Origin of the sequence: Collinsella sp. BA40 (assembly GCF_008014645.1) — a bacterium.
In the GTDB taxonomy this organism is placed as follows: Bacteria; Actinomycetota; Coriobacteriia; order Coriobacteriales; family Coriobacteriaceae; genus Collinsella.
This window is the reverse complement of record NZ_VOWY01000001.1, coordinates 172707-228238: the sequence shown is the minus strand read 5'-3', so window position 1 is coordinate 228238 and position 55532 is coordinate 172707. Positions and strand designations below refer to the sequence as shown.

General features: G+C 66.5%; 59 protein-coding genes and 1 tRNA gene (2 of these 60 cut by a window edge). 12 read left to right on the top strand and 48 right to left on the bottom strand.

Going from position 1 to position 55532, the window contains the following annotated elements; translation table 11 throughout:
• The 15 genes from E4J93_RS01005 to E4J93_RS00945 all read right to left on the bottom strand — a co-directional run.
• Positions 1-6: the start of a hypothetical protein gene (locus tag E4J93_RS01005; RefSeq protein ID WP_147587618.1), read on the bottom strand. 207 nt of this gene lie to the left of the window's left edge; 6 of the gene's 213 nt are visible here — the first part of the coding sequence; it begins with the start codon at positions 4-6; its stop codon lies beyond the left edge, outside the window.
• 9 nt (positions 7-15) lie between these two features.
• Positions 16-213: a hypothetical protein gene (locus E4J93_RS01000; RefSeq protein WP_147587617.1), complete on the bottom strand. Its 198-nt coding sequence runs from the start codon at positions 211-213 to the stop codon at positions 16-18.
• A 158-nt stretch (positions 214-371) separates the two neighbouring features.
• Positions 372-866 carry a hypothetical protein gene (locus tag E4J93_RS00995; RefSeq protein WP_147587616.1) on the bottom strand — a complete coding sequence of 165 codons (495 nt, stop codon included), beginning with the start codon at positions 864-866 and terminating at the stop codon, positions 372-374.
• Between the two features lie 120 nt (positions 867-986).
• Positions 987-1169 carry a hypothetical protein gene (locus tag E4J93_RS00990; protein ID WP_147587615.1) on the bottom strand — a complete coding sequence of 61 codons (183 nt, stop codon included), beginning with the start codon at positions 1167-1169 and terminating at the stop codon, positions 987-989.
• 154 nt (positions 1170-1323) lie between these two features.
• Complete coding sequence (locus E4J93_RS08205; protein WP_255431852.1) at positions 1324-1458, bottom strand: hypothetical protein; 135 nt, start codon at positions 1456-1458, stop codon at positions 1324-1326.
• Between the two features lie 112 nt (positions 1459-1570).
• Positions 1571-1822: a hypothetical protein gene (locus E4J93_RS00985; RefSeq protein WP_147587614.1), complete on the bottom strand. Its 252-nt coding sequence runs from the start codon at positions 1820-1822 to the stop codon at positions 1571-1573.
• Positions 1819-2112, bottom strand: a complete 294-nt coding sequence (locus tag E4J93_RS00980) for a hypothetical protein (RefSeq protein ID WP_147587613.1) — start codon at positions 2110-2112, stop codon at positions 1819-1821. Before E4J93_RS00980 ends, E4J93_RS00985 begins: the two co-directional genes overlap by 4 nt.
• Before the next feature lie 209 nt (positions 2113-2321).
• Positions 2322-2996, bottom strand: a complete 675-nt coding sequence (locus E4J93_RS00975; protein WP_147587612.1) for a hypothetical protein — start codon at positions 2994-2996, stop codon at positions 2322-2324.
• A gap of 83 nt (positions 2997-3079) precedes the next feature.
• Positions 3080-3553: a hypothetical protein gene (locus E4J93_RS00970; protein ID WP_147587611.1), complete on the bottom strand. Its 474-nt coding sequence runs from the start codon at positions 3551-3553 to the stop codon at positions 3080-3082.
• Positions 3550-4497, bottom strand: coding sequence for a DUF4373 domain-containing protein (locus tag E4J93_RS00965; protein ID WP_147587610.1), 948 nt, complete (start codon positions 4495-4497; stop codon positions 3550-3552). Before E4J93_RS00965 ends, E4J93_RS00970 begins: the two co-directional genes overlap by 4 nt.
• Positions 4498-4502: 5 nt before the next feature.
• Positions 4503-5390, bottom strand: a complete 888-nt coding sequence (locus E4J93_RS00960) for a tyrosine-type recombinase/integrase (protein WP_255431851.1) — start codon at positions 5388-5390, stop codon at positions 4503-4505.
• A 278-nt stretch (positions 5391-5668) separates the two neighbouring features.
• A complete protein-coding gene (locus E4J93_RS00955) occupies positions 5669-6928 on the bottom strand; it encodes a ParB/RepB/Spo0J family partition protein (protein ID WP_147587608.1) in 1260 nt (419 codons plus the stop codon).
• A gap of 9 nt (positions 6929-6937) precedes the next feature.
• Positions 6938-7165, bottom strand: a complete 228-nt coding sequence (locus E4J93_RS00950; protein WP_147587607.1) for a hypothetical protein — start codon at positions 7163-7165, stop codon at positions 6938-6940.
• A gap of 450 nt (positions 7166-7615) precedes the next feature.
• On the bottom strand, positions 7616-7777 hold the full coding sequence (locus tag E4J93_RS08050) for a hypothetical protein (protein ID WP_187231543.1): 162 nt from the start codon (positions 7775-7777) through the stop codon (positions 7616-7618).
• Positions 7778-7790: 13 nt separating this feature from the next.
• Entirely contained in the window at positions 7791-8069 is a 279-nt protein-coding gene (locus E4J93_RS00945) for a helix-turn-helix domain-containing protein (RefSeq protein ID WP_147587606.1), read from the bottom strand.
• 86 nt (positions 8070-8155) lie between these two features.
• Here E4J93_RS00945 and E4J93_RS00940 point away from each other — a divergent pair, with 86 nt between their 5' ends.
• On the top strand, positions 8156-8503 hold the full coding sequence (locus tag E4J93_RS00940) for a hypothetical protein (protein WP_147587605.1): 348 nt from the start codon (positions 8156-8158) through the stop codon (positions 8501-8503).
• Between the two features lie 240 nt (positions 8504-8743).
• Here E4J93_RS00940 and E4J93_RS08045 read toward each other — a convergent pair whose 3' ends face one another.
• On the bottom strand, positions 8744-8908 hold the full coding sequence (locus E4J93_RS08045) for a hypothetical protein (RefSeq protein WP_187231542.1): 165 nt from the start codon (positions 8906-8908) through the stop codon (positions 8744-8746).
• Complete coding sequence (locus tag E4J93_RS00935; protein ID WP_147587604.1) at positions 8909-9145, bottom strand: helix-turn-helix transcriptional regulator; 237 nt, start codon at positions 9143-9145, stop codon at positions 8909-8911.
• A gap of 237 nt (positions 9146-9382) precedes the next feature.
• Here E4J93_RS00935 and E4J93_RS00930 point away from each other — a divergent pair, with 237 nt between their 5' ends.
• The 6 genes from E4J93_RS00930 to E4J93_RS00905 all read left to right on the top strand — a co-directional run bounded on the left by E4J93_RS00930 (position 9383) and on the right by E4J93_RS00905 (position 13824).
• On the top strand, positions 9383-9784 hold the full coding sequence (locus tag E4J93_RS00930) for a helix-turn-helix transcriptional regulator (RefSeq protein ID WP_147587603.1): 402 nt from the start codon (positions 9383-9385) through the stop codon (positions 9782-9784).
• Positions 9785-9923: 139 nt separating this feature from the next.
• Complete coding sequence (locus tag E4J93_RS00925) at positions 9924-10256, top strand: type II toxin-antitoxin system MqsR family toxin (RefSeq protein ID WP_147587602.1); 333 nt, start codon at positions 9924-9926, stop codon at positions 10254-10256.
• Positions 10257-10264: 8 nt separating this feature from the next.
• Positions 10265-10780 (top strand): type II toxin-antitoxin system MqsA family antitoxin, encoded by a 516-nt coding sequence (locus E4J93_RS00920; protein ID WP_147587601.1) that lies wholly within the window; start codon positions 10265-10267, stop codon positions 10778-10780.
• Complete coding sequence (locus E4J93_RS00915) at positions 10777-11241, top strand: hypothetical protein (protein WP_147587600.1); 465 nt, start codon at positions 10777-10779, stop codon at positions 11239-11241. Before E4J93_RS00920 ends, E4J93_RS00915 begins: the two co-directional genes overlap by 4 nt.
• 275 nt (positions 11242-11516) lie before the next feature.
• Entirely contained in the window at positions 11517-12533 is a 1017-nt protein-coding gene (locus tag E4J93_RS00910; RefSeq protein WP_147587599.1) for a virulence RhuM family protein, read from the top strand.
• 145 nt (positions 12534-12678) lie between these two features.
• The gene (locus tag E4J93_RS00905; protein ID WP_147587598.1) at positions 12679-13824 is read left to right on the top strand and encodes a tyrosine-type recombinase/integrase; all 1146 of its coding nucleotides are present in this window, start codon (positions 12679-12681) and stop codon (positions 13822-13824) included.
• Positions 13825-13957: 133 nt separating this feature from the next.
• On the opposite strand, the gene E4J93_RS00900 is transcribed toward E4J93_RS00905, so the two are convergent.
• The 15 genes from E4J93_RS00900 to E4J93_RS00830 form a co-directional block, all read right to left on the bottom strand.
• Positions 13958-14404, bottom strand: coding sequence for a helix-turn-helix domain-containing protein (locus E4J93_RS00900; protein ID WP_147587597.1), 447 nt, complete (start codon positions 14402-14404; stop codon positions 13958-13960).
• Between the two features lie 54 nt (positions 14405-14458).
• On the bottom strand, positions 14459-14629 hold the full coding sequence (locus E4J93_RS00895) for a type II toxin-antitoxin system HicA family toxin (RefSeq protein WP_147587596.1): 171 nt from the start codon (positions 14627-14629) through the stop codon (positions 14459-14461).
• 219 nt (positions 14630-14848) lie between these two features.
• Positions 14849-14934: transfer RNA gene (locus tag E4J93_RS00890), tRNA-Leu, on the bottom strand.
• A 37-nt stretch (positions 14935-14971) separates the two neighbouring features.
• Entirely contained in the window at positions 14972-16393 is a 1422-nt protein-coding gene (locus E4J93_RS00885) for a transglutaminase-like domain-containing protein (RefSeq protein WP_147587595.1), read from the bottom strand.
• Positions 16394-16528: 135 nt separating this feature from the next.
• Positions 16529-17395, bottom strand: coding sequence for a class II fructose-1,6-bisphosphate aldolase (gene fba, locus E4J93_RS00880; protein ID WP_147587594.1), 867 nt, complete (start codon positions 17393-17395; stop codon positions 16529-16531).
• A gap of 156 nt (positions 17396-17551) precedes the next feature.
• Positions 17552-18271, bottom strand: coding sequence for an MBL fold metallo-hydrolase (locus tag E4J93_RS00875; protein ID WP_187231541.1), 720 nt, complete (start codon positions 18269-18271; stop codon positions 17552-17554).
• 96 nt (positions 18272-18367) lie between these two features.
• The gene (locus tag E4J93_RS00870) at positions 18368-20680 is read right to left on the bottom strand and encodes a bifunctional (p)ppGpp synthetase/guanosine-3',5'-bis(diphosphate) 3'-pyrophosphohydrolase (RefSeq protein ID WP_255431856.1); all 2313 of its coding nucleotides are present in this window, start codon (positions 20678-20680) and stop codon (positions 18368-18370) included.
• 98 nt (positions 20681-20778) lie between these two features.
• Positions 20779-24078 (bottom strand): single-stranded-DNA-specific exonuclease RecJ, encoded by a 3300-nt coding sequence (gene recJ, locus E4J93_RS00865; protein ID WP_147587592.1) that lies wholly within the window; start codon positions 24076-24078, stop codon positions 20779-20781.
• A gap of 227 nt (positions 24079-24305) precedes the next feature.
• The gene (locus tag E4J93_RS00860) at positions 24306-24557 is read right to left on the bottom strand and encodes a helix-turn-helix transcriptional regulator (RefSeq protein ID WP_147587591.1); all 252 of its coding nucleotides are present in this window, start codon (positions 24555-24557) and stop codon (positions 24306-24308) included.
• Positions 24558-24703: 146 nt separating this feature from the next.
• On the bottom strand, positions 24704-25456 hold the full coding sequence (locus E4J93_RS00855; protein ID WP_255431850.1) for a copper homeostasis protein CutC: 753 nt from the start codon (positions 25454-25456) through the stop codon (positions 24704-24706).
• 130 nt (positions 25457-25586) lie between these two features.
• On the bottom strand, positions 25587-26303 hold the full coding sequence (locus tag E4J93_RS00850; RefSeq protein WP_187231540.1) for an ABC transporter ATP-binding protein: 717 nt from the start codon (positions 26301-26303) through the stop codon (positions 25587-25589).
• A 3-nt stretch (positions 26304-26306) separates the two neighbouring features.
• Positions 26307-27158, bottom strand: a complete 852-nt coding sequence (locus E4J93_RS00845; protein ID WP_147587590.1) for an ABC transporter ATP-binding protein — start codon at positions 27156-27158, stop codon at positions 26307-26309.
• The gene (locus E4J93_RS00840; RefSeq protein WP_147587659.1) at positions 27151-28230 is read right to left on the bottom strand and encodes a branched-chain amino acid ABC transporter permease; all 1080 of its coding nucleotides are present in this window, start codon (positions 28228-28230) and stop codon (positions 27151-27153) included. The genes E4J93_RS00845 and E4J93_RS00840 overlap by 8 nt, the downstream gene beginning before the upstream one ends.
• Before the next feature lie 12 nt (positions 28231-28242).
• Positions 28243-29124: a branched-chain amino acid ABC transporter permease gene (locus E4J93_RS00835; RefSeq protein ID WP_147587589.1), complete on the bottom strand. Its 882-nt coding sequence runs from the start codon at positions 29122-29124 to the stop codon at positions 28243-28245.
• A 133-nt stretch (positions 29125-29257) separates the two neighbouring features.
• Positions 29258-30430, bottom strand: coding sequence for an ABC transporter substrate-binding protein (locus E4J93_RS00830; RefSeq protein WP_147587588.1), 1173 nt, complete (start codon positions 30428-30430; stop codon positions 29258-29260).
• Between the two features lie 335 nt (positions 30431-30765).
• On the opposite strand from E4J93_RS00830, the gene E4J93_RS00825 reads away from it, so the two are divergent.
• Positions 30766-32085: a homoserine dehydrogenase gene (locus tag E4J93_RS00825; protein ID WP_147587587.1), complete on the top strand. Its 1320-nt coding sequence runs from the start codon at positions 30766-30768 to the stop codon at positions 32083-32085.
• A gap of 85 nt (positions 32086-32170) precedes the next feature.
• Here the strand turns inward: E4J93_RS00825 and E4J93_RS00820 are convergent, their stop codons facing one another.
• From E4J93_RS00820 to E4J93_RS00775, 10 genes are all read right to left on the bottom strand, one after another.
• Positions 32171-33382: a D-alanyl-lipoteichoic acid biosynthesis protein DltD gene (locus E4J93_RS00820; RefSeq protein ID WP_187231538.1), complete on the bottom strand. Its 1212-nt coding sequence runs from the start codon at positions 33380-33382 to the stop codon at positions 32171-32173.
• Between the two features lie 25 nt (positions 33383-33407).
• The gene (locus tag E4J93_RS00815) at positions 33408-33632 is read right to left on the bottom strand and encodes a hypothetical protein (protein WP_147587585.1); all 225 of its coding nucleotides are present in this window, start codon (positions 33630-33632) and stop codon (positions 33408-33410) included.
• Positions 33629-33874 (bottom strand): D-alanine--poly(phosphoribitol) ligase subunit DltC, encoded by a 246-nt coding sequence (gene dltC / locus E4J93_RS00810; RefSeq protein ID WP_147587584.1) that lies wholly within the window; start codon positions 33872-33874, stop codon positions 33629-33631. The genes E4J93_RS00815 and dltC overlap by 4 nt, the downstream gene beginning before the upstream one ends.
• Positions 33867-35054, bottom strand: a complete 1188-nt coding sequence (gene dltB, locus E4J93_RS00805) for a D-alanyl-lipoteichoic acid biosynthesis protein DltB (RefSeq protein WP_147587583.1) — start codon at positions 35052-35054, stop codon at positions 33867-33869. The genes dltC and dltB overlap by 8 nt, the downstream gene beginning before the upstream one ends.
• Positions 35051-36283, bottom strand: a complete 1233-nt coding sequence (gene dltD / locus E4J93_RS00800) for a D-alanyl-lipoteichoic acid biosynthesis protein DltD (RefSeq protein WP_147587582.1) — start codon at positions 36281-36283, stop codon at positions 35051-35053. Before dltD ends, dltB begins: the two co-directional genes overlap by 4 nt.
• Positions 36284-36285: 2 nt before the next feature.
• Positions 36286-37821, bottom strand: coding sequence for a D-alanine--poly(phosphoribitol) ligase subunit DltA (gene dltA, locus E4J93_RS00795; RefSeq protein ID WP_147587581.1), 1536 nt, complete (start codon positions 37819-37821; stop codon positions 36286-36288).
• Positions 37822-38039: 218 nt separating this feature from the next.
• Positions 38040-38612 carry a nucleoside-triphosphatase gene (locus E4J93_RS00790; protein ID WP_147587580.1) on the bottom strand — a complete coding sequence of 191 codons (573 nt, stop codon included), beginning with the start codon at positions 38610-38612 and terminating at the stop codon, positions 38040-38042.
• A 139-nt stretch (positions 38613-38751) separates the two neighbouring features.
• On the bottom strand, positions 38752-39882 hold the full coding sequence (locus tag E4J93_RS00785) for an ABC transporter substrate-binding protein (RefSeq protein WP_147587579.1): 1131 nt from the start codon (positions 39880-39882) through the stop codon (positions 38752-38754).
• 55 nt (positions 39883-39937) lie between these two features.
• Positions 39938-40741, bottom strand: a complete 804-nt coding sequence (locus E4J93_RS00780; RefSeq protein WP_147587578.1) for an ABC transporter ATP-binding protein — start codon at positions 40739-40741, stop codon at positions 39938-39940.
• Positions 40738-41853: an iron ABC transporter permease gene (locus tag E4J93_RS00775; RefSeq protein ID WP_147587577.1), complete on the bottom strand. Its 1116-nt coding sequence runs from the start codon at positions 41851-41853 to the stop codon at positions 40738-40740. The genes E4J93_RS00780 and E4J93_RS00775 overlap by 4 nt, the downstream gene beginning before the upstream one ends.
• Positions 41854-42180: 327 nt before the next feature.
• On the opposite strand from E4J93_RS00775, the gene E4J93_RS00770 reads away from it, so the two are divergent.
• Positions 42181-46026, top strand: a complete 3846-nt coding sequence (locus tag E4J93_RS00770; protein WP_147587576.1) for a phosphoribosylformylglycinamidine synthase — start codon at positions 42181-42183, stop codon at positions 46024-46026.
• 257 nt (positions 46027-46283) lie between these two features.
• Entirely contained in the window at positions 46284-46829 is a 546-nt protein-coding gene (locus tag E4J93_RS00765; protein WP_222705667.1) for a pyridoxamine 5'-phosphate oxidase family protein, read from the top strand.
• Between the two features lie 272 nt (positions 46830-47101).
• Here the strand turns inward: E4J93_RS00765 and E4J93_RS00760 are convergent, their stop codons facing one another.
• Positions 47102-48343, bottom strand: a complete 1242-nt coding sequence (locus E4J93_RS00760) for an MFS transporter (RefSeq protein WP_147587575.1) — start codon at positions 48341-48343, stop codon at positions 47102-47104.
• A gap of 99 nt (positions 48344-48442) precedes the next feature.
• Positions 48443-49129 (bottom strand): TetR/AcrR family transcriptional regulator, encoded by a 687-nt coding sequence (locus E4J93_RS00755; protein ID WP_147587574.1) that lies wholly within the window; start codon positions 49127-49129, stop codon positions 48443-48445.
• A 98-nt stretch (positions 49130-49227) separates the two neighbouring features.
• On the opposite strand from E4J93_RS00755, the gene E4J93_RS00750 reads away from it, so the two are divergent.
• Positions 49228-50109: a class I SAM-dependent methyltransferase gene (locus E4J93_RS00750; protein WP_147587573.1), complete on the top strand. Its 882-nt coding sequence runs from the start codon at positions 49228-49230 to the stop codon at positions 50107-50109.
• Between the two features lie 360 nt (positions 50110-50469).
• The gene (locus tag E4J93_RS00745; protein WP_147587572.1) at positions 50470-51198 is read left to right on the top strand and encodes a B3/4 domain-containing protein; all 729 of its coding nucleotides are present in this window, start codon (positions 50470-50472) and stop codon (positions 51196-51198) included.
• A 115-nt stretch (positions 51199-51313) separates the two neighbouring features.
• On the opposite strand, the gene E4J93_RS00740 is transcribed toward E4J93_RS00745, so the two are convergent.
• The 4 genes from E4J93_RS00740 to E4J93_RS00725 form a co-directional block, all read right to left on the bottom strand.
• Entirely contained in the window at positions 51314-52531 is a 1218-nt protein-coding gene (locus tag E4J93_RS00740) for a DUF2974 domain-containing protein (protein WP_147587571.1), read from the bottom strand.
• Positions 52532-52661: 130 nt separating this feature from the next.
• Positions 52662-53882, bottom strand: coding sequence for an electron transfer flavoprotein subunit alpha (locus tag E4J93_RS00735; RefSeq protein ID WP_147587570.1), 1221 nt, complete (start codon positions 53880-53882; stop codon positions 52662-52664).
• On the bottom strand, positions 53879-54676 hold the full coding sequence (locus E4J93_RS00730) for an electron transfer flavoprotein subunit beta/FixA family protein (RefSeq protein WP_147587569.1): 798 nt from the start codon (positions 54674-54676) through the stop codon (positions 53879-53881). Before E4J93_RS00730 ends, E4J93_RS00735 begins: the two co-directional genes overlap by 4 nt.
• Positions 54673-55532, bottom strand: the 3' portion of a protein-coding gene (locus E4J93_RS00725; RefSeq protein WP_147587568.1) for an FAD-binding oxidoreductase. 757 nt of this gene lie beyond the right edge of the window; only the last 860 of its 1617 coding nucleotides appear in the window; its start codon lies beyond the right edge, outside the window; it ends in the stop codon at positions 54673-54675. The genes E4J93_RS00730 and E4J93_RS00725 overlap by 4 nt, the downstream gene beginning before the upstream one ends.

Here is a 55532-nt window from a genome sequence, read left to right as displayed (position 1 = left end):
GACCATGGCGCCCTCCTATCTGTTGACGAGGATGTAGTTCTTCACGACGTGCACCGACTGGATCCCATCTGTCGTGATATCCGAGTTGATAGTCAGGCCGCGCTCGGCGATCACCATCTCGTCCATCTCGGACGTCAGGGCCTCGGCATGCTCCTCGAGCCACCTGCCCAGCTCCTTGATGCGCTCCGCAGCCAACTCCCTCGCGTTGCCCATGGCTCCTCCGTTATTCGGTTTGGAAAGAGAAAGGCCGCCGGGTCATCACGGATCCCAGCGGCCTCGATGCGCTTTTCGCACACCATACCTATAACACGTTTTTCACCGCGCGCAATGCGTCACGGCGCGTCACGGCGCGTCACGGTGCGTCAAATTACTTAAGATTTCCCCTCGGCCAGCCCGATACCGGCCACCGAGCACGCGCAGCCGTGCGCGTCCATGGTGTCGAACGCGGTGTCGCACCATCGCTGGACGCTCTTCGTGGAGGCCCCCACCGCCTCGGCGGCCTTGGCCCAGCTCGCGCCGCGGCAGTAGCGCCAATAGACCGAATCCGCCGCGAGGGAGCCGAGCAGGGCGCACACGCCGCCGCCCGAGCCCTCCTCGCCGTAGCAGAGGCGTACGCCGCGCGCCACGATCTCCCTGTCCTCGCGGACCCTGCGCTCCATGAGCGACTCGAAGTCCATGCGCGCGTCCGTGGCAGACATGCCCGACCTGTCCCCGCCGCCGGCGCCGCGCACCTCGTAGCGCTGCGCGCGGACGCCCTCGGAGAGCCGCATCCTGGCGATCTGCCGCTCCGAGCGCTCCAGCTCGATGGCGGCGTCGCGCACCGCCTCGAAGAACTCGCGGGCGCCCGAATACGTTGAAGCTTCCATGCAACCTCCTGTGGTAGCCTTGATGATGCGACTCGGTACCGGAGGTGCCAACGAGACCCGCCCGCGCGGCCATGCACGGGCGGGTCTCTTACATTTTACCAGGTAGAACGCCATAGAACGCTACGAGCTGGTGCGGCGCTCCATATCCTCGCGGATCAAGCGCTTGATGTAGCCCGCCTGGTTCTCCTGGCTCTCCAGCCATTCGAGGATGTCCGCCTCGGACTTATAGAACGTCAGCGCCTTGCGCTTGGTGCTCTCGCGCTGGTACTTGGCGGATGCCCGCTTCTGCGCTTCGGAAACCATCTACTCCCCCTTGTTCCTGAAATGGCGGTATACGGCGATCAGCACGAAGAAGAACGCCACGCCGATGGCGAACTCGATGAGCTTCTCCATATTCGACTCCTTTGGTAGACTGTGGTTGACAGGGCGCCGCCCGAAGGCGGCACCCCTCTAGTTGCTAGACCCCCTTGAAGTGCTTTCCCGGCGTCTTGGGGGTCTTTCGCTTCCTTGACTTGTCGAGCAGCCAATGAAGCAGCTCCGCTATCAGGAACTCGAGCAGCACCTGAAGCAGCCAACAACAAAAACCGTTCATCGTTTCCTCCCTTCTCCCTCGGCTTTTGTTGTCTCTATTATATATGGGTTCGCCTATATTTGCAATAGGCGAACCCATATTATTCTGACTTTTCTCGCAGCTCGGAGGCGCATCAGAGCCGCAGGGCCTCCTCGAGCCGCTCCGCGATGTTGCGGTATTCGCTCGCGAGCTTCGCGAGGTCGCGCGGAATCGGTCGGTCGCCGTAGGCAGCGTGGATGCTGCCTGCGCTCCCCTTGAGGCCCCTTGCCATCCGGGCCGCGCGTCCCAGCCGCGCCTTCAGCGCGGCGAGCTCGCATTCGAGCTGGAGGTTGCGGTCGAGAAGATGGAGGTTGTCCTCCACGATCTGCGCCAGGTTTCCGCTCATAGCTCCTCCAACCTCTCGATCATCAAGTCGAGCGATTCCGCGAAATCAAGCCCGATCACTTCGGCAAGCTGCTCCCAGCAGAACACGTGGCCGTCCTCCTCCGCCAGGAACGCCATGCACTCGCTCACCTCCGGCGTCTCGGGACGGCGCTCGATATGGCTCACGAGCACGAACGGCGAACGCCTGCGCCCGACCGCCACGGGGCTCGCCAGCTCGACGAGCGCGCGCTGGTGCAGGCCGCAGGCCGTATTGGGCCTCGCGGGCAGCGCCCTCACCGCCTTAACCTTCATTCCGGGCCTCCTTCCCCTTCGACGCCTCCACGGCGGTCCGCTCGGCGGGCGTGTACCGCCTCAGCTCGCACCTGCGCACCGTCGCGCCGCAGGAGAGACATGTGACGGGGGTGTTCTTCGCGTCGAACCGGTGGAACCAGGTCTCCCTACGCTTCGCCGTGGCGAACTCAGAATGGCGGCCGCAGCGAGGGCAGACGTCCTTCGCGCTGCTAATCCTCATCGCGCGCCGCCTCCACGCCAGCGAGCGCCTTCGCGCGGCGGATGATGTCGAATGCGAAGGCCTCCATCATGCTGCGAGTGCTGCCCCGTTCGTAATCTATGCCGCGCAACACGCAGTAATGAAACGCGCCCGAATCGGCGTCCAGTTCAAGCCGACCCCAGCTGTCGGGCTCGATGCGGGTCAGCTCGTGCGGCATGAAGTAGGTCATGAATTTATCCGAGCGCACCTGGATGTATCCCGGCAGGAACCCGTGCATAGACGCACTCTTCACCGTCCAGACCTCGCCGCTCTTCGAACGGACCATATCGCCCTCGAAGATCTGCTCCCCGCGGGAATCCAGCGCCTCTTTCGCCTCCCTCGCTCGTTCCTCCTCGCTCAAGACGGTGTGCCAGCCGTCCTCGTTGATGAGGTCGGCCATCACCTCGCCGGCGCCGACCCAGAGCTGCACGCCGTGAACCACCTGCGGTTCCCCGCCCTCGTCCAGGTACCTGCTGTCGAGCCAGACCGGCTTGCCGTCCTCGAAGCGCGGCCATGCTTCGAGGATCCTGCGCTCCACCTCGCTCGGCCTGCCCCTGCGCTCGGCGTCCTCACGCTCGATGCGCTCGCATACCTCCCGGCTCTTCGCCGCCATCTTCTCGTTGAACTCGGTCACGAAATCGTCCATCCTCTTCCTCTTCGTTTTCCAGAGAATTAGCCGTTCTCTGCCCGCGGGCTCCCCGCGGCACCTCGGATGCATGCCGCCACCTGCTATTCAGCGCCGATCGGCAGCCGCCGCTGCGACCCGTCCGTTGGCACGGCGTTGGCAGGGCCGAGACGCGCCCCGCCGTCCCCGCCGCGCCGCCTGGCGGACGACTCCTCCAGCGAGCGCCGCAGCGCCGCGAACGCCTCCGCGCCGTCCTCGGGCTGCGCGGGCAGCGGCCTGACCATCCAGTCAGCGGGCAGGTCCGATGGCTTCCAGTCGAAGCGGCGGGCCTGCGCCGGCGAGAACAGGGCGCCGCACGCCGGACAGCGCATCGTGGCGGTATGCCGCCATCCGCGGACCCGCTCGGACGCCTTGAAGCCGTCGGAGACCGACTCCACGACCTCCTCGTCGTCCGCCGCCACGCGCCTCGGGGCCACGTAGCGCACCGGAACGGGCATCATCACGAGCGGCACGCGGCAGCGCGGGCAGCCCGCGTGCTCGGCGTACCTGGGGTTGCGCACCCATCCCTCCGCGCTCATGCCGCGCCCCTCTCGTCCTGGATGATCTTCTTGGCCAGCGGGAACGGGCTCGCGCCCTTGGCGGGGTCGAACCGCTCGAGCGAGCGCATGATCAGCCGCGCGCAGCCCTCGACGCGCTCCAGCGAGCAGTCGCAGCCCTTCGGGCACAGCGAGGCGACCTGCATCGCGAAGGTGCGCACGTTGCCGCCCCCGGTGCGGTCCGTGTAGGTCGCCTCGATGGCGCCCCACGGCGTGTCGTGCACGGCGCCGGCGGAATCGAAGTAGCCCCCGGCGGGGTCGGAGACGGCGGAGAGGCACGCCAGCGGGAACGCCCCCGCCGCGACCGATGCGAACCCGCCCGAATCCCCCGAAGAGGACGACGCCGCCCGAGCGGCCGCGCCGCGCGTCTTTCCTTCACTTGACTTCTCTTTACTTCTTCTTCTCTTCTCTTCTGAAGGCTCGGCATTTTTCGGAGCTTTTCGGCGAATCTCGGAGCTTTTCGGAACTTCTCGGCGATTCTCGGAGCTTTTCGGCGAATCTCGGAGCTCGTCCTCGCGCACGCGCTCGGGCGCCGCGGAACCCAGGACGAACGGGGCGTCCTCGTCCGCCACAGCCTTGGTCTTGCGCGCGCGGAAGTAGCGCGCCTGGATGCCGCGGGACGTGAGCACGCCGTGCTCGCGGAACATCCCCTCGTCGAAGAGCTCAGCGTCGATGCAGGACTCGATGAAGCCGTCCAGCTCGTCGGCCGACATGCCCGCGTCCTTCGCGAGCTTGATGCGCTCGAACTTGCCGTAGCTCAGGTAGAAGCCGTCGTGGTAGACGCGCTGCATCACCAGCACCAGGCGGCCGTACGCGGCGAAGCGCGCGGCGGCGTCCCCGGCGCCCACGGTGTCCATCAGGTAGGACACCTTGGGGTCGTCGGCCATGTCGATGTCGATCGGTACGAACTCCAGCTGGCTCGCCATCTCTCTTACCTCCCCTTGTGCGCCCCGGCGAACGCGGCCGCCGCCTGGGCGTCGCGTCCCGGCAGGACGCTCGAATAGATCCTCAGCGTCGTGGCCACGTCCCTATGGCGCAGCCGCTCCTGGATGGTCCTCATGTCGTAGCCGTTCATGAGGAGCCACGTGGCGTGCGTATGGCGCAGCGTGTGCATCGTGGTGCCCTCGGGCATCCCCAGCTCGCGGGCGAGCGCCGTGAAGCGCGCCGTGACGGTGCTGGGCCTGGGGACCCGCCCGTCGGCGCGGTCGGAGAGCAGCGCCGCGTCGGGGCCGCCCGAGCGCATCCACGAGTCCTGCCACGCGATGTGCGCGCGGATGGCCTCCTCCACCTCGGGCGCGGCGGCCACGTTGCCCGCGCTGCCGCGCTTGGGGTAGCCCTGGCGGTGCAGCCGCGGCTTCTCCACCACGGTCCCGCAGACGCGCACGTCGTGCGCCCCCTCGCGCCAGTCGCGCCGCCGCAGGGCGCACGCCTCGCCGCACCGCAGGCCCTGCATGAGGGCGATGTAGCCGGCGAAGGCGGTGGTGCGCCGCACCACGTTGGCGCGGTCGGCGCCGTCCTCGGCCATGGCGTCGAGCAGCGCCGCCGTGAGCGCGTCCTGGTCCCATTCGTCGAGCGCCACCGGTTCCACGCGCTCGGGGACCGGCGCGTCGACCTCCAGCATGGGGTTGCGGCCGATGCGGCGGCTCCAGTGGCGGTAGGCGCCCGAGAGCAGCGCGTGGTCGCGGCGCAGGGTCGCGCGGCTGATCGCCGGCCGCGTGACGGTGTCGGTGAGCAGGATGCGGTAGGCGGCGGCCACCTCGTAGGGCTGCAGCTCGTCATAGGGGATCGCGCCGATGGTGGGCGCGATATGCAGCCGCACCGCCGCCATGTAGGCCGCTCGGGTGGACGGCGCGAAGTCGCGCTGCGGGTCGGCCACGTAGGCCGCGAGCATGGAGTCGAGCCTCTTGCTGGCGCCCTCCACCGCCGACGGCGCGACCGTGGCGAGCCACGCGTCCGCCTCCGCCTGGGCGCGCTCCCGCGACATTGACGCCGGCCAGCTGCGGTACGGCCTGATGGGCCTGCCGGTCAGGCGGTCGGTGCCCAGATAGGGGCGGACGAACCAGCGCCCGTCCGCCCCGCGCTCCACCTCCGTCCGGCTCACCCGCGCTCACCCGTCTCGCCGGCAGCCTCGCGGGCGCGCTCCTCCAGCCAGGCGTCCCCCTCGTCGAACGCGCCGAACCCTGCGAGCCTGAACGCCTCGATCGCGGCGAGCAGCCGCCCGGCCTCGATCGGCGACGGCTCGCCCGACCACCGGGGCGTGAAGCCGTAGGAGAGGCGCTCCGCGTGCAGCATCAGGTGCTGCGCGACCTCGTAGCGCCCGACGGGCTGGCTGGCCCTGTACGAGCCAATCTGGCACGCGAGCTCGTCGAGCTCGGAGTCCTCGAACGGAAGGCGGATCAGGGGCCCGTTCGACCGCGCCGACCTGACGCGCTCGTCGAGCTCGGCGCCGCACGCGAAGGCGTCGGCGAGCACGAACCGGAAGAGCCGCATGCCGAGCGATTCGGCGGCGGCGTGCTCGCGCGCGGCCTCTGCGGCACGGGGGTCCTCCTCGGCTTCGAGCGCGGAGTGACCCCCGGGCGCCAGGAACTGGATGCTTCCGTCCCGCATGATCGCGAGGCAGCTCCCGTCCAGTCCCCTCGCGGCCTCCTTGACCCGGGACAGCGGCTCGTACGAGAACACGTTGGCCACGTGCTCCATCCCTTCGGGAGCGTCCCCGCCCGCCTGCACCGGGATGCCCGCGTCGACGAGCCACTCCAGCTTGCGGGCAGCCTTCTGCTCGCGGTCCATGCGGGCGCGGATCGACTGCTCCTTCCAGCGCCAGCCATCCCCCGCCGACAGCACCGCCTCGCGGTCCTCCTCGGAGTCGAGCGCGTCGGCGGCGGCGAGCTGGTCGAGCGTGACCTGCCAGCCCTCCTGCACGCGGCCCGCCAGGCGCTTGGCCGCGCGCACCTGCTTGGCGCTCGCCCGGCTCGCGCGGGACACGCGCTCCTCGTCCACGCCCAGGATCAGCATCTGCTGCACGCCGCGGGCGCGCTCGGCATCGGACAGCTGCAGCTTGTCGTCGGTCGCCACCATGGCCACGAGCTCGTTGGCGGCGTCCAGGTCGCCCGCCACGAGGACGGCGACCCCGTGCCCGGGCTCGCGCTTCCACACCTCCCTGAGCGCGCGGTAGCGGCGCTCGCCGTCCACGATGCGGTACACGTTGCCGTCCCGCACCACCACGGGCGGGTTCACGGGCTCGCCGCCCGTGGCCCTGATCGAATCGGCGAGCGCGTCGATGTCGCCGAACTCGCCGCGCGGATTCGACTTGCTCGGACGGATGTCCGCCAGCGAGACAGTCTCCCTCGTGAATTCCATTGCTCCTCCTTATGCTAGATGGGCCTTCGCGTACCGCCTGCAGTCGACGCCGCCTGCGGCCACCACCTCGAGCAGGGACGCCACGTTGCGCGCGCTCAGATCGGACGGCAGCCCCAGGGGCGTCCACGTCTTGCAGCCGCCCGCACCCCCGTAGCCGTCTCCGCCCCTCACCGCGACCAGGCACCACGTGCCGTCCGGATCGCGCGCGATATAGCGCTCCTTCTTTCCCAACGCCATACGGCGCCACCTCCTCGCATCGAACCGTCCCCGGGCCGGCCCGCGCTCACCGGGCCCTCGCAAGCCGCCCCAGGGGAGTAGGGCGGCGCGTCCCTTCCTGCTCCGGGCGCCCGGAGCCGCGTCCGCGCTCGACCGCGCGCAGGGCTGTCGGGCCGGTCCGGGGGCGGCTCGCCTCATCTCATCGGAAGAGGTCGACCAGCGCGATAGCCAGCAGCGCCAGGGCGCCTACCGCCAGAGCGGCCGCCTGGACCACCATGAGTGCCGTGTCCATGCCGATACCTCCCATCTCGAACCTTCCGTCCGGCCGTCCCGTCCCGCCGATCGCCCGACCACATGCGCGGCGGGCCGAAAGGAGTGCACCCGCCTTCGGTGCGCACGTTGCGACGCCCGCACCGCGGTTTCCAAGGCGGCGCGGGCGAAGCGGGCGACCCGCGGGACGGGACCAAGCCGTCACAGCGACGCGCCCTCGACACATCCCGTAAGCAGGAGCGCGGCGACAACAAGCGCCGCGCTCAGGGCGGCCGCAGCGCGGGGGCGCTCGCGCCAGAGGGCGTCCAGCGCCTCGCAGGCGAGGAACACCGGCGCCGCCAGCATGTCGATCATCTTGACCATCCGAGACCCCTTCCTAGTTCGCCGGCAGCTCTACGACCACGTCCGGCGAGACGAGCCCGCCGCATATGACCGCCGCCAGCGGCGCCTTGACGATGCGGCCGCGGATGACGCGGTCGATGTCCTCCTTGTTTATGACCACGTGGTTCGACCCCTCGGCTGCGCCGAGCGGCCTGCACGCGGGCAGGGCGCCGGTCTTCACCAGCGACGTGATCACCTTCACGCTGCAGCGCGCGTACGCCGCCGCCTCCTCCCGCGTGAGCCACGGGGTGTTGCTCCTATCCTTGACGGCCATCGCGGCCCTCCTTCCATCTGCCAATGGGCGCGGCACCTTGCGGGCCGCTAGAATCGAATCCGACAACCGCCTGAGAAAGGGGAACCATGCCGCACGTCAACCGATCGCTCGTCAAGACCCTCAGGAAGCTCCACCCGTTCGACGGGACCGAGGACTTCATGCCGCGGGTCTACGCGCAGGAGTCCCCCGTTGAGGGGTTGGCCTGCAAGCGTCTGCTCAACGACATGGCGGACCTCGAGAGGCTGGGCATGATCCGGGTCTTCCGCCACGACGGCCGCATCCAGTGGTTCACCATCACCTCGGACGGCAGGGACTACTACTGGAACCGCGCCTACGAGCTCGCTTGCGCCATGGGCCGCGGCCTGGGCCAGCTCTTCATCGGCGCGTTCGGCGGCATGCTCGCCGCGCTCATCACGTGCCTTGCAGCCATGTGAGGAACCTGATCGCGGCGAAACCGGCGACGATGCCGATGGCGAACGCCTTCACGACGCCGAAATAGAACCGATCGCTCATGGCGACCTCCAATCGAATCGAATCCCGTCCCGTCCCGCCGGGCGCCCGACCACATGCGCGGCGCGCATAGGAGGACGCGCCATCGTGCGCACGTTGCGACCGCCGCCGGCGCGATGTGACGCCTCGGCGGAAGCGGGCGCCCCGCGGGGCGGGACGGGCGCTCACCGCGAGCGATCCTCGGCCCAGAGCGCGCCGAGGTTCCCACCGGAGCAGAACAGCGCCCCGAGGAGCAGCGCGCCCCTCGCCGGCTCGGACACTCCCGGCATGAATGCCGCCGCGTACAGGACGACGCATCCGATGAGGAGCGCCGTCGCGATGCGCGCCATCTAGGCCACCGTCCCGCGCTCGGCAGGCGCTTGCGGGCTCACGAGGTCGTTGACCGTGCAGCCCAGCGCCTCGGCGATGCGGATGGCGTTCTCCAGGCTCGGACAGCTCGCCTCGCGCTCGTAGTTGGCGATGCTCACGACATTCAGCCCGCAGCGGTCCGCAAGGTCCGCCTGGGACATGTGCGCCCGGCCCCGCTCGGCGCGGATGCCGGACGCGATGCGCTTCTTGTAGTCCATATCTCCTCCTCTTCGTCTTTGAGCGACCAATAAGCCATTGGCTTTAGTCAATGGCTTTCCTAGAATCCTTGGGGTTCCCCAAGGATTGAAGCCGCTGCCTCAATAATGGATAACATATTGCGTGTTCCGATTTCCATAATAGATAATATCTTATCCATGTCAATAGATAATAGATAATACTTTGCGTATTCTTCTAGTTGGATATAGAATCATCTTGCTTACAGAAGGAGGCGAACGATGGAATTGCAGCTAAGGAAGATCAGGAGAGCGCGAAAGATAACCCAACAAGGCCTAGCTGACGCGCTAGGCCTGCATATCAAAACTATTGGCAACTGGGAAAGCGGAAAGACCATGCTGGGCCTCGATGACGCCTGCCGTGTCTGCGACGCGCTCGGGTGCACGCCGAACGATCTGTGCGGGTGGTACATCGACCATCCCGAGGACCGCCCCGCGCCCCCGGGAGACGCCGCGCCCTTCGCCGACCCATACCAGGCCGAGCTCCACGAGTGCTACGAGGCGAGCACTCCCGAGGGCAGGTCGGTCATCCTCGGAACGGCTCGCGGCCAGCGCGAGCTCTCTTTAAAGGCATCCGAACGTGGTGAGCCTCAAGCCGAGGGCGTCGTGAGCGAGGCGGTATAGAGCGGTGCCATCCCCCCCCATGCCGGAGATTCCGCGCGGGCGACGACTGCGCCATCCTCCTCGGTATGACCACTTATCGACGCTCTGCGAACAATGATGTTGTCATTATTTAGCGTAACGCTAAACTCTAGGAGGTGACATGGGAAGAGAAAGGAGAAGGCCGACCTACTCCCTCGCGACAGCGAAGGCGCTTGCCGCCAGCGGGGAAATCAGCATGAACCGCCGGATCAGAACCTTCGTTAAGAACAGGACCGATTGGGTCAACGCAAGCGATTTCATCCGAAAACTCTTTGAAGCTGCGGATGAAGCCCACTTCTCGAAATCGATGGACCTCGACATCATTCCGGGGACCTGGGCGGACGTCTACAAGATCCCGTTCGACGGCGAGACCTGGTATGTGAAGTTTTTCATAGAGGGAGATGCCGTGAGGCTAAACGTCCTTTCGGCTAATTGGGACGGCTACATTCATTAGGAGGAGACATGCTCTGCATGGAATGCGGGCACGAGCTCGAAAGAGTCTGCGGGCCCATGACCGAGACCTATAGGGGTCGCGAGTACACGGTCGACGGCATCGTGAGGGACGTCTGCCCGGCCTGCGGGGAGTACGAGATAAGCGCGGAGGAATCAGATAAGCTCGACCGGGCGATCGATGAGGCGTACAGGCGGGACGAGGGCCTGCTGGCACCGAGCGAGATCAAGGCTCTGCGAAAATCCCTTAACCTGAACCAGAAGGAATTCGAGTCGCTCCTCGGCGTTTCGTCTCCGACCTGCAGCAGGTGGGAAACCGGGTCGATGGTGCAATCCCATACCGCGGATAAGCTTATGAGGGTATTCCTCGATCACCCTGAGTACGCGGTCGAGGTCCTCGAGCCGAGCCGCATGGTTGCGACTTCCTCCAAGCCGATCACCCTACCGAAGCGCCAAGAGCAATGGGGCAGCGGCAATGCGCCGATACGCGGAAAGTTCAACGTCGTTCCTGGAGGTAAGGCAGCATGACCAGCGACTTCTTCGCACCCATCAACATGTCCGGCCCCTATTTCAACGAATGCGATTTGTTCGTGAGGCGGGGGACGCCCGAGGGCGAGCTGTCGCTCGATCTCGATCTCGAGATACCGACCGAACGCGAATATCTCGAGGAGGACGGGCTTCTCGTCCTGCCGCATGAGTTGAAGGTCCGAGTATCCCTGGCCGAGCACCCCGACGACGGTGAACCCCGGGAGGCGATGCACGCCAACCTCTCTATGGGCGGAACCGTCTCGACGCCGGTGGACGCGAATGTGAGCCGCGACGGGCTCGAGACCTACCTGCTCTTCAACGGCATCTCGCTCTTCTATTCGTCCGCTAGGTCGTATATCGAAATGCTGACTGCGCAATCGCCGATGGGTAGGTTCACCATCCCGCCGATCGATCCCAAGAAATACCTCGATATGGCGAGGGGCGGCGACGCGGAGGCGTAGCCGTGGCCCCCCAATCGGGCAGATTGTAATGATTTCTTGACGCGCAGCGCTGTTGCGCTATAGTTGGCGGCGTGAAGAGGTGCGGAGCCGGTAAGTCCGTCCGCACTCGAGAAAAGCCGCCTTCCAGGGCGGCTTTTCTCGTTTAAGGGGGATTAGTGGACAAGCCCTTCCGAACCATTGACCAGCAGACAACCCTACTCGAGAATCGGGGCGTCTCCTTCATTGGTTGAGACGAAGCAAGGCAATAGATTTGCACACAGCGAAGGAGCGACATCATGACAGACGACGCGCTGGATGCAGAGATCATCCTCTACCAGTCAGAGGGGTCAAACGTGCCCGTCGAGGTCAGGTACCAGGACGAGACCATGTGGATGCCTCAGGCACAGATAGCCGAGCTATTCGATACGAGCCAGCAGAACGTGAGCCTGCACCTCAAGAATATCTACGAGACGGGCGAGCTCGACGAGGCGGCAACTTACAAGAAAATCTTGTTAGTTCGGCAAGAGGGAAGCAGGACGGTGAACAGGCAGGTCGGATGCTATAGCCTCGACGCGATCATCGCGGTCGGCTACCGCGTGAATTCACTAAGGGCCACCAGGTTCCGCCAATGGGCGACCGCCACCCTGCGCGAGTACATCACCAAGGGATTCGTTCTCAACGACGACATGCTCGCCAACGGCCGTCCGTTCGGTAGGGACTATTTCGACGAGCTGCTCGCGCGCATCCGCGACATCCGCGCGAGCGAACGGCGCGTATACCAGAAGATCACGGACATCTTCCAGGAGTGCACCTACGATTACGACAGGAACAGCGAGGTCGCGCACCGGTTCTACGCGACGGTGCAGAACAAGCTCCATTACGCCGTGACGGGGCACACGGCAGCCGAAATCGTCCAAGAGCGCTCCGATCCGTCCAAGCCGCACATGGGCCTCACCTCATGGAAGGGCGGTCCGGAGGGGCGCATCCACTCCAGCGACGTGACCGTCGCGAAGAACTATCTGACCGAGGACGAGATACGCGAGCTCAACAGGTTGGTCAACATGTTCCTCGATACGGCAGAGGATCGCGCGGAGCGCCATCTGCTCACCAGTATGGAGGACTGCGAGGAGCTGCTGGACGGGTTCCTCACGTTCAGCGGGCGCGATGTCCTCAAGGGCTTGGGGAACCGCAACAAGAAGACGGCGGACAAGCTCGCAAAGGAGCGGTTCGCCGAATTCCAGCGCATCCAGGATGCCACCTATGAGAACGACTTCGAGAAGATGGCGAAGGGGAAGCTTGGATCAGGACGCTAGGGCATCGTACAACAGATGTGTCCCACCAATTGATTTGTGGGACACCGTTCTGGCCACATGTCACACGACGCCCCGCTCCCCCACATGCTTGGCGGCGGAGGGGAACGGGGCGCGAACATCCCCACGAAAGGGGGCGCATTAGATTATGGCACAGCAGCCCAAGCGCAAGATCGGGAGCATCGAGCCCGCCGGCCCCGGCGTCTGGCGCGTCCGCGTCTCACGCGGCAGCAGGAGCGACGGGAGCAGGCGCACGGTCAACGAGACCGTGTACGGCACCTACGAGGACGCCGACATAGCATGCGCGCGCATCGCGTCCGAGATGGGCGCCACGGTCTCCTACGGGGACAGCCTGACCCTGTCGCAGTACTACCATGGCATCTTCCGCCTGGCACCATCCAACCGCGGCACCAAGCGGTCGAACGTGACCCTCAAGGGCTACGACTCGCAGATGGAGCGGTTCGTCCTGCCGCTGATCGGGGACAAGCCCATATCGTCCATCAAGCACTCGGACATCAAGCAGGCGGTGCTCTCGTCCACCTCCCCGAGCAAGTGCAAGACGGTCTTGCGGGCAGTGATGCGCGCGGCCTACGACGACGACCTCGTTCCGGAGATGCCCATGACGCGGCGCATCGTGACCCCGCAGAGGCACCGCGAGCAGATCAGGCCGTGGGACGCCATGGAGGCGGCGAGGGCACTCGCGGCGCTGCAGGGCAGCGGGGCACCGGAGGTCATCTGCATCCTGGGGCTCTCGGGCTTCCGTTACGAGGAGGTCCTGGGCATCGCGCCCTGCAACATCCAGGCGCAGCAGACGTTCGACATAGGCACCGGCGAGACGCTCACCTCCCTCACCGCCACCATCACGCAGACGTACACGGACGAGGACGGCCTCAAGAGCAAGGCCAAGACCGACTTTTCGATGCGCTCCATGCCGGTGCTCGTCCAGGGCCGCGAGCGGCTGCTGCAGATTATCGCCGAGGGCAGGCCGGGCGATCCCGCCGACGTGGCGGAGTGGGCAGCGACCAGGCTCGTGCCTTACACCTCCGACAAAGCGCGCAAGCTGTGGCGCTCGGCGGTCGAGGGTGCCGGACTGCGCTACATCCCGCCCGACATGCTGCGCCATACCTCCGAGACGCTCATGCAGGCCGCGAGCCTGCCCGACACGCTCGTGAGCCGCCTCCATGGCCATACCGACCTCAAGACGGACTACAAGCACTACCTGCGCCCCGATGCCTCCGCCGCGGAGCGCGCGGCGCGCGAGGTCCACAAGATCATGCCGGCGGGCGACCTTTAGTCCAATCTTTGGACTAATTAGTCGTATAGATAGACTAAGCCCCCGGGCGCGGAGCTCGCGCCCGGGGGCTAGACATGCCGACGGGTATCGGTCATTAATGCCAGATTATATCAACATCGAACCATCAACCAGATTAAACCGCAGTCTCCTGCCTTGGCCTTCCCGACCTCGGCGCGTACTCGATGCGGGCATCGACCGAAGCCTTGGAGACCATCCTCCTCGTCCCGTCCTTCCATGAATCGAGCAGCCCGGAGTTGATCAGCTGGGCAACGCGCGCCGAGCTCACCCCGAGCGCCCGGGCCGCCTCCGCGGCGGTCATGGCCGGTATGTCACCGAGCTCCCTTGAGACGGCGATAGCCACAATCCGCCCGCCGTGCTCCGGCTCGTGCCCGAACTCCATGGCCGGCAGCTCGCACCTCCCCATCAGATGATCGTCGACCGTCTCCATCAACCAATCAGCCGCGCTCTCGACCGCATCGTTCAGGTCATCGCCGAACGTGCCTTCTCCCCAACCGCCGCACGGGACGGCGTCGATGCACCCATTCGATGGGTAGAACTCAAACTCCCAAACGTACACCATTGCCAATTCCTTTCATCTCCACATGCAACCGCTGGCCCCGAAGGGGGCGGGCGCCTACCGCAAACCCGCCGCCTTCAGGATCCTCTTGGCCGTCTCGTCCTCGATCTCCCTGTGCCGCTTCACCTTCACCGTGATGTCACCCTTCGTGAACTTCTCGTGCTTGGTTCCGCCGCGGGATTCGAACCCTGCTTCCAAGAGGATCTTGACCAATACCCGTCGTTGCATGTCACCTCCTTCGTTGCTAGATATATCTTAGCATATGCTAATGGTTATTGCTAGTAACTATTAGCTTCTTCTAATATTTATTTAGCTTGGCTGGGTATGCATAAAAAAGGGGTCTGGGCATATTAGTTAGGTACCCATGTCCTACGAAGTCCCAATCCGCCTACGATGCCTAAATATGCAAAAAAGCTCCCGCACATGGCGGGAGCTTTGGTTTTGATATGGTGCCCGAGGTGAGATTCGAACTCACACGCTGTTGCCAGCGGAGGATTTTGAGTCCCCTGCGTCTGCCGTTCCGCCACTCGGGCGCGGATTGCGTACCTATAGTAGCACAAGCAACGCGCTCTACAACGCATCCAAAGCGATGAGTTCAATCTGGCGCAGCATTTCCGGCTCATCGCATCCGCGACCGTCGACGCTCGCTTCACCCATCTGGTTATCGTAGGGATCCCAGCGCGCGTCATCGAAATCGGGTTCGAAGGGCGCCTGATACACGCTGTTCGCAACCATCCGCCAGGGGTCGAGGTTGCCGAAATGATGGAGGCGTCGCGCCTCATCGCCCGCGCGACGTGATGACGAGCCAAAGGAAACATCCGCCCACAACCAGCCGTATTCCTCGGTATAGAACATCGCCCAATCATGCGGACCGATGTAATCGCAAGCAACGTACAGGCCGCTTTGCCAGCGCGCAGGGATGCTCGCGATGCGGCACATGGCGATGAAGGCGAGCGCCATCACGCCGCAGTCGCCCCGCAGCGATTTCAGACAGCCGTCGGCGATGGCGTCGAGCTGGGCGTAATCCGGCTGATATCGATAATCGACCGTGCGCGTGAGGTAGTCGTAGATGGCGCGGGCACGATCGATCGGGCGCTCGATGCCATCGACGACGCGTGCCGTCAACGCTCGCAGATACGGCGTGAACACCACGTGCGGCGCCAGCTCGCACAGGTCTTCTGGCCCGGGTGCGGGCGCGTTCACGCGGCGTGCGGGCGCGGGCGCGCAGGTATCGATATAGGGCGCATCGATTCGATAACGATAGGTCACCTCGAAAGATCGGCGCTCCGTCGACTCCCAGAAAATGGTGCGTGCGGGCGCGTCGGCGCGGGCGACCACGCCACCCTCCGTCATCGAAAGAATCTCGATCTGGGACTGCTGCGGAGCAGCCGCGGGCACCGGAAGCCAGGCACGGACAGCCTCGCCGGGCAGGGCGCCGGGGACCGAGATGCATGCGCGGGCGGTGATACGATACGCCGCCCCGCCCTCTTCACGCATGCGCAGGAGCATCGCATCGCGCGTTGTCGTATCCGACGGATCATCCTCGCGAAGACCCGGCACCTCCGACGGGTACACGCGCAGCGAATCGAGAAAGTTCTCGAGCACGCGAGGCTCGCCCTCGATGAAGCGCCAGTCGATACGCTTGCGTTCGATGAGCTCGTCGAACTGTGCGCGGGTGAACTCGGGCCACTCGGCACGGATGAGCTCGAGCGCGCGGTCGAACGAAACGCTGTACTGCCGCGCAAGGCGCCCCATGCGGTGATGCTCGGCGCGCAGACACGCTGCCAGCTCGGGAGTTTCAGCTACATCCAGCGCGCGCAGGCAGGCGGCGCGGGCGGCATCCAGATAACCGGCCTGCTTAAGTCGGGCGATCTCGGGCGGGAGCCCGACGCCCAGCTCGCGGTAATCGCTATTGCGCGCGATGCCGTCGCAGGCGAGCGGCCCGCATGTTATGAGGCGCCCCTCCTCGGGGCTCACCGTCTTGATGCTCATAGCTCTCCCCTTCCCAACACGGACGGGTCACGCAAGGCCGCGTGCCCTCATATCGTACTCAGGGTATCACAGACAAGAAAAGCCGCCGTGCGACGAGGCACGGCGGCTTTTACTTGAAACACGATGGAAGAACGGCTACGCCTTGTTAACGGAACCGAACTCCTCCATGAGCTCCTTGGCGCGGGCGACGATGGCCTCGCGACCGGGCTTGATGATCTTGCGCGGGTCGAAGCCCTTGCCCTCGAGGTCCTTGCCGGCCTCGATGTACTCGCGCGTAGCAGCAGCGAAGACGAGCTGCAGGTCGGTGTTCACGTTGATCTTGGAAACACCGAGCGAGATGGCCTTCTGGATCTGGTCCACCGGGATACCGGTGCCACCGTGGAGAACGAGCGGCAGATCGCCCACGGCCTCCTTGATAGCGGCCAGGGCGTCGAAGGACAGACCGGCCCAGTCCTCGGGGTACACGCCATGAATGTTGCCGATGCCGCACGCGAGGAAGTCGACGCCGAGGGCAGCGATCTGCTTGCACTCCTCGGGATCGGCGATCTCGCCCTGGCCCACGACGCCGTCCTCGACGCCGCCGATGCCGCCGACCTCGGCCTCGACGGAGATGCCCTTCTCGTGGGCGATCTTCACGATCTCGGCGGTACGCTCGAGGTTGATCTGGAAGGTCTCCTCATGGGAGCCGTCGTACATAACGGAGGTGAAACCGGCCTCGATGCACTCAAGGCAGTTCTCATACGTACCGTGGTCGAGGTGCAGGGCGACGGGCACCGTCACGACGGTGGCCTCGACGGCGGCCTTCACCATATCGGCGCAGACCTTGAAGCCGCCCATCCACTTGGCGGCGCCAGCGGAGCACTGGATGATCAGCGGGGACTTGGCCTCCTCGGCAGCCTGGAGGATGGCGAGCGTCCACTCCAGGTTGTTGGTGTTGAAGGCGCCCAGGGCGTAATGGCCGGCCTCGGCGTCCTTGAGCATCTGAGCTGCATTGACGAGCATACTTGGACCTCCTGTTGTCCATACTCAAATAATTACACGGGGCATTTTACCACGCCCGACTACTCATATCCCAGGCATTCGCAGCCTGTATAACCCCTGCATGAAGATAGGTTGCATTTCGCGCGCATCCGTCGCCGACGAAAAGGCCCCTTTTGCTTACTCAGCAGTGGCAGCGCCATGCTCCTTGGCATAGCGGCGCAGGCCACGGCGCATAAACAGGTTCGTCTCGACCTCTTGCTTCGCCGTCGTGGGATCGTTATGACCGATAAGGCACAGCGTCTCGGGAGGCAGCAGGGAGCCGATCTTACCCAAAGACCGAATGATCTCCTTCTCGCTTCCCCCCTCGAGGTCGGTGCGACCATGGCCCCCTGGGAACAGCGTGTCGCCCACGAACGCCACGGGACCGGTGCTCGCCGGCGCGAATAACACGATGCCGCCCGGCGTGTGCCCCGGCGTGGCCATAACCTGCAACGCGACGTCGCCGAATGCGACGACATCCCCCTCGTTGAGCAAGCGATCGGGAGCGGGCGGCATCTCGTGGTCGAAGCCCCACGTTTCGCGCATGCTGCGGATGGCCTCGGAAATGATGGCGGCATCGGCCTCAGAGATGAGAAACGGCACGTCGTCGCCCGCGGCACGACGAACGCCGGCGACGCCGCCAACATGGTCGGCGTGGCCGTGCGTGCAGACGATCGCGGCGAGGCGCACGCCCGGCAGCTGTTCGGTCATCACCCGCACGAGCTTCTCGCCCTCCCAAGCGGGATCGACGATGATGGCCTCTCCCCCGCTTGCAGCGATATAGGTATTCGTGCGGATAGGTCCGTTTACCACGCAATGGACGTCGAGCGCGCCACACGGCGTCAAATCGAGCTCCATGATGTTTCCTCCTTTGACAAACGGGCCGCCATCGCTCGATAGCGGCCCACCGGCACCATGTGAAACGGTATGCCGTCGCAATTCGTTACAAGTCCTTTATCGAACGCGGCGCTTCATCTGCCGAGCCCCCTCGCCCGGCATGATGCGGCGCGCATCGTAGACGCTCTCCACGCGGCTGATGGATGCGAGCAGCGGATCGAGTCCGCTCGCATCGGAAATCTCGACCAGGAACCGCAGCGTGGCGATGCCCTCGCGATTGGTTGCCGTGGCAGCGGAGAGGATGTTGCCCCCCGCATCGCCGATGGCGATGGTGACGTCTTTGAGCAGCCCCATGCGATCAAGGCACTCGACCACGATCTCGACCTGGAACAGCGCGTCGGCGGCGCCATCCCAGTCCACCGGAATCATGCGCTCGGGATGCTCCATCAGCCCCTTGACGTTCGGGCAGGTCGCGCGATGCACCGACACGCCGCGGCCGCGCGTGATGAAACCGACGATATCGTCGCCCGCCACGGGGTTGCAGCAGTGCGCGAGGCGCACGAGCATGTCGCCCGGCTCCCCGCCGTTCACCACGACGCCCGAGCTGCCGCGGCGCTGGGGACGCTGGCCCGCACGCGAGCCATGCGTGCGCTTGGCAGCCTCGACGACCGCCTCCTCGCGCTTCTTGCGCGGGGTCTCCTCGATGGGCTTGGGATCCAAGATCGCCTGCACACGGTTGCCGACCATGCGCGGCGCCACCTTGCCCGCGCCGATGGCTGCGAACAGGTCCTCGAGATGCTTGTAGTTCATCTGCTCGGAAACTGCGTTGAGCGCGCGCGTCGACCGCTGGGTAGAGATGCCGTAACCGCGCTTGCGCAGGTCCTTTGCCAGAACCTCGCGGCCGGCCGTTGCATCCTCGTCCTTGGTGGCCGCAGCGAAATAACGACGGATCTTCGACTTCGCCGACGGCGTCTTGACGATAGCGAGCCAGTCGCGCGACGGCTTGGACGACTTGTTGGTGAGAATCTCCACCCGATCGCCCATCGCCAGCTCGTGGGTAAGCGGGGCCACCGCGCCGTTCACCTTCGCGCCCACGCAATGGTTGCCCACCTCGGTATGGACGGCATAGGCGAAATCGAGCGGAGTGGCGCCCGAGCGCAGGCTCATGACCTCGCCCTTGGGCGTGAAGACGAAGATCTCCTGGTCGAATAGGTCGACCTTCAGCGAATGGAGGAACTCCTTGGGATCGTCGATGTCGTCGGACGCCGCCCAGTCGAGCGAGCGCTTCAGCCAGTTTATCTGGTCGTCGAGGCGCTGGGCGTCGATGGTCTTCGCCGCCGATGAGCCGCCCGACTTCTTATACAGCCAGTGCGCCGCGATGCCGTACTCGGCCTGCTCGTGCATCTCGAACGTACGGATCTGAATCTCAAGCGGACGCGCCGTGGGCCCGATGACGGTGGTGTGCAGCGACTGGTAATTGTTGAGCTTGGGCATGGCGATGTAGTCTTTGAACCGCCCGGGCATGGGATGCCACAGCGAGTGCACCGCGCCCAGCGCCGAATAGCAATCGCCCACCGTATTGGTGATGACGCGCAGCGCCACCAGGTCGTAGATCTCGGAGAACTCCTTGCCCTTGCGCTTCATCTTCTGGTAGATGGACCAATAGTGCTTCGAGCGGCCGTTGATCTGGAAGTCCTTGAGCCCCACGCGCTTCAGCTCGTCGGTGAGCGTCTTGATGGTTTCGGAGAGGTAGCGCTCGCGCACCTCGCGGCTCTCGGACACCATGCGCGCGATGCGCTGGTAGGCCTCGGGCTCGAGATAGAAGAAGGAAAGGTCCTCGAGCTCCCACTTGATGGACGACATGCCCAGACGGTCCGCCAGGGGCGCGTACACATCCATGGTCTCGCGCGCCTTGAACAGGCGGCGGTCCTCCTTGAGGGCGGCCAGCGTGCGCATGTTATGCAGGCGGTCCGCAAGCTTAACGATGACGACGCGGATGTCTCGGCTCATGGCGAGGAACATCTTGCGCAGGTTGAGCGCCTGCTTCTCATCCATGCTACCCACCTCGATATTGGTGAGCTTGGTCACGCCGTCCACAAGGTCGGCCACGGTATCGCCGAAGATCGAGGCCACATCGCCCAAGGACGTCTCGGTATCCTCGACGGTGTCGTGCAGCAGCGCGGCGCACACCACGTCGCAATCCATCTTGAGCTCGGCCAAGATGATGGCGACCTCGACGGGGTGGTTGATATAGAGCTCGCCGCTGCGGCGTTTCTGCGTGGAGTGCTTCTCGGCGGCGAAGCAGTACGCGCGCTCGGCGAGCTCGGCGTCGTCGTCGCCCATGTATTTACGGCACAGCGACGCCAATCGGCCCCAGTTATCGGCTGCGATCTCGAAGGGGAGGTCGTCCGCGCTACGGTAATGGACCATCTCGTCGGTAGGCGTGAGCGCGGAGGCCGCCTGACCCTTGTCCGTCTGGCCCGAACCCTTGCCGGAAGTGCGTTGTGCAGAGGTATCCATGGCTCCCCCTATCGTGTTCGTGGCGTGATGGGCCTGTTCACGCGTGACAGCATATCATGGGCCGGCGCGTCGAGCGCCCAGGTGCGAAATGCCGAGAACTCCACGCGCGCCCGCAGGCCCTCCAGGTAGCGGATGGAGTTCGAGAGCTCCACGCGGCCGGGGTTCTCGACCATCTCCAGGCGGCGCCCGTCGTCGAATCCGGTTACGCGCACGAATCCCAGCTCCTCGAAGATCGACAAGCCGCAGGGAATCGAGCGCTCGTCGACGGGCGTGCGCGCGTCGATCGCCAGGCACATCTGCGCGATATCGAGGTCGCTCGCATCCAGCGCATGGGGACCCGGGCCGCCCGCGGCGCGGCGCCACATGGTCTGCAGCGCGCGGTACAGCGTGACCAGCTCCTCGCGACCGGGCGCCAAGGCGTCGAGCAGGCGCTCGTTGATGCGCGCATCGCGCGAGGAATACAGCAGGTGGATGCGGGCCGGAGCTCCGTCGCGCCCCGCGCGGCCGCTCATCTGGTTGAACTCGGTAGCGCCAAACGGCATGTGGTAGAGCACCACATGGCGGATGTCGGGCAGGTTGACGCCCTCGCCGAACGCCGAGGTCGAGACGATGCAGCTCAGCGCACCGTCGCGGAAGGCCTCCTCCACGCGGGAGCGGTCGCGGCGCGACAGGCCCGCGTTGTAGAAACCGATCGACGATCCCAGCTCGGGCACGCGGCGACGCAGCATGCGCGCGAGAGCGAGCGACTGGTCGCGCGAATTGACGTAGACCACGCACTTCTCGCCCGTGGCGACGATGGAGACCAAGCGGTTCTCACGCGATGCGAGATCGCGTTCGTCGTCGATCACCAGGTTCTCGCGCACGCAGTCATCGACGAGGACGTCCTCGATGGGCAGCAACTCGCGGATAAGCGCCGCCACGTCGTCGTCGGCCGTGGCCGTGGCAGCCAGAACCTGCGGGGAGCCCAGGCGCGACAGCGCGTCGGGAAACGCCGCGTAGGCGCTACGATGGCCCGACGGAGCCTCGGCGGCATGATGCGCCTCGTCGACCACCACGAAGCCGACGCGGCCGGTCCCGGCGAACGCGTCGACATGGGCCACCAGATATTCGGGCGTGGTGAGCACGATATCGACCGCGCCCGCCATAAGCCCGCGGCGCACGTCTTCTCGCTCGCGCGCGGAGCTCTCACCCGTAAGGACGCAGACGCGCACGCCGAAGCTGCCGAGCAGCTCGGTAAGATGGAAGGCTTGGTCGGAGACGAGGGCGCGCAAAGGATAGACGAAGATGCTCGCGCGATTGCGGCAGATGGCCTCGCGGACGGCATGGACCTGGAAGATCAGCGACTTTCCCCTGCCGGTCCCCATGATGGTGAGGACGTTGCGACCCCGGCCGAGCCGCTCGAGCGCCTCGGCCTGAACGCGATGCGGCCGCGACGCCCCGATGAACCGGTGCACCAGCGAGCGCGTGAGCTCCTCGTAGGAAAGACCGGCCAGGCGACGGCGCTGATCGAGCGAGGGCTGCGGGGCGGCCGCATCGTCCGGGTCGGGGACGGAGGCCTCCAGCGCCTCGCAATCGAACGCCGCACCCGATGCATCCTGGCAGCAATGGCGCAGGATATCCTTGATCATGAGCTTGGGCTTCACGCGTCCCTGCCAATGCTCGGCGACAGCTTCGAAAACGAGGTCGACCACGGAATCGCACCGGACCACGTCCTCGATCTGCGAAACGCGAAACATGATGGCGGGCACGCTTGCCGAGCCATCGGTTGCGGTGAAGCGCATATGGTCGCCCGTGCGGCCCACCACGGCGCGGTCGCACATGGTTACGCCCGAGACGCCCAGGAGCGGAACCTTGTTGCCCTGGCCGAACGGCTCGAGCAAGGACAGCTGCTCCACGGTCTCGATGTCGAGCTCGGACAGCGACACCATGGCCGCGATCTCGCCCGTATCCTCGAACTGCTCCTCGGGAAGCTCGGCCAGCACCTGATCGAGCCGGGTGCGGAGCGCATCGAGGTTCTCGGCCGCACAGGTCACGCCGACGGCGCCCGCATGGCCGCCGAAGCGGATCAGCAGGTCGCTGCAGCGCTCGACCGCCTCGAAGAGGTTGACGTTGCCCACCGACCTGCCGGAGCCGCGCGCCACGCCGTCCTCGATGGAGAAGAGCAGCGATGGAACGTGATAGCGATTGACGAGCCTGCTGGCCACGATGCCCTTGACACCCTCGTGCCAGCCCTCGCCGCCCACCACGATCACGCGGTTGCCCTCGTAGGTGCGCTCGACCAGGGCGAGCGCCTCCTCGGTAAGCTGCGCCTCGATATCGCGGCGCTCCTGGTTGGTATGCTCCAGCTCGGCCGCCAGGCGTCCCGCCTCGACGGGATCGCGGGCGAGCAGCAAGTTGAGGGCGAGCGAGGGATCGGCCATGCGACCGGCGGCGTTGAGCCGCGGGATGAGCGAGAAGGAGAGCCCGTCGGCCGTGATGGCGGACAGGTCCGTTTTGGTGAGCGCCGCGAGGGCGACGTAGCCGGGGCGCGTGGTCGCGCGCATCTGGGCGATGCCATCGGCCACCAGCGCGCGGTTCTCGGGGGTGAGCTGCATCATATCGGACACGGTGCCCAAGGCCGCAACCTCGGTAAACGAGCGCCACAGCAGCGGCTGGCCCAGGCGTTCGCCCAAAATCTGCACGAGCTTGAGCGCAACGCCCACGCCCGCCAGCTCGCGGGACGGACCCGAGTCGGCGAGCTTGGGATCGGTGAGGGGCACGCCCTGGGGGACCATGTCGGCGGGCTCGTGATGATCGGTCACCACGAGGTCGATACCGCGCTGAAGCAGATAGGAAACCTCATCGCGCGCCGCGATGCCGTTGTCCACCGTCACCACCAGGTCGGGCGAGCACTCCTCGATCACGCGGTCGAGCGCCGCCTGGCTGATGCCGTAGCCCTCCTCGAAGCGATGGGGAATGAACGGGTGGGCGCATGCGCCCAAAGCGCGAAGAGCCTCGGTGAGCAGGCAGGTCGATGTGATGCCGTCGACGTCGAAATCGCCGAACACGGCGATGTTCTCACCATCTTGGATTGCGCGGAGCACGCGCTCGGCAACCTGCGGCATGCCGGGAATAAGGGCGGGGTCGCACCAATCGCGGTCGAGCGAGGGTGTGAGGAACAAGCGCCCCTCTTCGGCGGTGGCGATGCCGCGGGCGGCCATGATGCGCGCCACCAGCGGCGCCACACCCAGCTCGGCGGACAGGCGCTGCTCGATATCGGGCCGGGGCGGCAAAACGCTCCAGCGGCGCGAGCGCTTAAGCATGGACATGGCCGCACCTCCCCTGCAACGAGGCGACGCACGCGGGGCGAACGGTGGAAAGCGGCGGCGCGACCGACGGACGCGCGATACAAAGGTGCTGCATAGGAACACATCCTAGAGTATGGCCCGCTGCGGCGGGCCGAGCTGTTGAACACCTTTATTATACGCACGGCGCGGACACGCGCCTCGAGCTTCGGGGAACGGCGGCACGATGCGCCGGGCGCCGTCGAAGCGGGCTATCCCTCGCGCGCGGGCAGCGCGCCGAATGCGTCCTCGTATTCCTCGTCCGACATGTAGTCGATCAGGTCGCCCGGCTTGCAATGGAGCGCCTCGCACATGGCGGTGAGCGTGGAGAAGCGAATGCCCTTCAAGCGGCCGGTCTTGATGCGGGAGATGTTGACGGGAGAGATGCCGACCTTTTCGGCCAGCTCGAGCGACGTCATCTTGCGATCGGCCATGACGCGATCGAGCCGCATGATGATAGGCATCCCGCACCTCCTGGGAACTCATCGATTATCCGCAATCCGCTTTTCACCATACCCGATTGAACGCGGGGTGCGAAACGAAACGGGTGGGCGGCGCGAATCAGGCGTGAACAGCCTCATGAACGCGAGGAAGGGGCGAATCGGGCCCGCTATACGATCTTCGTGCCGTGGAGCTCGGCGGCCCCGAGGGCCTCCGCGATATCCGCCGCGTTGGCATGCGTGATACCCGCTCCGGGTAGGATGGCGAGGCGGCCTGCGGCATACGCCATGAGCTCGCGCAAGCGCTCCAGGTTGTCCGCGATAGCGGTGCCGGCGGGGCCGCCGTGGGTGAGGATTCGCGCCACGCCCCGGGACGCCAGCCAATCGATGGCGGCGAGCTGCTCGCCCGCGCTCAGGACGTCGAACGCCATGTGAAAGGTGATGTCCAACGCGCGACCGCGCCGACGGGCGGCATCGCTCGCAGCCCGGCACAGGCGCTCGCATGCCGCCCGGTCCAGCGCGTACGGGCCCTCGTAGCAGGCGCCGGGCAGCAGGCGCCCGGCCTGTTCGCGCGTGCGCGCCTCTCGATACGCCTGCGGGTCGAGGGGTTCCACGCAGCCGAACACCACGCCGTCGGCCCCGAGGTGCGCATGGCTCTCGATATCCAGCTCCATCGCGCGCAGTTCGTCGGCGTCGTAGACGAAGTCGCCGCCGCGCGGGCGCACCATGCACATCACCGCGGCTCCGCGAGCATGCGCAACCTCCACGACCCGGGCCACCACGCCGGGAGAAGGCGAGGTCCCGCCCACCGCGAGGTTGTCGCACAGCTCGATACGGCGCGCCCCGCGGTCGAGTGCGAACTCCACGAGCGTGGCGTTCTCGGCGCAAAACTCGCGCACGACATCACGATTAACCTGTACCACCCGTATCGCGCCCCTTTGCACGTCCCGCCATGATCGCGCCCATCTTAGCACGGCCGGAAGCACGCCACGCGCGCCGCACAAGCGATGCGCGGCGCGCCCCGTACGAGCACGCCGCGCATCGAGCAGCATCCTAGTTTCCGCCAAGGTACGCCTTGCGCACCTCGTCGTTATCGAGCAGCTCGGCACCCGTTCCCGAGAGGGTCACGCGACCGGTCTCCATAACGTAGGCGCGCGAGGCGATGGAAAGCGCCATCTGCGCGTTTTGCTCGACCAGCAAGATGGTGGTGCCGGCGGCGTGCAGCTCCTGCACGATCTGGAAGATCTGCTCGATGAGCAGCGGGGCCAGGCCCATCGAGGGCTCGTCGAGCATGAGCAGTTTGGGCGAGCTCATGAGCGCGCGACCCATGGCAAGCATCTGCTGCTCGCCGCCGGACAGGGTGCCCGACACCTGGCCGCGGCGCTCCTTCAAGCGCGGGAAGTGCGCGTACACGCGCTCGAGGCCCGGGGCGATCTCGGAATTGGGGCGCGTATAGGCCCCCATCTCAAGATTCTCCTCCACGGTCATCTGCTGGAACACGCGACGCCCCTCGGGAACGTGCGCCAAGCCCTTGCCCACCAGGACATCGGGCATGGTGTGCATGATATCCTCGCCCATGAACTCGATGGCGCCCGTCGTTGAACGCAGCAGGCCCGAGAGCGTCTTGAGCGTGGTGGACTTGCCCGCGCCGTTGGCGCCGATCAAAGCCACGATCTCGCCCTCGTCCACGTCGAAGGACACGTCTTTGATCGCATGGATCGCGCCGTAGTACACGTTGATGTGCTCGACGCTCATAATACGCTGCGCCATCCGCTACGCCTCCTTCTGCTTGCCGAGGTACGCCTCGATCACCGCTTCGTTGTTCTGGATCTCCTCGGCGGTTCCCTTGGCGATCACCCTGCCGAAATTGAGCACGCAGATACCCTCGCAGATATTCATGACCAGGTTCATATCGTGCTCGATGAGCATGATCGCGATGTTGAACGTATCGCGGATCTTGACGATGTTCTCCATGAGGTCCGCCGTCTCGGAGGGGTTCATGCCCGCCGCGGGCTCGTCGAGCAGCAGCAGGCTGGGATTGGTGGCCAGGGCGCGCACGATCTCGAGGCGGCGCTGGGCACCGTACGGCAGACTGCCCGCCTGATGGTTCGCCAGATCCTGCATGTCGAAGAGCGACAGCAACTCGAGCGCGCGCTCATGCGCCTCGCGCTCGCGCTTCCAATACGACGGCGTGCGCAGGATGCCGGACAGCGTGGAATACGCCTTGGTGTTGTGGAGCCCCACCTTGACGTTCTCCTCGACCGTCATGGTGTCGAAGAGGCGGATGTTCTGGAAGGTACGGGCGATGCCCATGCGGTTGACCTGGTGCACGGTCTTGCCGCTCGTGTCGTGGCCGTTGAGCAGGATCGTGCCGCGCGTGGGCGCATACACCTTGGTGAGCAGATTGAAGACCGTGGTCTTGCCGGCGCCGTTGGGACCGATGAGGCCGGCGATCTCGGTGCGGCCGATCGTGAGGTTGAAGTCGTCGACGGCCTTCAGACCGCCGAAATCGATACCCAGATGCAGGGCCTCGAGCACGGGCGCGCTGTTGACGTCGCGCTCCGGCACGATGGAGTGGCTGGGAACCGGCACCATCTTGCCGCGTTCGAACTCGAATTTAGGCATCGGCGCCCACCTCCTTCCGGCGCGAGGCGAACCTTGAGGCCACGCGATGCGCGGCGCTCTTCAACGTATCGTTGTTGGAGATGATCATGACCAGGATAAGGACGACCGCGTAGACGAGCATGCGGTAATCGGAGAACTGCCGCAGGGCCTCGGGCAGGATCGTGAGCGCGATGGCCGCGACCATCGATCCGCGCATATTGCCCAAGCCGCCCAGGACCACGAACACCAAGATGAGGATGGAGGTGTTGAAATCGAACTTGGTAGCCGACAGCTGCGAGAAGCCGTTGCCGAACAGGGCGCCCGCGGCGCCGGCGAGGGCGGCGGAGACGACGAAGGCGATCATGCGGTAGCGGGTCGTGGAGATGCCCACGCTCTCGGCGGCGATGCGGTTGTCGCGCACGGCCATGATGGCGCGGCCGGTACGGCTGCGCACCAGGTTGAGCACGACGACGAGGGTTACCATGACGAGCAGGAAGCCGGCTGCGAACGTCGAGATGACCGACACGCCCGACGCGCCCTGGGCGCCCTTGATGATGGCGATACCGCCCTCGGCGAGATTGAGATCGCTCACCGAGAGGCTGCCCGTAAGGTTGAACAGCACATGCAGCCCGCGCTCGTCCACGCCCACGATCAGGCAGGTGACGATCTCCTTGATGATCTCCCCGAACGCCAGCGTCACGATCGCGAGGTAGTCGCCGGACAGGCGCAGAACCGGGATCCCCACCAAAAAGCCCGCGAGCGCCGCAGAGGCCGCGCCCACCGCCATGGCGACGATCAGGCGCAGGCCGTCATCGGGGATGACCTCGGACAGCCCCATCGCGGCGACGATGCCGGTGTAGGCGCCGACGCTCATGAAGCCGGCATGTCCGAGCGAGAGGTCGCCGGCGACGCCGACCACCAGGTTGAGGGAAAGCGCCATGACGACGTAGGCGCAGATGGGAACGAGCTGCCCCGCGATCATGCGCGGGATCATGTGGTTCGCCTGCATGACGTAGACGACGGCGAAGACCGCGATGACGAGCGCATAGGTGAGCAGGTCGCGTCGGGTCCTCTTGTCGCGCAAGAACTTCATCACCGCCATCACCTACACCTTCTCGGGGACGTACTTGCCGAACAGGCCCGCCGGCTTGACGAGGAGCACCACGATGAGCACGCCGAACACGATGGAATTCGCCAGGCTCGTGGAGATATACGCCTGCGCCATGGCCTCGATGATGCCGAGCAGGATGCCGCCCACGAAGGCGCCGGGAATCGATCCGATGCCGCCGAAAACGGCCGCGGTGAACGCCTTGATACCGGGCATGGAGCCCGTAGTGGGCTGCAGCACCGGCGAATAGGAGCACAGCAGGACGCCCGCGATGGCGGCCAGCGCGCTTCCGATGGCGAACGTCATGGAGATGGTGCGGTTGACGTTGATGCCCATGAGCTGCGCCGCGGCCTTGTCCTCGGAGCAGGCGCGCATAGCCTTGCCCATCTTCGTCCTACCCGTGAACCACATGAGGCCCGCCATGATGACGAGGCACGCGACCACCGTCACGATGCCCACGGCCGACACGTTGTAGGCACGCAAGCCCTCGGGCACCGGGAAGCTCACGATGGAGGTGAAGTTCTTAGGCGTGGCGCCCCAGATGAGCTGGGCGGCGTTTTGCAGGAAATACGAGACGCCGATAGCGGTGATGAGAACCGCCAGCGGGCCCGCCTGGCGCAGCGGCTTGTAGGCCAAGCCCTCGATAAGGATGCCCAGCGCGGTGCAGACGGCCACGGCGGCGAGCACCGAGACGATGGCGGGCAGCTCGAGATACGAGGTGACGCAGAACGAGATATACGCACCGATCATGATGACGTCGCCATGGGCGAAGTTGAGCATCTTGGCGATGCCGTAGACCATGGTGTAGCCGAGTGCGATGATCGCGTACACGCTGCCCATCGTGAGGCCGTTGGCGAGGTATTGCAAGAAGACCGACATGCGCGAATCCCCCTTTCTTCGCATGGCGGGGGACGACGCCCCCTGCAGCCGAGCGCAGGGGCGAAGGCTTGCAAGCCCTGGTCCCTGCGCCGATATCATCTTGTAGCGGAACAATTGCGAAGGTGGATGAGCCCTACGCCAGCACGTACTTTCCATCCTGGATGACGTAGACGGTCGTCTCCTTCTCGACCTCGCCGCGATCGTTCCACGTCAGGGTGCCGGTAAGGCCCTCGACCTTGACCTTGGTCATGGCCTCGGGCAGCGCGTCGGCGACCTCAGCCGGATCGGCATCGGGAGAAAGACCCGCCTCGGCGAGCGCGAGGGCGATGGCATGGACCGAGTCATACGCGTCGGCGGCGAACTGGTCGGGCAGCTCGCCGTACGCCTCCTTGTAGGCGCTCACGAACGAGGCGTTCTTGGGGTCGTCCGCCGAGAAGGGGGTCATGAGGTAGAGGCCCTCGGCGAGCGCGGCATCGAAGCCCTCGACGCCCAGGATGCCGTCCATGCCGTCGCAGCCCATGACCTTGACGTCGTAGCCCATATCGTGCGCGTTGGTAAGCATGACGGACGCGGGGGTGTAATAGATGGGGGCGAAGATCAGCGTGGCGCCGGCGCTCTTGGCCTTGGTCAGCTGGTTGGTGAAGCTGGTTGCGGAGTCGTCCTTGAAGGTCTCCTTGTCGACGATATCGAGCTTGAGCTCCTCGGACTTCTGGAGGAAGGCGTCGTGCACGCCGGCCGAGTAGGTATCGCCCGCGTTATGGAAGGTGGCGATCTTCTCGTCGGGGAAGTTCTTGGCAAGCCACTCGGCGGAATGAACGCCGATCGCGGGGTCGTTGTAGCACGCACGGAACACAACGGTCTTGCCGTCCGTAACATCCGGGGCGGTGGCCGACGGGGTGATCATGAACAGATGCGCGCTCTCGGCCTCCTGGGCGACGGCGAGCGAGCAGCCCGTCGTGGTGGGGCCCACGAGTGCCTGCATGCCCCAGTCGGCCAGGCTGTTGAAAGCGTTCACCGCCTTCTCGCCATCGGCGACGTCGTCCTCGGCCTTGAAGACGAGGGGCAGCTCATCGGTCGAGAAATCCTTGCATCCCAGCTCGGCGCCGCCGGTGACGGACGTACCGTAGGAAGCCGCGGGACCGGTCAGGGGCCCCATGGAGCCGATCTTGAAAGCCGCGGCGCCGGAATCGCCGGACGCGCCCGCCCCGGAGCAGCCGGCAAGAATGCCCGCAGCCCCTAGTCCGGCTACGCCAGCGATAATGCTCCTGCGATCCAGAACAGGGTTGAATGCGTTTTGATACGACATGCGGCTCTCCTCTCGAGTGCGCACCGGCCCCGACATCGCGCGGCCGGACTTCCAACGGATACGCGGCACTTCATCGAAGTGGAGTGCGTGCGTGAGTTGTACCTTACTCGCTTCGGCTCTCCTTGGCGAGCACTTTATTCAGCTAAACTCGCCATTTGCCCATATAAACGCTTTTACGGATTAAAGCAGCACCAGGTATTACCAGTTCACGGCTAATATTGAACAGCCCTGGACGCAATGTAACAACTCTGTTTCGGCAGGGACTGCGGCTTCGCTAGAATACAAGCACACGCCAACACGCTCGCCCCGGCCGCGCCGGGCAGAAAGGAAGCGCCATGACAGCATCCACCCGCTCCGTCGGCATCGGCATCATCGGACTCGGCACGGTGGGAGGCGGCGTGGTCCGCCTGATCCAGATGCACCGCGACGACTACCGCGCGAACCACGGCATCGACCTGACGATCGCACGGGCGTGCGCACTCGATCCAAGCGTTGCGGAGGAGCTGGGGATCCCGCAGGATCGCTTCACGTCCAACTGGAACGACGTCGTCAACGACCCCGCCGTCGATATCGTCGTCGAGCTCATCGGCGGCGAGCATCCCGCCACCGAGATCTTCCAGACCGCGTTCGCCAACGGCAAGCATATGGTGAGTGCCAACAAGGCCCTGCTGGGACGCCATGTCGAGAAGCTCGCGCAGGCAGCTGCAGACGCAGGCGTCCAGCTGCGCTGCGAGGCCGCGGCGGCGGGCGGCATCCCGATCGTCAGCGTCCTCGAGCACGACCTCGCGGGCAACAAGATCCTTACCATCGCCGGCATCATGAACGGCACCACCAACTACATCCTCTCGCGCATGGCCGACGAGGGCCTGGGCTTCGAGGAGGTCCTGTCCGACGCGCAGCGCCTTGGCTATGCCGAAGCCGACCCCTCCGCCGACGTCGACGGCTTCGATGCCGCCAGCAAGATCGCCATCCTCTCCTCCATCGGCTTCCATTCGCGCGTGACCACCGACGATGTCTACATGCAGGGCATCCGCCAAGTCGGCGCGGACGATATCGCCATCGCGCGGTCGCTCGGCTACGCCATCAAGCTGCTCGCCATCGGGCGCAACACGCCCGAGGGCATCGACGTGCGCGTGCATCCCACGATGATTCCCGCCACCCACCAGCTCGCCTCCGTATCGGGTGCCATGAACGCCGTGTTCGTGGTAGGCGACGCCGTGGGCGAGACGATGTTCTACGGCGCGGGCGCGGGCGCCTTCCCCACCGCAAGCGCCGTCGTTGGCGACGTGCTCGCGCTCGCCGACGCGATGACGCGCGGAGGCGCCCCGCTGCCCGAGCCCGAGCCCGTGCAGCGCACGCTCGCCATCCGGCCCATCGAGGAGCTGGAGGCCGGCTACTACATCCGCCTCGCGCTCGACGGGCGCCCGGACGCGCTGGACGCCGCCGTGGCGACGCTCGCGGCCGGCGGCGTCCCGGTGCAGCGAGCAGAGCGCGTCGATGCCGGCGCCGCGGTCGTCATCACCGACATCTGCGTCGAAGGCGCACTGAACGCCGCGGTCGACGCCCTCGCGCGCGACCTGGGCGATACCGCGGTCGCATCCGTCATCCGTATCGAGGATGTTGCCGCCTGGAGCAAGGGCGCCTGCGCGAACTAGCGCCGCCGTCCGCGCGCACCGCGGCATACGCAAAGCCTCCCGGATCCGGGCCCAGACGAGCCATGGAATCCGGGAGGCTTTTTCACTAGGGAGCGCCCAGCGAGGAGACATCGGGGGCTCCGCCCGCCAGATACGTCCACATCGCCCGCGCGTAGTACAGCGCGCCCACGCTCGACGGATGGTTGTCGTCGCGGAAGAACAGCGGGTCGTACTCATGCGATGAAAGGTCCGCATAGGCTACGTTCGCCCGCGTGCACGCATCACGCAGCATCTGGTAATAACGGGAGCGAACCTCGCGGCCGTACACCGTCTGGTCGTACAAGAAGCCGTTCACGGGCTGGATGAGCACGCACGCCTCGAGGCCCAGCTGACGGCAGATCGACAGCGTCTGCTCGAAATCCTCGAGCTCCTGCGTGCTCAGCTCGCCCGACCCGCGCTCCTCCCACTCGCGCGCCCGACGCGTGAAACGCTCGAGACCGCGCTCGTTCCACGAACGATAGCAACCGTTGTCGCTCCCCTCGTGCGAAAGCTCGCTCGCCGCGTGCGCACGGCGATAGAGGTCTTCCCATCGCGGCTCATGCGGCGGCGCGGACGCTTGCGCAGCCGATCCGCGGGCGCCGTTCGCGCGCGGCGGACGCATGACGGGAGCCGCGGCATCATGCGCGGGCGACAGGATGCGGCGGATCGTCTCGAGCTCCGCCGCGACGCCGCCGTCCACCATGGAGGCCGCGCGGCCAAGCGCCCCGCGCGGTTCGTCGACCATGACGCCGTACGCCCGCAGTCGACGCGCAACCCATTGCTTGCTCTCATCCGAGATGCGATCTTGCGCGATGAAGGCGTCGTAGGTGCCCCGCGAGAAGATGCCCGGGTAATCCGCCTGCGGGTCGCGCCCCGCGGTATACCACAGCATGCTGGGGATGAGCACGACGCGCTTCGGCGCCCCATCCCGCGCGAGCGCCCCCAGCTCCACCGCCTGCCAGACGTCCGAGCAGCCCGGGCGCCCCAGCATCAGCGCGTCGACGCCCGTCTGCGAACCCGCGAGCATCGTGGTGGGATGGTACAGAAGACCGGGCGCGGGATAGAGCTCCGACGACCCCAGCACGAGATGCGTGTCGTAGCCGGCAGCGCGGCGCTCGTCGTAGAACGAGCGGATATAGGAGTAATCGAGAAGCTGCTCACGCGTTGGATAGAGCTGCCGCGCCGCGTGCGCATCGGAGCGACGGGCCACGACGCCGGCGCCCGCGAACGAGCACGCCGCCAACGCCGCAGCCAGCGCGACCGCGCCGGCCCTTCGCACGGGTCCACGCAAGCCGGCCCGCATGCTAGTAGGCCGCGTACGCGGGCGCGGCGGGAGCCCCGTACGGCGACAGCACGAAATACCAGACCAGAATCGCTAGAAGCGCGAGCGCGAGCGCGAACCACGCTGCAGCCGCGCTCCACGCATCCGAGAAGAACCACGCGCGCACCGGCGCCAGCGCCCGCTTCAGCCCGCGCACGGGGTGCGGGTCGCGGCACAACGAGCGAGCCGTGGCAACCCAGGCGCTCACAAGCGCTCCGCGATGCGGTCGATGATCTTGTTGACGCTGTTCATCTCGGCGCGCTCGACCTCGGTGGGAGCGATCTGCACGCCGAAGCGTTCCTCGATCGCCACCAAGACCTCGATGCCCGCGAGCGAATCGAGCAAGCCCGCATCGAACAGGTCGATGTCGCGCTCCTCGGCCACCGCGTCGTCGTCGCAGATATCCGCGAGCAGATCGATTACTTCCTGTTCAAGCATGTTCCTATCCATTGATGATCCTTTCCACGATCGTGCGGAGCTGTCCGGAAAACAGCGCGAAACCAAAGATGACCAGCTGCATCGTCACGAACCAACTGAGGACGCGATACCATCGCGCCTGCTTATGGCGCTTGTGAAACGACGACCGCTTCTGATAGGCCTCGGTCGCGGCGAGCAGGCCGCCGTGATACAGGCCGTAGGCGAGGTAGTCGGGCGTAAGGCCGTGCCAGGCGCCCATGATCGCCATGTCCACCACATACGCCGTGCATGCGCATGACAAGCGGCTTGAAAACACCCGGCGACGCGTCGCCCAGCGCACGAACCGCATGAACACGAAATCGCGCAGCCAGGTAGACAAGGTGATATGCCAACGGTTCCAGAAGTCCTTCATGTCCACCGCGGCGAACGGCGCCTGGAAGTTACGCGGCGTGACGATGCCGAAGCAATAGCTCGCACCCATGGCCATGAGCGAATAGCCGGCGAAATCGAAGAAGAGGTACAGGGCGTACAGGTAGGCGTTGGCAATCTGGCGCGCGACGCCGTAGGCGATGCTCGGCACCACCAGCGAGCGGTCCGGCGCGTAATAATGCAGTGCTATAGAGGCGAAGACCAGCTGAAACACGGCTCCCACCAGCAGCAGGAGCAGACCGCGCGACAGCAGCTCGAGATAGTCGGAGCGCGAGGGTTGGTGCTTCAGATCGTCCATAAAGCGCCGCGACCGATCGATGGGACCCGAGGTGATCGTGGCGAAGAACGTAAGGAAGTACAGGTAGTCCCGCACGCGCATGTCGTCGATAAGGCCGTCGCGGATCTCGATGAGAACCTGCACGGCCTTGAAGGTCACGTAGGAGATGCCCGCGAACGCCAGAAGGTTCTGGTCGAACACCGCGCTCACCTTATAGATGACCAGCGGCGCGAGCGTGCACGCGAGCGAGATTCGATAGACCGCCATGCTCTTCGCGCCCCACTTCCAACTTGCGAGCGTGGCGAACGCACCGGCCGTGGCGATGGCCACGAACAATCCGAACGCCGCCGCTTGGACGGCGGAGGATGAATACAGGAAGGCGAGCATGATGGCAGAGGCCGCCATGCCCCAGCACTTCAGTCCCCGTCCCCACACGCCGAACGCGGCGGCGGGAACGATGAGCGCAGCGAGCAAGATGAAAAATGAAGCTGAAGTGTAAAACGTCATAGCGTTAATCCCCGAACATGGCTTTTTGCCGCATCGCCGGCGGAGTCCGTGTCGACCACGCCCTCGGTCGCATAGCGATAGATGGCCTTCGAATAGTAGGCGCCGCCCAGGTCTGACGGATGGGAGTACTCTCGCAAGAACAGCGGGTCGTATTCGTGCGACGAGAAATCCGCGCACGGCACCCCCGCCTCCGCGCAGGCGTCGCGCATCATCTGGTAGTAGCCCGCACGCACGTCGCGATCGTAGATCGTCTGGTCGTACAGGACCCCCTTCACGGGTTGAATAAGCACGAGAGGCTCGATTCCCGCCTCGAGGCACACCTGGAGCAGCAGCTTGAAATCCCCCAGCTCCTCTTGGCTGAAATACTCCCCATCGTCCACCCGCCAACCGCGCACCTTCTCGAGCCAGCCTCGATAGGATTTCCGATACCAGCCGTCGTAGATGCCGAGGTCGTTCGAAGACGAGCGCTCGGCCGCCGTGAGGCGGGCCTCGCGGAAGATCGCCTGCCAATCGGGCTCCTCGGCGCCGTGCGGATGCGCCGGGGCGGAGGGTGCGGAGCCGTCGGCGCGAACGTCGCCGCCGCTGTCGTCCGCAAGCGCCAGGCGCACGTTCGCCCGCGCCTCCGACACATGGGCGTCGAGCTGCGCACCCAGGGCGGACAGGCCGCCCGACCCGCCGCGGCGATCGACCCCGTACGCCCTCATGCGCGCCGTGACCGCGTCCTTCGTAGCGCGGGAGATCCTATCGTTCTCCAAGAAGGCCCGGTACGCGCCCTCCGAATACGCCGCCTGGAAATCCCGGGCAGGCGTGCGATAGCACATGAACCACTGCATGCTGGGAATGATCACCACGCGCTTCTGCTCCAGCTTCTCCGCGAAGGCGCCCACCTCGATGGCCTGCCACAGGTCCTCGCAAAACGCGCGGCCCGTCACCATCACGTCCACGCCGTAGCGACCGCCCTCGAGCAGGCGCGCGGGATGGGCGGGGCCGGCGGGGCCGGGGTTGAGCTCGGAGGAGCCGAATACCAAGATGGGATCGAGCCCGTCGTCCACGCGCGCCTCGTACGAGCGGAGCATGGCATCGAAATTCGAGACCTCGTCCACCGACGGATAGCCCATGAACGGCTGAGCGGAAATGCGCTCGCGGTAGCCTGCCACCGCCGCGCCGCACGCCGCAAGCGCCAGGGCGCACGCGAGCGCAAGCGCGGCCAGCCGCTTCGCAAACGCCACCGCTACCTACCCTGCGCCGCGAGCGCGCGGCGGTCGACCTTGCCGTTGCCCGTCATGGGAAACGCATCATGAAAGACGATCTTCTTCGGAACCATGTAGTGCGGCAGGCGCGCCTTGAGCTCGTCCTTGATCGCCAGTCCGGCGCGAAAAGCGGAGGTGTCCGCCGGCACGTCGGCAACCACGTGCCCCACGAGATGCGATACCTTGCCGCCATGCTCGACCGTGGTCACCACCGCCGCCGACACCCCTGGCAGCCGGCGCAGCCCTTCCTCGATCTCGCCCAGCTCGATGCGGTATCCATGCAGCTTCACCTGCAGGTCCAGGCGACCGCGATAGTGCAGCATGCCCAGCTCGTCGAGCCTGCCCTCATCGCCCGTACGATAGCTGCGCACGAGCCGGCCGTCGAGCATGGCCGTACCGAACACCGCCTCCGTGAGATCGGCGCGGCCGTAATAGCCGCGTGCCACCGTATCGCCCTCGATCACGACCTCGCCCCAGCAGCTCGCACCCACGTCGGCGCCCGCCTCATCCACGATGCGCAGGCGCGTCCCCGGACGCGGCGTGCCCACGGGCAGCGGCATATCGAGTCGAGCCAGCTCGGGCGTCACCACGATGTCGGTCACCGCCACGGTCGATTCCGTCGGCCCGTAGGTATTCACCACCGTCGCGCCGTCGAAGCGCTCCATCAGATGGAGCGCGGTGGCATTCGTAAGCGTCTCGCCGCAGAACAAGAACAGCTCGACACCGTCCAGCGCATCCGCTCCGAACGCCTCGTCGGCCAAGCACAGCTCCGCGAACGACGGCGTGGAGACCCAGACGTTCACGCCCGAGGAGGAGAGCGCCTCGAACTGTCCGCGCGCGCTCGCCTGCGTCTCGTGCGTGAGGGAGTACAGCGAGCCGCCCGTAGCCAGCGCGCAGGCGAGCTCGAAGACGGAAAGGTCGAACGAGAACGGCGCCTGGTCGAGGTAGACGCGTCCGTCGCGCGGCGCGCCGCCCAGATCCCGGGCCCAGGAGCAGAAGCCATCGAAGCAGCCGGCGGTCACCTCGACGCCCTTGGGCGCGCCCGTGGAGCCGGAGGTGAACAGGATGTAGCACAGGTCCTCGCCGTCGATCCAACGGGCATGGCTGGAGGATCCGCCCGCCTCGATGCACGCACGCAGCATGGCGGCATCGAGCACGGCATCGGCCGCGTCGACCACCTCGAAGGGTGCCTCGGCCACCGCGATGAGCAGCGGATGGGAGAGCTGCCGAGCGATCGACGCCGCCCGTTCGGCCGGAACCGAGAATCGGTCCACCGGCACGTAGGGGTGGCCCGCCTTCATGCATGCCAGGAAGGCGGCGACCATGAGGGGCTCCTTGTTGCCATAGACCATCACGGGGCTGTCCGCGGACGGAGCGGTGCGCTCGACCAGCTGGGCGATCGCCTCCGATGCCTGCCAGAGCTCCTGATAGCTCATGCGCTCGCCCGCCGACGTCCGGATGGCCGGCGCATGCGGCCGGGTCGTAGAATAATGCTCGATGCTCTGCAGGTACTTCATCCCTTGTCCTCTCGCCTCGCCGCTCATCCGCGGCGTCATCCAGCGCGCGGGCGGCGGCGCGGCGCGGGGCCGAAGCGCCCGCCCGCCGTCTCGCCCGTGCGGTTACCCGCAGTCTAGAAGGCGCGGGGAGCAATATCCATAGAGGCGCTATGGGGATGGCGTGACAGTACCGTCACCTTGCTGTCACACAATTGCTACTGCAGGTAGATGCATACGTTTTACGGCTTTTGCGACCCCGGGAGCACATGGACGGCCCCGCCCCACGCGCTGTCGAGCGCATCGTGAGCGCGGTCCAGCAGCCCGGCGCGCACCACCACGACGGCGTCCTCCCATGCCGGCTGCGGACCGCGCCGGAGCAAATCGAGCGCGGCGGTCAGGCCCTCCCCGCGCATCAGCTCGAGGCGCCCGAGCTCGTCCACGACCAGAAGGCCGCGCGCGCCCGCGACCTGCGCCGCCTCGCAAGCGAGCCGGGAGAAGTGCTCGTTGACGCGCGCGAGCGCCGCGTTGGACATCGCCCAGCCCAGACGCGCGCGCTCGGACGGACCGTCGGGCTCCACCGAGCCCAGGCGCTGCGCTATGTCGCGTCGGTCTGCCAGGTGAATTCGCTCGTTTTGGGGAAGCAGCACGTTGTCGATCCCGAGCTTCTCGAAGCCGCCGGCGCCGTCCTCGTGCCAGACGCCCGGGGCGAGGACGCCGTACACCCGAACGCCCGCCTCGGCCGCCCGCGCCGCGCGCTGCTCGAGCCAGCGGGTCTTGCCCGTTTGAATCTCGCCTGTAAGCAGGTAGAGCATGTCCCTCCCCCTCGTTATGAAAAACGGCCCGCCGCGATGGACCGCGCAGGGACCATTCGGTCCGCACGCGGCCCCGCGACGGGCCGTCCGGCGCCCGCGCCGGGAAGCGGGTCGCCATCTTGTAAAGCCTAGGGCAATCTTATCGCACCGAGGCGCCGGTGAGCTGGTCGTATTCGGCCTGCGACAGGTCGTAGCCGTAGAACGTCTTGTAGTAGGACCTCGCCACGTCGTAGGCTCCGTCCTTACCCTCGAACTGCGCGGGATACAGCACGCGCGCCAGCCACTGCATGCCCAGGACCTGGTTGATGGTGGGCGGGTAGTTGAGCCAGCAGTAGGGCTCGGTGGGCACCTTGTAGACGGCGCCGGCCTGCACGGCGGGCAGCGTCTGCCACGCCGGGTCGCTCGACACGGTCTCGTAGATGCTATCGGGCCCGAACAGGATGGCATCGGGATTCCATGCGGCGATCTGCTCGAGGCTTGACTCGTTGCCGTTGCCCTTGCCCGAAGGGGAATCCACGACCGCGACGTTGTTCGCGAGCATGTCCACCACGTTCGCCTGGAACGAGCCACTCGCGATCACGTTCGTGCCGTCGGCACCCAGGCAGTACAGCACGCGAACGCGCTGGTCCTCGGGAATCTTGTCCATCACCTGGGAAACCTCGGAGTAGGCCGTATCGCAATACGCCGCGAGCTTCTCGCCGCGGTCCTTCACGCCCAGCAGCTCGCCGAGCATGCGGTAGGCGGCGGGCCACTCGTCGAGCTTCGTCTCGATGAAGACCACCGGGATGCCCAGCTGCTCCTGCAGGGCGTCGAGGTCTTCCTTCATGCCCTCCTTGTACTCGCCCGTGTCCACGATGAGCTGGGCGCCCGTCGCGGCGACGGCCTCCTTGTTGAGGTCTCCCTTCGCGCCGAAGGCGGCGCCCAGCACGGGCAGGTCGGCCGACACGCGGTCGCCCAGGTAGACGCGCTGCTCCTCGGTAAGCTCCTGGGACAGGCCGGCCAGCTTCTCAGGCGCGATGGTGATGAGCACCTGCGTCGCGGTATGACCCGAGGGCACGACCTTGTCGACGTGGGCGGGCACCTCGACATCGCGCCCGGCGGAATCCGTGAACACCACGGTCTCGGCGGCATCGGACGCTTCCGCGCTGCCCGATCCCTGGGTTGCGGACGGAGCCGCCCCGCATGCGGCGAGCCCGAGCACCAGCGCCGCCGCCGCGGCGCAGCCGCCCACGACGCCGACGAAGCGGCGACGCGTCATCTTGTTCTGCATCTTCTACCATTCCTTTCCTACGATGCGCTTTCGCGCCTCCCCGCCTTATGCGCTTCTATAGCTCCGACGCCGGCACGCACACGCGCACGCGGTCGTCGAATAGGGAGCAGATCGATACATCGATGCCGTACAGCTCTTCCACGAGCTCCTTGGAGATCACGTCTTTGGGGTCGCCCGTCGCGCGCACGCGGCCGCGGCTGAGGGCCACCACCGTGTCGGCGAACAGGAACGCCTGGTCGGGCTGGTGCGTCGACTGGACGATGGAGAGGCCCTCGCGCGCCAGCTGGCGCACGCAGGCGAGCACGCGCATGGTGTTGCCGTAATCGAGCGCGCTCGTGGGCTCGTCCATGATGATGGTCCGCGCGTTCTGGGCCAGGGCCCGCGCGATGAGCGCCAGCTGCTGCTCGCCGCCGGAGACCTGCGTGGCGGGACGATGCGCCAAGCGGGCGATGCCCACGCGCTCCAGCGCCTCCCACGCGCGGCGCTCCTGCTCCGCGCTCGGCGTACCGAACAGGCCCACTTCGGGCGCGGTGCTCATAAGCACCATGTCGAGCACGCTGTAGTCGTAGACCGCATCATGCGACTGCGGGATGAACGCGACCTCGCGGGCGCGCTCGCGGGCCGTCATGGCGCGCAGGTCGCGCCCGCTGACCCTGATCGAACCCGAATAGCCCTCCTCGAGGTTGAGCAGGCAGCGGAAGAGCGTCGACTTTCCGGCGCCGTTGGGGCCCAGCACGTTCACCAACGTGCCGTCCGGCACGTCGAGGTCGATATGGCGCAAGACGTCATAGGGCTCGCCCGCCCCGCCGCAGCGTCGCGTGCCGTAGCTGAAGGACAGGTCGCGGATCTCGATGCTCATACGCGGGCCCTCCTTTGCAAGATCAGGTAGAGGAAGAACGGCGCGCCCATGAAGGCGGTCAGGATTCCCAGGGGGATCTCGGCCGAATACGCCAAGCGCGAAACGTTGTCCACCACCAGCAGGAACGACGCGCCGAACAGCATGCTCGCAGGCAGCAGGCGGCGGTAATCGCACCCGATCAGCATGCGCGCGATATGAGGCACGACCAGGCCGACCCAGCCGATCATGCCGCTGACGGACACGCTCGCCGCGGTGAGCAGCGTGGCGGCGAACATCACCGCCAGGCGCATGCGGCGGGCGTCGACGCCCATGGTGCGCGCCTCGTCATCGCCCATGGTGAGCAGGTTGATGCGCCATCTGAGCGCGAACAGGATGCCCGCGCCCAGCAGCACGGGGGGCAGCACGAAGGCGATGTCGCCCGCCCGCGCGCTCGTGAGGCTGCCCATGAGCCAGTAGGTGATGGCGGGCAGCTGGTCGTTGGGGTCGGCGACGAGCTTGGCGAAGCTCACGCCCGCCTGGCACAGGCTGCTCACCATCACGCCCACCAGCACCACCGTGAGCGCATGGTCGACGCCGCGCGCGCGGCCGCTGACCGCCATCACGACGAGCACCGTGGCCATGGCGAACGCGAACGCCCACAGGGACACCGCATACGCGCCGGCACCCGTCAGCAGGGCGACGGCCGCGCCGAGCGCGGCCCCCTGGGAGGCGCCGAGGACGTCGGGGGACACGAGCGGGTTGCGAAACGTCCCCTGGAACGCCGCGCCCGCGGCGGCCAGGCTCGCGCCCACGATGACCGACAGCGCGATGCGCGGCAGGCGCACGTTGAAGAAGAGCGTGGCCTGCTGGTCGGTCCACACCTGTTCGACGGGGAGCACGCGGTCGACGAGCATGAGGACCGCGTGGACGGGATCGATGGGGAACCGGCCCAGCAGCAGCGAGGCGCCCATCAGCACGAGCAGCAGCACCCCCGCGGCGGCGATCACCAGGTTCGCATGGCGCCGCGCGATACCGATCGACGCGCGGGCCCGCGCGGCGCCGCGCTCGCGCGCGGGGCGCTCGCACGCGGCGGGCGACGGCTCTGAAGATGTGGGCGGCAGGGGGCGGTTCATGCGGAAGCTCCTCGAGGTACTTGCGCCGTATTCGGCGGAACGGGCTTTATTCTCGCAAAGAAATAATTTGAGTCAAGAACAACGGGTAACAAGCGAAGCCGGCCGCATCGAGACCGAGCCCGGAGGCCGCACGCGGACGGCAGCGCGCCAAGGTGCGGATACTCTGGTTGTTTCGGCACCTGAAAGCCCACAACCAGGGCGGGGTGTCGTATCATAAAGACGTTTATGTAACGTCGTCCGGCTCAAGGGGGCGCCGCGCGCGAAGGCGCGTCGCATCGACCGCCGCCGGCGACATGGTCCGACCGTTCCAACAGGAAGGCAGGCACAATGGTCTCTCGCGTTTACGTGGAGAAGAAACCCGGCTTCGATGTGGAAGCGCGGCAGCTCAAATCCGAGCTCGTCGACATCCTGGGCATCGAGACGCTGGCATCGCTCCGCCTCATCAACCGCTACGACGTGGAAGGCGCCGACGACGAGCTGTTCGCCCGCTGCGTCCCCACGGTGTTCTCCGAGCCGCAGGTCGACGTCGTCTACGACGAGCTGCCCGAGGGCGGCATCGCGACGTTCGCCGTGGAGTTCCTCCCCGGCCAGTTCGACCAGCGCGCCGATTCCGCCAGCGAGTGCATCCAGCTCATCAGCCAGGGCGAGCGCCCGCACGTCCGCTCCGCCAAGGTCTACATCCTCGACGGCGACCTCTCCGATGCCGATATCGAGGCCATCAAGCGCTACGTGGTGAACCCCGTGGAGGCGCGCCTGGCCTCGCTCGAGCTGCCCGACACCCTCATCCAGGACGTCCCCGCCCCCGAGCCCGTCGAGGTCATCGACGGCTTCCGCGAGCTCGACGAGGCCGGCCTGGCCGCCTTCATCGCCGAGCGCGGCCTTGCCATGGACGAGGCGGACATCGCCTTCTGCCAGCAGTACTTCATCGATGAGGGCCGCGACCCCTCCATCACCGAGATCCGCGTGATCGACACCTACTGGTCCGACCACTGCCGCCACACCACCTTCGGCACCGTCCTCGAGAACATCGAGATCGACGACGCGACCGTCCAGGCCGCCTTCGAGCGCTACCTCGAGATGCGCCACGAGCTCGGCCGCGACGAGAAGCCCGTCTGCCTCATGGACATGGGCACCATCGGCGCCAAGTGGCTGAAAGCCCAGGGCACCCTCACCAACCTCGACGAGTCCGAGGAGATCAACGCCTGCACCGTCAAGGTGACCGTCGACGTGGACGGCGAGGACCAGGACTGGCTGTTCCTCTTCAAGAACGAGACCCACAACCACCCCACCGAGATCGAGCCCTTCGGCGGCGCGGCCACGTGCGTGGGCGGCGCCATCCGCGACCCGCTCTCGGGCCGTTCCTACGTCTACCAGGCCATGCGCGTCACCGGCGCGGCCGACCCGACCGTCCCCGTGTCCGAGACCATCGCCGGCAAGCTGCCCCAGCGCAAGCTCGTGACCACCGCGGCGGCCGGCTACTCCTCCTACGGTAACCAGATCGGCCTGGCCACCGGCCAGGTGTCCGAGCTCTACCACCCCGGCTACATGGCCAAGCGCATGGAGGTCGGCGCCGTGGTGGGCGCGGCGCCCGCGAGCCACGTCCGCCGCGAGTGTCCCGCCCCCGGCGACAAGATCATCCTGCTCGGCGGCCGCACCGGCCGTGACGGCATCGGCGGCGCCACCGGTTCCTCCAAGGCCCACAACGTCGAGTCCATCGAGAAGGACGGCGCCGAGGTCCAGAAGGGCAACGCCCCCATGGAGCGCAAGCTGCAGCGCCTGTTCCGCCGCGGCGACGCCTGCCGCCTGATCAAGCGCTGCAACGACTTCGGCGCGGGCGGCGTCTCCGTCGCCGTGGGCGAGCTGGCCGACGGCCTCTACATCGACCTCGACATGGTCACCAAGAAGTACGACGGCCTGGACGGCACCGAGCTCGCGATCTCCGAGTCCCAGGAGCGCATGGCCGTGGCCGTGGCCGAGGCCGACGTCGACGAGTTCATGGGCTACGCCGAGGAGGAGAACCTCGAGGCGACCGTGATCGCCGAGGTCACGTGCGAGCCCCGCGTTCGCATGGCATGGCAGGGCGACGCCATCGTCGACCTCTCCCGCGAGTTCCTCAACTCCAACGGCGCGCCCAAGTTCCAGGACGTCCACGTTCCCGCCCAGGGCGTCGCGCCCATCGACCCCGAGAGCGACCTCGCGCAGGCCGCGCTCGAGGAGTTCGGCAGCCTCGAGAACGTCTTCGAGAGCACCGTGCCCATGGTTCCGGGCGCCGAGGAGGTCGACTCCTTCGCCGAGGCCATGCGCCTGCTCGTGAGCGACCTCAACGTCTGCTCCAACAAGGGCCTGTCCGAGCGGTTCGACTCCACCATCGGCGCGGCCACGGTGCTCATGCCCTTCGGCGGCGAGCGCCAGCTCACCCCGAGCCAGGCCATGGTCGCCAAGTTCCCGGTGGACGGCGAGACCACCACGGTCTCCGGCATGGCCTGGGGCTTCAACCCCTACATCATGGAGGCCGACCAGTACCGCGGCGCCTACCTCTCCGTCGTCGAGAGCATCGCGCGCCTCGTGGCCACCGGCTTCGACCACACCAAGGCGTACCTCTCCTTCCAGGAGTACTTCGAGCGCCTGCGCGACGTGCCCGAGCGCTGGGGCAAGCCCATGGCCGCCGTCCTGGGCGCCCTCATGGCCCAGGTCGAGCTCGGCGCCGGCGCCATCGGCGGCAAGGACTCCATGTCCGGCTCCTTCGAGGACCTCGACGTCCCGCCGACCCTCATCTCCTTCGCCGTCGCCGTGGGCAAGCTCGCCAACATCGTCTCGCCCGAGTTCAAGGGCGCCGGCCACCGCGTCGCGCTGATCCAGCCCGCCTACCAGGTCGACGACCTGCTGCCCGAGACCGACTCCCTGCTCGCCGCCTTCGGCGCCGTCGAGGGCCTCGTGCGCGAGGGCCGCGCGCTCGCCGTGTCCACCGCCGGCTTCGGCGGCCTGGCCGAGGCGCTCTTCAAGGCCTGCCTGGGCAACCGCATCGGCTTCACCGTGTCGGACGCCTACTACGAGGCCGACGCGCGCGACCTGTTCGACCACGCCTACGGCTGCTTCATCGTGGAGCTGGACGAGGGCGTGGCGCTGCCGCAGCTCGACGGCGTGGAGATCGTCGAGCTCGGCGTGACCTGCGAGCCCTACGAGCTCACCGCCTACGGCGAGACGCTCGATCTGGACGAGCTGCAGGAGGCCTGGGCGAGCGCGCTCGAGGGCGTGTTCCCCTACCGCAGCGCCGCCGACGACGTCGACGCCCCCGAGGAGCTCATTCCCGAGGAGCGCTACCGCTGCGAGGAGGAGGGCCGCGTCCGCGCGACCTACGGCGGACTCAAGATCGCCAAGCCCCGCGTGGTCATCCCCGTCTTCCCCGGCAACAACTGCGAGTTCGACTCCGCGCGCGCCTTCCGTGCCGCCGGCGCCGAGGCCGACGTCTTCGTGATCAACAACCTCACGCCCGAGCACGTGGCCGAATCCACCCGCGAGCTGGCGCGCCGCATCCGCGAGTCCCAGATCGTCATGATCCCCGGCGGCTTCTCCGGCGGCGACGAGCCCGACGGCTCCGCCAAGTTCATCACCGCGTTCTTCCGTGCACCCGAGGTCACCGAGGCTGTTCGCGACCTGCTGCAGTCCCGCGACGGCCTGATGCTCGGCATCTGCAACGGCTTCCAGGCGCTCGTCAAGCTGGGCCTCGTGCCCTACGGCGACATCGTGGACGCCACGGCTGACGCGCCGACGCTCACCTTCAACGAGATCGGCCGTCACCAGAGCCGCCTGGTCCGCACGCGCATCTGCAGCGACCTGTCGCCGTGGCTCTCCCAGTGCGACCCCGAGGAGCTCTACACCGTGGCCATCTCCCACGGCGAGGGCCGCTTCGTGGCGAACGACGAGGTGCTGGAGCAGCTGCGCGCCGGCGGCCAGATCGCCACGCAGTACGTCGACGTGGCGGGCATGCCGTCCATGGACCTCGACGTGAACCCCAACGGCTCCGTGGCCTGCATCGAGGGCATCACCAGCCCCGACGGCCGCGTGTTCGGCAAGATGGGCCACGTGGAGCGCCGCGGCGACGGCCTGTACAAGAACGTCCCCGGCGAGAAGTTCATGCCGCTGTTCGAGAGCGGCGTCGCCTACTTCTCATAAGTGACTCAGCTTGGGACGGGGCATTTTGCCCCGCTCCGCCTAACCGCATGAGGGCCGCCGCCTGGAACGCATCCAGGCGGCGGCCTTTTTCTCCCGCCTCGAAAAAGGGACAGGCACTTTTCTGAGACCCTTTTCTGAGACCCTTTTCTGAGACGCGCTTTTCTGAGACCGCGGGCCGTGGACGAAAACGCAGCCTCGCATTGGGGACGGGTGCCGAAGTGAAACGCCAACCTGAAACCAGCTAAAGAACCGCCCCCATGAAAGGACCCACCATGCACCATCCCATGAAGCAGCTGCCCGAACGCGCGATCTCCGAAGACGAGGCGCGCGAGATCCTGCGCGACGGCGAGTACTGCGTCGTCGCCACCGTCGACGCGGACGGCCACCCCTACGCCACGCCGCTCTCCTACGTGCTGGACGGCGACACCCTGCTCATTCACACCGGCGCCGCCGGCGGCCAGAAGACCGACGATTGGGAGCGCGACCCGCGCGTCTGCGTCACCGTCGCCGTGGACATGGAGCCCGTCTTTGTGGAAGAAAACGGCGAGCCCGGCTTCTTCACCACGCGCTACGCCAGCGTCATCGCCACGGGCACCGTGCGGCGCGTCGCCGACCCCGCCCAGGTCCGCCGCGCGCTGGCCCAGCTCTGCCTGAAGTACGCGCCCGAATACAAGGACGAGATCAGTGGCGCCATCGAGCGCGAGCTGCCCCTCACCGCCGTATGGGCCATCGACCTCGAGCATATTTCGGGGAAGGCGGGCCGTCGCATTCCCAACGGCAAGGGCGCCGTCGCGAGATCTTGATGGAGCGGCATCCCGGATGAGCGCCGAAAAACGATAAACCGCAGCTCGCATCTAAGCGGGACTCGCGTCGCGAGCCCCGCTTTTGCAAAAGTTCCGACTTTTCCCATCGATTCTCAAAAAAACCAAGTAGCTGCTGTTTTCTCCAAATAAAACCCCAGCTCAGAAATTGCTATATAAGCGGTATAGAAAGGAGTTTGGGGAACGGATGGGAAAAGTCGGAACTTTTGCACGAGACGCCTTCGCAGCGGCCCGCAAACGCGCGAAATGGGCGGCTAGGAAGCGCGACGGCGCAGAAAATGCCGCCACACCACGGTAACAACCGCCAACTCGATCGCAGTCGCCAGCGCGATCAACCACGCCGGCGCCACGTCGAAGAGGACGCCGAAGACAGCCTGGCCCAACGGCGTGGCGCAGTTCACCAGCGTCATGAATAGCGCAATGAGCTTGCCCACCAAAGCCGACGGAGCCCCCGCCTGCAACTCCGCCAGCATGCAGGAGCCCATGAGACCGCCGGACATCGTCGCGAACGCATAGCTCGCCGTCAGAATCAGAAACACCGCCATGGGCGCCATGAAAGCCACAGGAGACAGCGCCCAGGCGGCGACGCCCATGGCCGCCGCGATTCCGCCCACGTAGGGCGCCGAGCGCCTCAGCGAGAAATACCGCGGCGCGATGGCCAGCAGGCTATGGCCCACCAGGCTTCCCGCCCCCATCGACATCTGGGCAAACGAGGCATACGCCGCCGGGAGCCCGAGCGTGATGGTGACCACGTACACGGTGCCCACGCTGATGAGCGCGCCCGCCGACACGTTCACGAAGGTCGCCGTCGCCATGCCGCCCAGCAATATCGGCTTATTGCGCAGATAGCGAACCGCCTCGGCCAGGTCATCGCGGACCACGGCAAGCGCGCTACCCTCCCACGAAGCGGGCTCGCAGGGGAACCTCACCGCGAGCGCCACCAACGCGCCGGACACCGCGAACGCGGCGAGCGACACCCAGACCACGGGCACCAGCCCCACCGCACCGTAGACCGCCGCACCCACCACGGGTCCGCTGAGCGTGGTCAAGCTGCCGATCTGGCTGACGAGCGCCACACCGCGCGGCACGTCGGGGGCAGCGAGCACGAACGGCACCGTCGACTGGATCGACGGCTGATAGAGCGCCTGCGCCACGAACGAGGCCATAGTGGCGAACACCACCAGCGAAAAGGGGTCCCCGGTATCCTTGAACCCCAGGAACACCAACAGTACGGCGACCAGCGCAGCGTTCACGCCCATCATGATGCCGCGTTTGCGCGTGCGGTCCGCCAGCACGCCGCCGATCGGGCTCAGCAGCGTATAGGGCACGAAGCCGCATGCGATCGCCAAACCGAAACGCGCGCCGGAACCCGTCACGTCGAGCAGGTAGAGCGGCAAGACGAACTGCAGCACCTCCTGGCCCAGCAGCGAGCAGAACTGTGCGAGCAGGATCAGCGCGAACGTGCGCTTATCCGATTTCTCAACCATCGTTCCCATCGAAGCCGCCTTCCCGTAGGTTCATACATACTGTTGGTATGTTCTTTACTGCCGAGAAAAACCGCCGAAGCGGTTCCTCTCTACCATGTGCCCGCAGGACTATCCAAGGGGCTGCGCGCCTTCATCTGCGGGCCGACCTCCACAGCGGCGCCGCCAGGTTTCCAAACTCACCTGCGGATCCAGCACGATATCCAACCCCATGCCCTTCATAAAGGCATTCATGAACGCCACGCGCCGCGCCTGCTCCCCCTCATCGCGTGCAGGGAAGAACGCCGGGACGCACCACAAGTTGTTGAGTAGGGCGATCGCCTCGGCGAGCTCGCGCGGATACTCGGTCTGGATGGTCCCGTCCTCCACGCCCTGCTCGATCACGGGCATCATGAGCTCATGGGCGCTCACGGCGAACAAATCGCGATACTCGGTGGCGAGCATCCGCGGGTTCCTCATGGGATCGAGCTCGGGATCGGCTTGGGAGAAGAAGGCCGAGTCCATCCCGCGTGCACCGCTATCGAACATCGCCTGGATTTTCTCGCGACCGGTCATGCCCTCGGCATCGCGAATCCTACGCAACCGCTCCACGCCGGGCGCCATCACGCGGTCCATGGCGGCGAGAAAGATATCATCCTTGCTCGAAAAATGATGGTAGACCGCACCCTTGGTAAGGCCGCCCAGCTCGTCGATGATGTTTTGCATGCTCGTCTGCTCGTAGCCGCGCTCGACGAACAGGCGCATCGCGACGTCGAGGATCCTCGCGACCGTCTCCTCGGGATGCTTGTTTCTCGCCATGCACGACCGCCTCCTCATACATACTGTTGGTATGTATAGTAGTCTTGCGATAACGACGAAGCAAGGTGACACCAAAGCGGAAATATGAAAGGAATACCATGGCAAACGACGATGCGCCCCTCATCGACGTGAACCGCGCCAGCTGGGACGACCGCGCCGAGGTCCATGCACACGGCGGGTACGGCGACCTCTCCGCCCTCACGGGCGACCCGCGCGCCATCACAGGCGTCGCTCGCAGGGACTACGAGGCGCTGCGGCCGCATCTACCGAACAACACGGTCGAGGGCCTCAAGCTGCTGCACCTGCAATGCCATATCGGCACCGACACCCTCTGCTGGCCGCGTCTAGGCGCGGCCGAAACCTGGGGGCTGGATTTCTCACCTGCCGCCCTCGCCCATGCACGCGAGCTCGCGCGCCAGGCGGGCGTCGAGGTGCGCTACGCAGAGGGCGATGCGCGGTTCGCGGCCGACGCGCTCCAAGATCACATCGGCACCTTCGATGCCATCGTGACCAGCGCCGGCACGATCACCTGGCTGCCCGACCTCGCCGACTGGGCGCGTTCCATCGAGCGGCTCCTCGCGCCCGGCGGCGCCTTCATGATCCGCGACGATCACCCGCTGCTCGCCGCCCTCGGCTTCTCGGGGCTCGAGGCATGCTGCGACTACGTATCGGGCTCGCAAAGCTCCTACGACATGGATGTCACCTACACCACCGATCCCGGCAACGAGACGACGCGGAGGCTCGCGCACACCAGAAACCATAACTGGACGCACGACTTCGCAGAGATCGCAAGCGCACTCCTGGGCGCCGGCCTCTCGATCGAGGGATTCGCGGAAGACGAGGTGGCCGAATGGCAGTCGCTCCCCATGCTCGAGTTCCACGCAGAGGATGAATCCTGGCGCCTGCCCCAAGGGTCTCCGCGGCTGCCCCTCATGTTCACCATCGTGGCCCGCAAACCTCAGAAAAGGGACAGGCACTAATCTGAGGCTGCGCTCCAGCAGACGCGGCACACAAGCGGCCCGCGCCCTGAGCATCACGCCCGTTTGCATGCCGCTGCCTTCCATGCGGCGTCTCGTTTTGTCTCCATCCTCAATTTGAGGTTTCACGCCCCTGGCGCTACACTAACAGGGACATATTCGCCTCCTTCTCCGGATGGGGGCAGCGCGCGAGCGCTCACGTGCCGGCACCGTAGGACGTTGAAGGTGGCCGGCGGGTGGGCGCTCGTTTTCATAGCGCCTGCGCCGCGCCGCCAAACGCACCTCATTGCAGCGCCCGCCCCTGCATCGAGAGGCCGAACGGCGGAACGGGAGCAGGCGCCCGAAAAGAACAGGAGTTGCATCATGAAGAAGTTCGTCACCGACGCCTCGTTTTGGGAGCTCTTCGACGGCGCGTCGTTCGGCGTCGTGGTCGCGCGCGGCATGAAGCCCGCGGCGGACGTGGCGCCCGAGGACGCCGCGGCCATCGAGCAGCTGCTCGCGCGTGCCAATGCGCAAGCCGAGCGCCACCTGGAGTCGCCCACGCTCTCCGAGAACGCCCCGGTGCGCGTATGGCGCCAGGCCTACCAGCAGTTCAAGACCAAGCGCGGCGCGCGATGCTCCATCGAGAACCTGCTCAAGCGCGTGCTCAAGGGCAACCCCGTGGGCAGCATCTCGCCGTCCGTCGATATCTACAACGCCATCTCGCTCAAATACGCGTTACCCCTCGGCGGCGAGGACATCGACGCCTTCCGGGGCGACCTCGTCCTGCGCGTCACCGAGGGCGGCGACGACTTCACGCCGCTGGGCGAGGGCGCCGAGAACGACCCGACGCTCCCCGGCGAGCTCGCCTACCTGGACGACGCCGGCGCCGTCTGCCGCTGCTGGAACTGGCGCGACGGCGTGCGCACCGCGCTCACCGACGAGACCGAGAACGCCTTCCTCATCGTGGAGTGCACCGACCCCGCGCGCGTCGAGGACTGCCGCGCCGCGACCGACGAGCTTGCCGAGCTGGTCGAGCGCTACCTGGGCGCGACGATCGCCGTCAAGGAGCTCGTGACATCCGAGAACCGCGAGGTCGTCATCGCAGAATAATGCACCGACAAGGCGCCTGGACCCGGCGCCAGAGCCAGCCCAGGCCCGCCTTGCTCAGATTACGCCTTGCTCAGATTAGTGCCTGTCCCTTTTCTGAGCAGTCCCGCCTCTCAGATTAGTGCCTGTCCCCAATTTGAGGGGTCGGCAGCTTCATCGATGGCCGCGCGCTCTTGATCGTATCGAGCAGATCGCCCGCGGCACCAGCTGCCTTATCCACCGTCGCCGTCTTGGCAAAGGAACGGATGACGTCCTTGACGAACTGCTGGAGCTCGGGGTCGAGCCCCTCGACCGTATCGAGCATGAGCGGAATGGTGCGCTTGCGGTCGGCCATGATGTCCGAGAACCGCGTAGCGCCAGTCACGCCGATAACGTCGAACAGCGTATCCACGAAGCGCTCGCGCTCGGCCAGCGTGTACTTGTCCATCCAGGCATCGAGGGTCGCGTTGAAGAAGCGCGACGACGCGGTGAAGCCGTCCGCCTGCACGAACGCGCAGGCGTCGACATCGACCTCCCATAGAAACGGGTTGTGCTGGAAGAGCGAGAAGCCCCCGCTCTCCACGATGAGCGGGCGGCAGTCGGGGCTTTCCGACAGCACGGCGCCGATCATCGTGGACTTGGGCACCGTCTTCACCATGCAGGGCAACACGCGGCGGTACGCGCTCGATGCGCAGAACTCACGGTGGAATCCGGGACCGTCATGCGAGAAGACGCGCACGATGCGGGCGTGGTGCTCGGGCGCGCACATGGCGGCCGCGTAGACCGCCAGGTTGCCTCCCTTGGAATGACCGCCCACATACAGCGGGCCGGGCACGGCGCTCGCCACCGCATCGAGATACGCGCGCGCCTCCTCCTGGGCGGGAACCGGGTTGAGGAAGGTCATGTTGAAGTCTTCCTTCCACCCCACGATGGTGGAATCGGTTCCGCGAAACGCGATATACGATGAACCGTCGGGCAGGTAGAACGTCATGGCTGCGAACTGTTCCTCGCTGTCGCGGCTCGTGGTGAAGCGGAACGCCGCCAGCCGTACATCGCGGAAGCGCGGACTCGCGCAGACCGAGAACAGGAGGTCGCGGCTTCCCTCGGGATCCCAGCTCGAACCGAACATGCTCTCGAACGACTCGGCGCGCAGCAGCTCGTGCAGCGCGATGCCCTCGAGCTGGCACGCAGCGCCTTGCGCGGCGTCGAGGTGCGTGTAGGCGAGCCAGGCGAACACGAGACTGTCGACCGCGCAAAGGGGCCGTTCGTCAAACGTATCCATGCGCCACTGCACATAGGTGAGAAACGTTCCGGCCTGCCTCTGCCGCCTGATCGGCAGCGCCCTCTCTTCCGCCATCGCACCTCGCTCCTCGTCGATAAGACATGACTCCGTTATGCCCATTGTAGACCCGGATCGATCAGATGGCCGAAGCATGCAAGCGGCAGAGCCATTCACCTGCAGATGAGAGCCTGAACGCGCTCTCGACCTAGCCCCTGTCCCCGCGTTGGGAATCGAGGCGCTCGAGAAGCTCGGAAGCGAAGGCGACGCAGTCGGCCACCACGCGGTAGCGCGCCACATCGAAGATGGGTGCGCGCGCATCGTCGTTCACCGCGATGATGGACTGGGCGGCGGATATACCCGATACATGCTGGATGGCGCCGGACACCCCCAGGCTCAACAGGACGCGGGGCGCCACGGCTACGCCCGTCTGCCCCACCTGCTGCCAGGGCTCGAGCCAACCCGCCTCAACCAGGGGGCGCGTGCCGCCGAGCTTCCCGCCCAGGGCGCGGGCCAGCTCGCCCGCGAGCGCGAGATTCTTCTTCGATCCGATACCGCGGCCCGCGACCACGAGTACCTCGGCGTCGACGAGGGCGTCCGCCTCCCGCGTGCGCTCGACGCCGCGCAGCACGACCCGGGGCCGTACGGCGGCATCCAGGCGAACGTCTACCACCTCGCCCGCGCGGGCTTCGTCATAACGCGGCATGGGGAAGATCCCGGGGCGAACCGTGGCCATCTGCGGGCGATACGACGGGCACGCGATGGTCGCCATGAGGTTGCCGCCGAACGCCGGACGGGTCTGCAGCAGAAGGCCCGTCTTCCGATCGATATCAAGCGAGGTGCAGTCGGCGGTCAAGCCGGTCTGCAGGCGCACGGCAACCCCGGGCGCGAGCTCGCGACCGAAAACCGTGGCGCCGTAGAGGATGGCCTCGGGTTTGCGCCGACGCGCCAGCTCGCAGACCCATTCCGCATGCACCGCGGCATCGCATGCGGAGAAGCGCTCGTCGCGGCAGCGCACGACCTCGTCGGCGCCCGCGGCGATGAGGCGCGCGGACACGCCCCGATCGCCCGCGAGCCCCTCGGGGAGCAGCGCGACCACACGGCAGCCGCGCACGTCGGCAAGGCTGCGCGCACGACCCATCAGCTCCAAAGAAACGCCAAGCGGGCTGCCGTGCTCATCGATCTGGACGAACACCCAATAATCGCGGGCATCCGCACAGCCGGCCGAATCCGCGGCAGACGGCCGCTCGAACGCCAGCGCCCCCACGGGGCAGGCGTCCACGCACGCGGCGCAGGCGATGCACGACTCGGTCGCGTGCGCACGCCGCGCACCCCGCGGACCCTCGACCACGATGCCGCCGCTGCCGCATGCCTTGACGCAGCGCCCGCACCCGATGCAGCGGTCCGCGTCAACCATCAACCCGCTCATATGCCCATCTCCTTCAACAGCGCCGCCACCGCATCGGCCTGCTCGTCCACGGACCCCTCGATCGGGATGCCCGACGCATCGGCCTTGGGAACGAACGAGCGCACCACCTGCGTGGGCGAACCCGCACGTCCGATGCGCGCCGGGTCCGCACCCGCCTGGCGCGCCGAGAGCACCTCGATGCGCGCGCCCTCCGCCGCCATGACGCCCGCGATGCTCGCCATGCGCAGCTGGGCCGCGTCCTTCGATACCGTCAGCACCGCGGGCAGCGGCGCCTCGGCAACCGCAGCTCCCCCGTCCACCTCGCGGCGCGCGCATACGCGCCCGGACGCGACCTCGAGCACCTCGGTCACCCCGGCGATGCAGGGCGCATCCAGCGCGCCCGCCAGCTCGGGTCCGATCTGGGCGGTGTCGCCATCGACCGCCAACTTGCCGCACAGCACCAGGTCCGCCCCGCCTAGACGGCGAACACCGCAGGCCAGGGCATACGTCGTGGCAAGCGTGTCGGCTCCGGCGAAGTCGCGGTCGGACAGGAGCAGTGCGTCATCGGCACCGCGCGCGATGCAGTCGCGCAGCAGCTCCGCCGTGGTCGGGATGCCCATGGAGAGCACCGCGACCCGGCATGGGAGCCCCTGTCGCACCGCATCATCCTTGAGGCGTAGGGCGACCTCGAGCGCGGCGGCGTCGAAGGGGTTGATCACCGAAGCGCCGCCGTCGCGGACGATGGTGTTGGTCGCGGGATCCATCTTGACCTCGGTGCTACCCGGCACCGCCTTCACGCACACGATGATGTTCATGGCCGTTCCCCTCCCTGCATCTCGGCAGCCACCTCGTCCAGCAGCGCCTCGTCGAACAGGTTGCCGCGCCCCAGCCGGCACATGGGGTCGAGCCGCGCCTTCAAACGCGCCATCGCGCGCACGCGCTCCCCGCCGTACATCGCAAGCAGGTAATCGCGCTTGATCTTGCCAACACCGTGCTCGGCCGACACCGACCCGCCCATCGCCGACACCGCATGCGCCCAATGCGCGAAGAGCTCCTTGCCGCGCGCGTATTCCCGCTCGTCGCGCGGCAAGATGTTGACGTGCAGGTGGTTGTCGCCGATGTGGCCCCATACCGCTGACTGAAGCCCCGCTTTCCCGATGCCGTCGCGGTAGAGCTTCATGACGTCGCGCAGGCATTCGCTTGGCACCGCCATATCGGACCCCAGCTTGGCTATGCTCGGCATATCGCGTCGACGGCGGTCAATGAGCGTGTTCACGCACTCGGGCACGGCGTGCCGGAAGAGGCGCAGGCGCTCGCGGTCGACGTCGGTGCGCGCCACCCAGGCGTCCTCCCCGCGTGCGCCCGCGGCGCGTAGCAGCTCGCTCAAGAGCTTCAGCTCTTCCAGCACCTCGCCCGCCGCGGCGCCGGCGAGCTCGACGTACACGCACGCGCGAGCCGCTCGAGGCGCATTGGGAAGCGAGCTGAATGATCCGCCTTCCGTGCGCACGCCCCGCAGCACATCCAGGGCCTCGCCGTCTATATATTCGAATGCGAGCGCTCGCTTCAGCGCGGGGCGCGCCGCTATGACGAAATCCAGCGCCGACTCCTCGCTTGCGAAGAAGCAGCACGCACCCCATACCGCTTGAGGCGCTTCCCGAAGCTCGAGCTCGA

Coding starts and splice junctions, on each gene's coding strand:
- E4J93_RS01000 (WP_147587617.1), bottom strand. CDS start 213: ATGGGCAACGCGAGGGAGTTGGCTGCGGAGCGCATCAAGGAGCTGGGC.
- E4J93_RS00995 (WP_147587616.1), bottom strand. CDS start 866: ATGGAAGCTTCAACGTATTCGGGCGCCCGCGAGTTCTTCGAGGCGGTG.
- E4J93_RS00990 (WP_147587615.1), bottom strand. CDS start 1,169: ATGGTTTCCGAAGCGCAGAAGCGGGCATCCGCCAAGTACCAGCGCGAG.
- E4J93_RS08205 (WP_255431852.1), bottom strand. CDS start 1,458: ATGAACGGTTTTTGTTGTTGGCTGCTTCAGGTGCTGCTCGAGTTCCTG.
- E4J93_RS00985 (WP_147587614.1), bottom strand. CDS start 1,822: ATGAGCGGAAACCTGGCGCAGATCGTGGAGGACAACCTCCATCTTCTC.
- E4J93_RS00980 (WP_147587613.1), bottom strand. CDS start 2,112: ATGAAGGTTAAGGCGGTGAGGGCGCTGCCCGCGAGGCCCAATACGGCC.
- E4J93_RS00975 (WP_147587612.1), bottom strand. CDS start 2,996: ATGGACGATTTCGTGACCGAGTTCAACGAGAAGATGGCGGCGAAGAGC.
- E4J93_RS00970 (WP_147587611.1), bottom strand. CDS start 3,553: ATGAGCGCGGAGGGATGGGTGCGCAACCCCAGGTACGCCGAGCACGCG.
- E4J93_RS00965 (WP_147587610.1), bottom strand. CDS start 4,497: ATGGCGAGCCAGCTGGAGTTCGTACCGATCGACATCGACATGGCCGAC.
- E4J93_RS00955 (WP_147587608.1), bottom strand. CDS start 6,928: ATGGAATTCACGAGGGAGACTGTCTCGCTGGCGGACATCCGTCCGAGC.
- E4J93_RS00950 (WP_147587607.1), bottom strand. CDS start 7,165: ATGGCGTTGGGAAAGAAGGAGCGCTATATCGCGCGCGATCCGGACGGC.
- E4J93_RS08050 (WP_187231543.1), bottom strand. CDS start 7,777: ATGGTCAAGATGATCGACATGCTGGCGGCGCCGGTGTTCCTCGCCTGC.
- E4J93_RS00945 (WP_147587606.1), bottom strand. CDS start 8,069: ATGGCCGTCAAGGATAGGAGCAACACCCCGTGGCTCACGCGGGAGGAG.
- E4J93_RS00940 (WP_147587605.1), top strand. CDS start 8,156: ATGCCGCACGTCAACCGATCGCTCGTCAAGACCCTCAGGAAGCTCCAC.
- E4J93_RS08045 (WP_187231542.1), bottom strand. CDS start 8,908: ATGGCGCGCATCGCGACGGCGCTCCTCATCGGATGCGTCGTCCTGTAC.
- E4J93_RS00935 (WP_147587604.1), bottom strand. CDS start 9,145: ATGGACTACAAGAAGCGCATCGCGTCCGGCATCCGCGCCGAGCGGGGC.
- E4J93_RS00930 (WP_147587603.1), top strand. CDS start 9,383: ATGGAATTGCAGCTAAGGAAGATCAGGAGAGCGCGAAAGATAACCCAA.
- E4J93_RS00925 (WP_147587602.1), top strand. CDS start 9,924: ATGGGAAGAGAAAGGAGAAGGCCGACCTACTCCCTCGCGACAGCGAAG.
- E4J93_RS00920 (WP_147587601.1), top strand. CDS start 10,265: ATGCTCTGCATGGAATGCGGGCACGAGCTCGAAAGAGTCTGCGGGCCC.
- E4J93_RS00915 (WP_147587600.1), top strand. CDS start 10,777: ATGACCAGCGACTTCTTCGCACCCATCAACATGTCCGGCCCCTATTTC.
- E4J93_RS00910 (WP_147587599.1), top strand. CDS start 11,517: ATGACAGACGACGCGCTGGATGCAGAGATCATCCTCTACCAGTCAGAG.
- E4J93_RS00905 (WP_147587598.1), top strand. CDS start 12,679: ATGGCACAGCAGCCCAAGCGCAAGATCGGGAGCATCGAGCCCGCCGGC.
- E4J93_RS00900 (WP_147587597.1), bottom strand. CDS start 14,404: ATGGTGTACGTTTGGGAGTTTGAGTTCTACCCATCGAATGGGTGCATC.
- E4J93_RS00895 (WP_147587596.1), bottom strand. CDS start 14,629: ATGCAACGACGGGTATTGGTCAAGATCCTCTTGGAAGCAGGGTTCGAA.
- E4J93_RS00885 (WP_147587595.1), bottom strand. CDS start 16,393: ATGAGCATCAAGACGGTGAGCCCCGAGGAGGGGCGCCTCATAACATGC.
- fba (WP_147587594.1), bottom strand. CDS start 17,395: ATGCTCGTCAATGCAGCTCAGATGCTCAAGGACGCCGAGGCCGGCCAT.
- E4J93_RS00875 (WP_187231541.1), bottom strand. CDS start 18,271: ATGGAGCTCGATTTGACGCCGTGTGGCGCGCTCGACGTCCATTGCGTG.
- E4J93_RS00870 (WP_255431856.1), bottom strand. CDS start 20,680: ATGGTCCATTACCGTAGCGCGGACGACCTCCCCTTCGAGATCGCAGCC.
- recJ (WP_147587592.1), bottom strand. CDS start 24,078: ATGTCCATGCTTAAGCGCTCGCGCCGCTGGAGCGTTTTGCCGCCCCGG.
- E4J93_RS00860 (WP_147587591.1), bottom strand. CDS start 24,557: ATGCCTATCATCATGCGGCTCGATCGCGTCATGGCCGATCGCAAGATG.
- E4J93_RS00850 (WP_187231540.1), bottom strand. CDS start 26,303: ATGGCGCAGCGTATTATGAGCGTCGAGCACATCAACGTGTACTACGGC.
- E4J93_RS00845 (WP_147587590.1), bottom strand. CDS start 27,158: ATGCCTAAATTCGAGTTCGAACGCGGCAAGATGGTGCCGGTTCCCAGC.
- E4J93_RS00840 (WP_147587659.1), bottom strand. CDS start 28,230: ATGAAGTTCTTGCGCGACAAGAGGACCCGACGCGACCTGCTCACCTAT.
- E4J93_RS00835 (WP_147587589.1), bottom strand. CDS start 29,124: ATGTCGGTCTTCTTGCAATACCTCGCCAACGGCCTCACGATGGGCAGC.
- E4J93_RS00830 (WP_147587588.1), bottom strand. CDS start 30,430: ATGTCGTATCAAAACGCATTCAACCCTGTTCTGGATCGCAGGAGCATT.
- E4J93_RS00825 (WP_147587587.1), top strand. CDS start 30,766: ATGACAGCATCCACCCGCTCCGTCGGCATCGGCATCATCGGACTCGGC.
- dltC (WP_147587584.1), bottom strand. CDS start 33,874: ATGGATAGGAACATGCTTGAACAGGAAGTAATCGATCTGCTCGCGGAT.
- dltB (WP_147587583.1), bottom strand. CDS start 35,054: ATGACGTTTTACACTTCAGCTTCATTTTTCATCTTGCTCGCTGCGCTC.
- dltA (WP_147587581.1), bottom strand. CDS start 37,821: ATGAAGTACCTGCAGAGCATCGAGCATTATTCTACGACCCGGCCGCAT.
- E4J93_RS00790 (WP_147587580.1), bottom strand. CDS start 38,612: ATGCTCTACCTGCTTACAGGCGAGATTCAAACGGGCAAGACCCGCTGG.
- E4J93_RS00785 (WP_147587579.1), bottom strand. CDS start 39,882: ATGCAGAACAAGATGACGCGTCGCCGCTTCGTCGGCGTCGTGGGCGGC.
- E4J93_RS00780 (WP_147587578.1), bottom strand. CDS start 40,741: ATGAGCATCGAGATCCGCGACCTGTCCTTCAGCTACGGCACGCGACGC.
- E4J93_RS00775 (WP_147587577.1), bottom strand. CDS start 41,853: ATGAACCGCCCCCTGCCGCCCACATCTTCAGAGCCGTCGCCCGCCGCG.
- E4J93_RS00770 (WP_147587576.1), top strand. CDS start 42,181: ATGGTCTCTCGCGTTTACGTGGAGAAGAAACCCGGCTTCGATGTGGAA.
- E4J93_RS00765 (WP_222705667.1), top strand. CDS start 46,284: ATGAAAGGACCCACCATGCACCATCCCATGAAGCAGCTGCCCGAACGC.
- E4J93_RS00760 (WP_147587575.1), bottom strand. CDS start 48,343: ATGGGAACGATGGTTGAGAAATCGGATAAGCGCACGTTCGCGCTGATC.
- E4J93_RS00755 (WP_147587574.1), bottom strand. CDS start 49,129: ATGGCGAGAAACAAGCATCCCGAGGAGACGGTCGCGAGGATCCTCGAC.
- E4J93_RS00750 (WP_147587573.1), top strand. CDS start 49,228: ATGGCAAACGACGATGCGCCCCTCATCGACGTGAACCGCGCCAGCTGG.
- E4J93_RS00745 (WP_147587572.1), top strand. CDS start 50,470: ATGAAGAAGTTCGTCACCGACGCCTCGTTTTGGGAGCTCTTCGACGGC.
- E4J93_RS00740 (WP_147587571.1), bottom strand. CDS start 52,531: ATGGCGGAAGAGAGGGCGCTGCCGATCAGGCGGCAGAGGCAGGCCGGA.
- E4J93_RS00735 (WP_147587570.1), bottom strand. CDS start 53,882: ATGAGCGGGTTGATGGTTGACGCGGACCGCTGCATCGGGTGCGGGCGC.
- E4J93_RS00730 (WP_147587569.1), bottom strand. CDS start 54,676: ATGAACATCATCGTGTGCGTGAAGGCGGTGCCGGGTAGCACCGAGGTC.